Below are 57,671 nucleotides of genomic sequence, written 5' to 3' on the forward strand. Positions count from 1 at the left end.
GCAAGAAACTGTGGGAGCTGGCTTGCCAGCGATGAGGCCATAAGCAGCACCTTTGAAAAGGATCTGCCAATGTTCTCCAGGCTCATTCTGTTCAGCGCTTTTGCGCTGTTAAGCCCATTCAGTTGGGCCACCCCACAACCAGCCCTCACGGTCTACGGCGAAGCCCCGAAATACGCCCCGGACTTCCAGCACCTGGCCTACGCCAACCCCAACGCCCCCAAGGGCGGCACGCTGCGCCGCTCCTCGCTGGAAAGCGGCCCGTTCGACCACTTGATTCCCTACATCGATAAAGGCACCGGCGTGGCCGAGGTCGATGGCTGGCTCTACGCGCCGCTGGCCTATCGCAGCAAGGACGAACCCTACAGCGTCTACGGTCTGGTGGCGCAGCAGATGGAACTGGATTCGGATCGCCGCTGGCTGCGTTTCTACCTCAATCCCAAGGCCCGGTTCGACGACGGCACGCCGATCACCGCCGAAGACGTGCGCTATACCTTCGAGCTGTTCACCACTCAGGGCAGCCTCAAATACCGCCAGCAGTTTCGTGACGTCGCCGAGGTCGTGGTGGAGTCGCCGACGCAAGTGCGCTTCAACTTCAAGAACAGCGACAGCCGTACCTTGCCGCTGGATCTGGCGACGCTGCCGGTGCTGCCCGAACACTGGTGGCACACGCGCAACTTCGCCGAGGGCGCTGGTTTCGAGATCCCGCCGGGCAGCGGCCCGTACCGCATCAGCGCGGTGGATGCCGGGCGCAGCGTGAAATTTCAGCGCGTCGCCGACTGGTGGGCCAAGGACCTGCCGATCACGCGTGGCTTGTATAACTTCGACCACTTGAGCGTGGAGTTCTTTGCTGACACGGATGTTTCCCGGCAAGTGCTCAAGGCCGGCGGCTTCGACTACAACCGCGAGTTCTCCGCGACCAGCTACACCATCGGGTATGCCGGTGCCGCTCTGGAGCAGGGCAAGTTGCTCCGCGAACATCTGGCGCCCGGTGCCGCGCAGGGCTCGCAAGGTTTCGTGTTCAACCTGCAGAAGCCCATGTTTCAGGATCGCCGGGTGCGTCAGGCAATCGCCATGCTCTGGGATTTCGAATGGAGCAATCGGCAGATGATGCGCAGCATGTACCTGCGCCAACGCAGTTACTTCTCGCACAGTGCGTTGGCGGCCACCGAATTGCCGGACGCCGAGGAGCTGAAAATCCTCGAGCCGTGGCGCGGCAAGATTCCTGACGAGGTGTTCACCCAAGTATTTGAAGCGCCGAAAACCGACGGCAGCGGCAACGTCCGCGCCGAGCAATTGCAGGCGTTGAAACTGCTGGAATCCGCCGGCTGGAAACCCCGTGGCGATCAGTTGGTGAACGCCCGTGGCGAGCCGCTGCAGTTCACCTTTCTCAACGGCCAGAAGGGCTTCGAGCGCCTGTTGCTGCCGTTCAAGCGCAACCTGGCGCAGATCGGCATCGGTTTCGATATCCGCCAGGTCGACACCGCGCAATACACCAACCGCGTGCGCAATCGCGATTACGACATGATTGTGGTCGGCTACCCGGTGAGTCAGGCGCCGGGGCGCGAGATGTTCAACTATTTCGGCGCCGACGGGGCGGACGATCCCGGCTCCAACAACTACATGGTGCTGCGCGATCCCGTCGTCGATGCCCTGCTCGAAGGGCTGGTGCAGGCCGACAACCGCGACAGCCTGTTACGCCATGCGCATGCCCTGGATCGGGTGTTGCAGTGGGGCTATTACTGGATTCCCAATTACTACCCGCCGGGGATTTCCACGGTGTGGTGGAACCGTTTCGGCCGCCCGGCGACGGCCCCGCTGTACGACGCCGGACTCGACACCTGGTGGGAAGTCAGCCCCACCGCGCTGACTGCCGCGCAGATGCAGCAACAGCAAAAGGAGTACGCCCATGTGGGGTTATAGCCTGCGGCGTCTGCTGCTGATCGTGCCGACGCTGTTGGCGATTCTGTTGGTCAATTTCGTGATTGTGCAGGCCGCGCCGGGTGGCCCGGTGGAGCAGGCGATTGCGCGCTTGCAGGGCATCGGTGTCGGCGCTGCGGTGGGCGGTGGCCATGTGGAAACCGTCGGCGGCGAATCCCGCGCCACCCGTGGCCTCGACCCGAAACTGGTGGCAGACATCGAGCGTCAGTACGGCTTCGACAAACCCGCCGGTGAGCGCCTGTGGCTGATGCTCAAAAGCTACGCGCAACTGGATTTCGGCCAGAGCTTTTTCCGCGGTGCCAGTGTCACCGAGTTGATCTGGCAAAAGCTCCCGGTGACGTTGTCGCTGGGCCTGTGGGCGACGCTGATCACCTATCTGGTGTCGATCCCGCTGGGCATTCGCAAAGCGGTGCACAACGGGTCGGCGTTCGATGTCTGGAGCAGCGTGGCGATCATCGTCGGCTACGCGATGCCGGGGTTTCTGTTTGCGCTGCTGCTGATCATCGTGTTTGCCGGCGGCAGCGCGCTGGACTGGTTTCCGGTGCGCGGACTGGTCTCGGACAACTTCGCCGAGCTGTCGCCGTGGGCCAAGGTCGCGGACTACTTCTGGCATCTGGTATTGCCGGTCACCGCGCTGGTCATCGGTGGATTCGCCACGCTGACCATCCTCACCAAAAACAGCTTTCTCAACGAGATCTCGCGGCTGTATGTGGTGACGGCGCGGGCCAAGGGCCTGAGTGAACGTCAGGTGCTGTACGGCCATGTGTTTCGCAACGCGATGCTGCTGGTGGTGGCCGGTCTGCCTCAGGCACTGGTGACGGTGTTTTTCGGCGGTTCGCTGCTGATCGAAGTGATCTTCTCGCTGGATGGCCTCGGTCGCCTGAGTTACGAAGCGGCGGTGTCCCGCGATTACCCGGTGGTGTTCGGTGCGCTGTCCATCTTCACCCTGTTCGGCCTGCTGATAAAACTGCTCGGCGACCTGTGCTACACGCTGGTCGACCCGCGCATCGACTTCACCGCGAGGACTGCCTGATGCTGACCTTATCCCCCATCGGCCAGCGTCGCTGGGCGCGCTTCAAGGCTCATCGGCGTGGCTGGTGGTCGTTGTGGCTGTTTCTGCTGTTGTTCGGCCTGAGCCTGGGCGGCGAACTGATCGCCAATGACAAACCGCTGCTGGTCGAATATCAGGGCCAGTGGTATTTCCCGGCGTTCAAGCGCTACACCGAGCAGGATTTTGGTGGCGAGCTGCCGTTCCAGCCGGACTATCGCAGCGCGCAGGTGCGGCAATTGATCGAGGGGCAGGGCGGGCGCCTGTGGTTTGCGCCCATTGCGTTCGGCTTTGATACGGTCAACTACGACCTGACGGAACCGGCACCGAGTCCGCCGAGCGGCGAGAACTGGCTGGGCACCGACGATCAGGCGCGGGACGTGCTGGCGCGAGTGATCTTCGGCACCCGGGTGTCGTTGCTGTTCGCTTTGGCGTTGACCGCCGCGAGTGCGCTGATCGGCATCGCCGCCGGTGCCTTGCAGGGCTATTACGGTGGTTGGGTCGATCTGCTCGGGCAGCGATTGCTGGAGGTGTGGTCGGGACTGCCGGTGTTGTACCTGCTGATCATCCTGTCCGGCTTCGTCGAGCCGAATTTCTGGTGGTTGCTGGGGATCATGGCGCTGTTTTCCTGGCTGAGTCTGGTTGACGTAGTACGCGCCGAGTTCCTGCGCAGCCGTGGCCTGGAGTACGTAAAAGCCGCGCGGGCGCTGGGGGTAAGTGACGCGCAGGTGATCAGCCGCCACATCCTGCCCAACGCGATGAGCGCTACCTTGACGTATCTGCCGTTCATTCTCACCGGGGCGATTGCCACGTTGTCGGCGCTGGATTTTCTCGGTTTCGGCATGCCCGCCGGCAGCGCTTCGCTGGGCGAACTGATCGGCCAGGGCAAGAGCAATCTGCAAGCGCCATGGTTGGGGCTGACGGCATTTTTTGCCCTGGCGCTGATTCTTTCTCTGTTGGTGTTCATCGGCGAAGCCTGCCGAGATGCTTTTGATCCGCGCGCTTGAGCCGAGGAGTTGATATGAGCGATAACCTGATCGAAATACGCGACCTGCGCGTTGCCTTCAACGGCCAGCCAGTGGTGCACGGCATCGACCTCGATATCCGCCCGGGTGAATGTCTGGCGCTGGTCGGTGAGTCGGGCTCGGGCAAATCGGTGACCGCGCACAGCATCCTGCAATTGCTCGACCCGAATATCACGCGGATCGACGGCAGCATTCGCTATGCCGGTGAAGAACTGCTCGGCGTGCATGAGCGTTATCTGCGCCAGTTGCGCGGTAACCGCATTGCGATGATTTTTCAGGAGCCGATGAGCTCGCTCAATCCGCTGCACACGATCGAACGGCAACTCGGTGAAAGCCTGGCGCTGCACAAAGGCCTGGCGGGCGTGCAGGCCCGTGAGCGCATTCTCGAATTGCTCGAACTGGTCGGCATCCACAAACCCCGTGAGCGCTTGAAGGCCTATCCGCATCAGCTCTCGGGCGGCCAGCGCCAGCGGGTGATGATTGCCATGGCGCTGGCCTGCGAGCCGCAATTGCTGATCGCCGACGAACCCACCACGGCGCTGGACGTGACCGTGCAGCGCCGGATTCTGTTGCTGCTCAAAGAGCTGCAACAGCGGCTCGGCATGGCGCTGCTGATCATCAGCCATGACCTGAATCTGGTGCGCACCATCGCTCAGCGGGTGGCGGTGATGCGCGGTGGACGGATCGTCGAGCAGGCATCGTGCGAGCAACTGTTCCGCGCACCCCAGCATCCTTACAGCATCGAGTTGCTCAATGCCGAGCCCGGCGGGCATGCCTTATGCCTCGACGCGACCGAGGACTTGCTGCAGGTGCGCGACCTGAACGTGCGTTTTCGTCTGGGTGGGGGTGGGTGGCGGCCCAAAACCTACCTGCAGGCGGTCAAGGGCATCGATCTGAATCTGCAGCGTGGCAAGACGTTGGGGATTGTCGGCGAATCGGGGTCGGGCAAGTCGACATTGGGGCAGGCGATTTTGCGCCTGATCGACGCCGAGGGCAGCATTCGCTTTGCCGGTGAGGCGCTGGAGCCATTGAGTGGCAAGCAGCTGAGGCCGCTGCGCAAACGCCTGCAAGTGGTGTTTCAGGATCCGTTCGGCAGCCTCAGCCCGCGCCTGTCTGTGGCGCAGATCATCGCCGAGGGTTTGCAGGTACACAGCGAATTGAACGCGGCGCAGCGTGAGCAGGCGGTGATCGATGTGCTGCGTGAAGTCGGTCTCGATCCGGCAACACGGCATCGCTATCCCCACGAATTTTCCGGTGGGCAGCGGCAACGCATCGCGATTGCCCGGGCGCTGGTGCTCAAGCCCGACCTGATCCTGCTCGATGAGCCGACCTCGGCCCTGGATCGCACGGTGCAAAAACAGATCGTCGCGTTGTTGCGCCGCTTGCAGGAGGAGCACGGCCTGACCTACCTGTTCATCAGTCACGACCTGGCGGTGGTAAGGGCGCTGGCCCATGACCTGATTGTGATGAAGGAGGGCGAGGTGGTGGAACGCGGCGAGACCCGCGAGCTGTTCAGCGCTGCAAAGCACCCTTATACGCAGGAGTTGCTGGCAGCTTCTTTCGCCTGAACGCAAAAATCCCGCCACCAGGGCGGGATTTTCTTTAAACCGAACGACGTCTTACGACGGGAACAGTTCGGACAGTTTCATCGACAGCATCATGTCGCCTTCAACGCGCAGCTTGCCGCCCATGAAAGCCTGCATGCCGTCGGTCTCACCGCTGACGATACCTTTCAGCGTTTCGCTGTCCAGCACCAGGGTGCAGTTGGCGTCAGGGTTTTCACCTTCCTGGATGTTGCAAGTGCCATCTTTGACGATCAGCGCGTAGTGCTTGTCTTCGTCGGTGATGTTGAAACCGAAGACCAGATCCAGACCGGCAGCGGCGGCTGGGTTGAACTTGGCTTGCATCGCTTTTACGGCATCAGCTACGGAGGTCATGGTTCGATCCTTATTGGGTTGATTGCAGCAGGGTCACAGTTATCCGGACTCAACGGAAAGTGATGAGTTCCGGAGCCTTCAGCAGCTGCAGATGTGCATGACTGTTGAAGGAAGCCAAAGCCACCTCGCGACCGCGGAACTTCAGCTGGTTGAGCGAGGTGTTGACGATTTGCCAATTCAGTTCAAAGGCCTGTCTGGCAGGCATTCGGGTAATCAGGTGGAGCAGGGCGGTGATGGTGCCGCCAGAGGTGAACACGGCGATTTTCTGCTGGCCGTCGGCCTGTTCCAGGATGCGCTGCAGCCCGGCCTGAACCCGCTCGACGAAACCCAGCCAGCTTTCCAGGCCCGGGGTGTCGTAAGTGCCGACCAGCCAGCGCTCGATGACCAGGGCGAAAATGCGCTGGAATTCGGTGCGGTTCTGCGCCGCGTTGCGCAGGATATCGATGGCTTCCGGTTCGTCCGCGAGCATGGCGGGAATCAGCGCGCGGATCACCGCGTCGGCATCGAACTCGTTGAACGCAGCGTCGGTTTCCAGGGGCGGTACCGGCAGGCCTTTGGCGGTGAATTGCACCAGCGCGCTGGTGGCCGTGTGTTGCTGACGACGCAGGTCGCCCGCCAGGCAGCGATCGAAGCAGATTCCCAGCTCGGCCAGGTGCTGACCGAGGATTTCTGCCTGGCGCACACCGATCGGCGAGAGGACGTCATAGTCGTCTGCACCAAAGGAGGCCTGGCCATGTCGAATCAGATAGATGCTGCCCACGTCCGCGTCATCCCGGTACGTTGAAGGTTGTGGCGAGGTTATGAGGATGACGGAGTGCTGTCAATGAAAAAACATACGCTTGTTTGAAATGCTCGTTACAGGCCTGTTGCCAGAGGTTTCACGGCTGGTCGACAAGGCGGCGCATGAGTATGCTGGGACCATCCCGCGCGTGTTATGCATCCGCGCATTGTTTTAAGGAGTCGCTGTGGAGTTTTTCACCGAATACGCCAGTTTCCTGGCCAAGACCGTAACCCTGGTGGTCGCCATTCTGGTGGTGCTCGCCAGTTTTGCTGCATTGCGCAGCAAGGGCCGGCGCAAGTCGGCAGGGCAGTTGCAGGTCAGCAAGCTCAACGATTTCTACAAGGGCTTGCGTGAGCGCCTGGAGCAGACCCTGCTCGACAAGGATCAGCTCAAGGCCTTGCGCAAGGGCCAGGCCAAATCGGAAAAGACCGAGAAGAAGCAGAAGAACAAACCCGAGGCCAAATCCCGGGTGTTCGTGCTGGATTTCGACGGTGACATCAAGGCCTCGGCCACCGAAAGCCTGCGCCATGAAATCACTGCACTGCTGACCCTCGCCACGCCGAAAGACGAAGTGGTGCTGCGTCTGGAAAGTGGTGGCGGCATGGTCCACAGCTATGGCCTGGCGTCGTCGCAACTGGCGCGTATTCGTGAGGCCGGCGTGCCGTTGACCGTGTGCATCGACAAGGTCGCGGCCAGCGGCGGCTATATGATGGCGTGCATCGGCGAGAAGATCATCAGCGCACCGTTCGCGATTCTCGGTTCGATCGGCGTGGTCGCACAGCTGCCTAACGTCAACCGTCTGCTGAAGAAGCACGACATCGATTTCGAAGTGCTGACCGCCGGTGAGTACAAACGCACCCTGACCGTGTTTGGCGAAAACACCGAGAAGGGCCGGGAGAAGTTCCAGGAAGATCTGGACATCACCCACCAGTTGTTCAAGAACTTCGTGGCCCGCTATCGGCCACAACTGGCCATCGATGAAGTGGCGACCGGGGAAGTCTGGCTCGGTGTTGCGGCGCTGGACAAACAATTGGTCGATGAACTCAAGACCAGTGACGAATATCTGGCTGACAAGGCGAAGAAAGCCGAGGTCTACCATCTGCATTACGCCGAGCGCAAAAGCTTGCAGGAACGCATCGGCATGGCGGCCAGCGGTTCGGTGGATCGGGTGTTGTTGAGCTGGTGGAGTCGCTTGACCCAGCAACGCTTCTGGTAAACGAGTTAAAAAGGCCCTTCATTGTTTTGCAATGAAGGGCCTTTTTTATTGCGGGTGGTATATATGTATTTTATAAGTTTGAAATGTTGATTGTGTCGCCGTTAGTTTGATCTGTTATTCGCGCTTTTATAAAAGAAGATGCTCGTTAAGCTGATCGTTCCTTTCAGCACTCGAGATCATCATGTCTACTTTGCCTGCCGCAAAAACAATAACCGTTCCAACCTCTGAACAAAAAGGCGTGTTCTTTGATTTGATCAAAAAGAATGCACCTCCCTGGGTGTTGGCGGCCTCGGAAGAGTTGCGCCGCGAACTCTACAACAGCCTGATGGCCAGTCATCGCACGCGCAATGCCGCAGGCGTATTGATGACGAAACTGCAGTCGCCGGAGCAGTTCTGCGCGCCGTTGCTGGCCAAGGCCATGTCCGACAAGTTGTCCAGTCCGCTGGACGTGACCGGTGTCGTATTTCAGCACGTGCGCTCGACGTCGAGCCTGCTGGGGCTGCGCAAAAAACTGGTGCTGCCGATCAATCGGGATCTGCTGGCCGCCGCGTGCGAGAACTTCGAATCCAGCGAAACCGAGGCGGGCAACTACAGCGATACTTCACTGATCTATATCCCGGAGAAATTAACCGGTAGCACTGCGTCGGTATTGCCAATAAAACCCCATGAGTTTGCACAGTTGTGCCGGACACTGGACTTGGGCAAAAAGTATCAGGCTCATCTCGAATCGGTATTTGAGCCCAAGGCCGAATCAAGCAACGTGCGCAACCAGTGCGTTGCCCATGTGCGAAGTTGCTTTGAGGTGGATCGGCATATTGCGCTGATGAGAAAACACATCAGCGAGCCGGTTTACCAAATGTTGAAATCGGTAAAGGACGGTGCCAGCCCGATCAAACTGGGGAAAAACACCCTGGGGTATCAGAGTCTGGAAATGTTCGATATGACCCTGCATGGCCCGTTGTTCATCGGGCCCGTCAGCGAACACGCCGACGATGATTATCGCTGCGTGGTTTACCTGCCGGGTGATCCGTTGCACCCGCTGAAAGAATACGCCTCGTTCACCGACTTCGAGGTCGAGTTGAGCAAGCGCCTGAAAAGTCCGCCATTCAAGACGTTTTTCATGGAATTCCTGAAGATGAGCGACCGGGCGGCCTTTCAACAGGAACTTAACATTCGCTTTTACCCCAGTGGCAGTTCACCACTGCCCAGTGCCGTCATCTACGCGACATTGACTGGCGTCGATGTGGAGGGAGACCCTTTTGCGCTGATACACCGTCAACAGGTCGCGCGGACGCTGGCAGACGCTCGACTTCTGGTGGTTCCCACTGATGATGAAGACGAGAAAACACGCCTCGCGCGCCTGGAAACCTACAAGGAAATCGGCATCGATCTGCTGTTGGTCGCGGTGTCGTTTCTGCCGGTGATAGGTGAAGTGCTGTTGACGGTGGGGGCTCTGCACCTGCTGTCGCAAGTGTATGAAGGGGTCGCAAGCTGGACCCGTGGCGAGCAGGAAGAGGCGACGGATCACCTGTTCGATGTCATTGAAAACCTCATTCTGATGGCGGCTTTCGCAGCCGGTGGGAAAACCATCGGGGTCACCTATAAAACCGTCAGGTCGTCGGCATTCGTCGAGCGTCTGATAGCGGTCAACCCGGGTGGTGGACGCCTGCGTCTGTGGAAGCCCGATCTCAAAGCCTACCGCCAGCCCCGGCGGTTGCCGAAAGGTTTACCCGTTGATGAGCGCGGATTGCGTTGGCTCGAAGGGCAGGCTTACGTCACCCTCGACACCGATCGGTACGCGGTGCGTCAGAAATCCGAGACTGAGCTGTGGGAAGTGTTGCCACCCAGGGGCGCAGCGGACAGCTATCGTCCGCTGCTCGAAACCAATGGCCGCGGCGCCTGGCGTCATGACTCGGAACGTGTGCAGGAGTGGGGGCGGCTGACCTTGTTCCGCCGCTTCGGCTACAGCAGCGAAGCAATCCCGGACACCACCGCATCGCGCATTCTGGCGGTCAGTGGGCTTGAAGACAGCGTGTTGCGTCAGGTGCATATCGATCAAGGGCAGACCCCGGCATTGCTGGTCGATACGGCGCGACGTTTCATGGCGGACGCCGCGGTCAGGGAATTCATCGGGCAGTTGCAATCTACGGACTCAGCGGCGCTGGCCGACCCCGATCTGCAGATGCACTTGCTCACCGCCGCCGTGAAATGGCCGTCCGACAGCTCGATCAGCGTGGTCAACGCACTGGATCGGCAGGTCAGCCGTTATGGCCCGGAAACAGCCAAGAACGTGATCCGCCTGACTGAGCAGGCGTTGCACAAAGGACAGTTGCACGATTCGCTGCTGTCGGGTCTTGCGCAACACCAGCGAGAAAACCTGCTCGGTACGGCGTCCACGGATACGGCAGTGCAAGCGCGGGAACTGAAGCGGATCATCGCCGCACAGGCTGAAGCCGCACGCCCCGGTCTGTTTCGGCGGGTTTACCAGCGTAGCGAAGCTCCGGGCCATCCGCGGGTCGCGGTGTTGATGGAAAACTTTACCGATTTGCCCGCCAGTGTGGCCGAAGAACTGGTGAACAACGCCTTCAGTGGCGAATGGCGCGAACTGGACGCGAAACGGGTGCCTTTGCGCCTGGCGGAGGAAGCCCGGCGTTACCAGCAGATGATCCGTGTGTGTCGCGCGTACGAAGGTTTTTATCTCGACGGGGCGGGAGGACAGTACACCAATCGGCTGGTGCTCGATGCACTTGAACACCTGCCGGGCTGGTCGGACTCCGCGTTCGCGCAAATACTTGAATGGACCGATACCCGTGGTTCGGCGGCCGCGATTGGCTCGGCGAAAGCGAGCGAACGGACGGTGGTCAGCGTGTTCTCGGATCGAATCAACGTCATTCAGGGCGCCGACGCGCCGCTGGTGTCCTTCACCAGGCGCACCCGTGAACATTATTTCCGGGCGCTGTGGATGGGACTCTCGACGCAACGCAAGACCGCGCTGGGCGTACAAGCGGATAACGGTGCCGCGACCCTGCAGGCGAAGATTACCCAACTGGCGCTGGAGCGCCGGGCGATTTTCGCGCCGACTCTGGGGGCGCGGCCGGGGAATCTGTCGCCAATGGGGCTGAGCGAGCGTCCTGCAGTGGTGCCCGGCACGGAATCCGGCGAGGTCAGCAACGCCATGGTGCGACGGGCCCAGGCGCTTTATCCCCTGCACACCCCGGCGCAGATTCACCGTTTGCTCAATGCCCTGGGCACAGACGAAGTCACGGTGCTGAGGAAGCTTGAAGTGTTGCGACTGGAATTTTTTGGTCTCAGGGAAACCTTGAGTCGCTGGGTCAGCCGTCAGACCTGGCATTTGACGGCCGCTGGCGTGCGGCAGGCGACGCCTCGGGCCAGCAAGCTGCGCGCGATGCGCGCGATCATTCGCAGCTGGCGCCGAGAGCCGGGAAATGTCGCTGCAGACACAAGTTTATACGCCACATTGCAATTCGCGCCGGAGCCTTTGGGCGAACTCCCGCTGATAGACGCCGATTTCAGCCATGTCGGGCGGGTGATCATGGACGGCGTAATGCCCCATGCCGGGCTGAGCGCGTTTCTGCGTCAGTTCAGCCAGTTGCGCAGCCTGTCGCTGAGTGACAATCAGCTCAGCCAGCTTCCAGAGTCGCTGGAGCGGATACGCTGGCTGACGCACCTGGACCTGAGCAATAACCGTTTGCTGTCCTCCGAGGCATCGCTTGCTCAACTGGGGCGAATGAAGGACCTGCGCGTGCTGCACCTGGATTTCAACCCGAACCTGGCGCAGGTTCCCGATCTCGGTGCGCTTGAGCATCTCGAACAGTTGACCGTACGCGGCAGCAGGATTGCGTATTGGCCGCAGGGGCTTTCCGGTCTGCGCCGATTGCAATTGCTGGATCTGCGCGACAATCGGATAGAGACCCTTCCGGCGCAGGTGTTCGACACTGCCCACGCGCTGCAGATGATTCGGATGCACGGTAATCCGTTGTCCGCCGAAACGCTGAAAAAGATTGCCACGAATCAGCAGACTTTCGGCGCCCGGTTCGGCGTGACCCCGATGGGGGCGCGCAAATCTTCACTGGAGACGGCGGCACAGGAAAACCAAAGTGTGCAATGGCTGGCCGGCGAAAGCGCCAGCGTGGCGTCGTCCCGGCGCGAGGTGTGGGATGCATTGCGAGCGTTGCCCAATTCCACTGATTTTTTCCATGTGCTTCTGCAATTGGTGCACACCGCAGAATTCACCCGGGTTTACCCGCACTTGCGCCAGCGTGTCTGGAATGTCGTGGACGCGGCTGCCGGCAATCAGCGTCTGCGCCGTTCATTGTTTAATGCTGCGCGCAGCGCCAGGGTCAGCGTCGACGGCTACAGCGCACTGTTCAGCGAAATGGAGGTGCTGGTCTTGTGTGCCCAGGCGCGGGAGGCGACCACCACCGGCGCGCACGCGCTGGAAGAGCAATTGGTGAGCCTGCTCAAGGGCCTGTTCCGATTGCACGAAGTGGAAAGCCTGGCCCTGGTCGACATCAGCGCACGCTTTCACACCGCGCCTATGCAATACGATCAGGCACTGGAAGTCAGTCTGGCTTATCGGATGGGGCTGGCGCAGCGCCTGAGCCTGCCGGCGCAGCCCCGGACGCTGAGCAATCCCTTGAGTGTCGAGGTGTCAAAGAGCGCGCTGGATAAGGCCTATCAACAGGTGGTCAAGATCGAAAACAGCGGCGCCTTGCGTGACTGGAGCATGGCGCAGACATTCTGGATCGAGTATCTGGAGTCGGCCCACGGTGAGCGGTTTTCCGCCGTGAGCGAACAGACGGCGCAGGCGATGGCCCAACTGGAGGGGCAAATCGAACTGACGCGGGAGGCGGCCTCGACGCAGATGAATGCCATCCTCGACAACTTCAATAACCAGCGGCGGGAATTGATTGGCGAGTTGACCGATCAGGCGTTGGCACGCCATGTCGATCCGGCGCTGTCGACGACACCAGTGGCTGAAAAGGCTGGAGGCTCAAGCAAGCGCTGACGTTTTAAAGGGTCAGCCGGGAATGAACAACGCCTTGAGCCTGATGACAGGCTCAAGGCGTTTTTCAATCAGCGACGACGGAACAGCGGCAGCGGTTCGTCGGTGGCGGCCTGGTAAGTGACCGAGAAGTCCTTCAGGCTTTCGAGTGCATCGTACGGGTCTTTGTCGGCGCGCAAGGCGAACGCATCGAAACCGCAACGGCGCATGTAGAACAGCTGGTCGCGCAGCACATCGCCAATCGCCCGCAGTTCGCCTTTGAAACCGTAACGGTCGCGCAGCAGACGTGCGTTGGAGTAGTTGCGGCCATCGGTGAACGCCGGGAAGTTCAGGGCGATCACCTGGAACTGCGCGACGTCGTCACCGATTTCCTCGGCTTCTTCATCGGCGTCCAGCCACACACCCAGGCCGCCGTCGCGGGCTTTCAGGGCGTGAGCATGATCACGCCACAGGGCCAGCGGCACGATCAGGTCGTCGCAGTTGGAAATACCGTCGAGGGTCGCGTCCTTGGGCAGCAGGTGCCAGGTTTCGTCGACAACCTCGTTGTTCTTAATGATTCGCTGCATAGACGCGTTCCTTGAAGAGGTCGATGCCAATACGCTGGTAGGTGTCGATGAAGCGCTCGTCTTCGGTGCGTTGTTCAACGTACACGTCGATCAGCTTCGAGATCACGTCCGGCATGTCGTCCTGGGCGAAGGACGGGCCGAGGATCTTGCCCAGGCTTGCGTCACGGCTGGCGCTGCCACCAAGGGACACCTGGTAGAACTCCTCACCTTTCTTGTCCACCCCGAGGATGCCGATGTGGCCGACGTGGTGGTGACCACAGGCGTTCATGCAACCGGAGATGTTCAGGTCCAGCTCACCGATGTCGAACAGGTAGTCCAGGTCGTCGAAACGACGCTGGATCGATTCGGCGATCGGGATCGACTTGGCGTTGGCCAGCGAGCAGAAATCACCGCCAGGGCAGCAGATGATGTCGGTCAGCAGGCCGATGTTCGGCGTGGCGAAACCGCTCTCACGCAGTTCGCCCCACAGAGTGAACAACTGGCTTTGCTCGACGTCGGCAAGAATGATGTTCTGTTCGTGGGACGTGCGCAGTTGACCGAAGCTGTAACGCTCGGCCAGGTCGGCGACGGCGTCGAGCTGCTTGTCGGTAATGTCGCCCGGGGCAACGCCGGTCGGCTTCAACGACAGGGTCACGGCGACATAACCCGGTTTCTTGTGCGCCAGGGTGTTGCGGCTGCGCCAGCGGGCGAAACCCGGATGTTCTTTATCGAGTTCGGCCAGGGCGGCAGTCTGGTTGTCCAGCGCCTTGTAGTCGGGGTCGACGAAGTGCTTGGCGACGCGATGCAGTTCGGCTTCGGTCAAGGTGGTCTGGCCACCGCGCAGGTGTTCCATTTCCGCATCGACTTTCTGCGCGAAGACTTCCGGCGTGAGGGCTTTGACGAGGATCTTGATCCGCGCCTTGTATTTGTTGTCGCGACGGCCGTAGCGGTTGTAGACCCGCAGGATGGCGTCGAGGTAGCTCAGCAGGTCCTGCCACGGCAGGAACTCGTTGATGAACGCGCCGACCACCGGGGTACGGCCCAGGCCGCCGCCGACCAGCACGCGGAAACCCAGTTCGCCGGCTTCGTTGTGTACCGGCTCAAGGCCGATATCGTGGACTTCGATGGCTGCACGGTCAGCGGTCGAACCGTTGACGGCGATCTTGAATTTGCGTGGCAGGTACGCGAATTCCGGGTGGAATGTGGTCCACTGACGAACGATTTCGCACCACGGGCGCGGGTCGATCAACTCGTCGGCCGCGACACCGGCGAACTGGTCGGTGGTGACGTTGCGCAGGCAGTTGCCGCTGGTCTGAATCGCGTGCATCTGCACGGTGGCCAGTTCCGCGAGGATGTCCGGGATGTCTTCCACCGCCGGCCAGTTGAACTGCACGTTCTGCCGCGTACTGATGTGGGCGTAGCCCTTGTCGTAGTCGCGGGCAATCTTGGCCATCATGCGGGTCTGACGCGAAGTCAGCTGGCCGTAAGGCACCGCCACGCGCAACATCGGCGCGAAGCGCTGGATGTACAGGCCATTTTGCAGGCGCAGGGGGCGGAATTCTTCTTCGCTCAGCTCACCTGCCAGATAGCGTCGGGTCTGATCACGGAACTGCTTGACGCGGTCCTCGATGATCCGCTGATCGTACTCGTCGTATACGTACATATAAGTCCTGTTCTCAGGCTTTGGGCTACTCGGAAAACGCTGCGTTTTCGCTTGCTGGAGTCCGATGGTGCCTCTGCAATTACGCGCGCACGGCCGCGCACTCCCTAACGGAGCCGGGGCAATATACCCGTTTGCAGTTATGCGCAAAAGTGATGTTTGAGTATATGTAAAGAACCAAATCGCCTAACGAGAATAGTTGTTGATTAACCCACATTTGTCGCGGGGACAATCATCGTCTTAACTGTGATCGAGTCTTTCTGCAATCACCGATAAAACCGACAAGAGGCGATGCAATGAGCAACCCGACCAAGGCGAAAAAAAGCGATAGCAGTGTCGATGCGTGGGCCATTTTGTTCCTGATCATTCTCGTTGTAGGAACAGCGGTATTCTGGGTCAGTCATCAGTAAACGACCGATTCGGGCCCGCTTCCGACGATTGTCGGACAAAAAACGGGATCAGGCGTCAGTAGCCGCTGATTCGGGGGCTATAATGCGCGGCCATTTTTCCCCGGGCCCGAATCATTCATGTTGAAGTTTTTCCACCTCAGCCTCCTGCTGCTCGGCGCGGTTTTCGGACCCGCGGCCCGGGCCGAGTCGGTGCTGTTCCTCAATCCGGGTACCACCCAGGAAGCGTTCTGGGTCAGCTATTCGCAATTCATGCAGGCGGCGGCCCGGGACCTGGGCGTCGACTTGCAGATTCTTTATTCCCAGCGCCAGCCCGAACTCACCGTGGCTCAGGCGCGAGTCGCTCTGCAGGGGCCGAATCGGCCCGACTACCTGATGTTCGTCAACGAACAGTACATTGCCCCACAGATCCTGCGGCTGGCCGAGGGCAGTGGGGTCAAGCTGTTCATGGTCAACGCGGTGCTGACCGCCGATCAGCAGACGCTGGTCGGGGAACGACCCGATCACATCGCCAGCCTGGTGCCCAATGACGAGGAGGGCGGCTACCTGATGATGAAGGAGCTGATTCGCCTGCATCCGCCCGTGGCACGGGGTGAGTCGATCGAGGTGCTGGCATTCTCCGGCCTGAAGATCACCCCGTCGGCGCAATTGCGCGAACGGGGCATGCAGCGTGCCCTCGCCGAACATCCCCAGGTACGGCTGCGGCAACTGGTCTACGGCGAGTGGACACAGCAGCGCGCCTACGAACAGGCACGGCAACTGGTCGGCCGTTATCCGAACGTATCGCTGGTGTGGTCGGCCAATGACGAAATGGCGTTCGGCGCAATGCGCGCGTTCGCCGAGGTGGGCAAGGTGGCGGGCAAGGACGTGCTGTTCAGTGCGGTCAATACCTCGTCCGAGGCGTTGCGCGCCGTGGTCGATGGACGTTTGAGCGCACTGGTGGGCGGCCACTTTACCCTCGGTGGCTGGGCTCTGGTGGAATTGCACGACTATGATCAGGGCGTCGATCTGGCCCGGTATGGCGGGCGTGATCGCCAGTTGCCGCTGCTGCAACTGATCGACAAGAGTCAGGCCCAGCGGATGCTGGCCATGGGGTCAGCGCCGGGTTATGGCGTGAATTTTCGCAAACTGTCAGCCAAGGGCCGCCCGGCCTCGTATCGTTACCCGTTCGACCTGCAGACCCTTATGCACTGACAGCCCTCAGACACCAGCGAAATGCAGCACCAGTTTGACGATGGCAAACAGCATCAGGGCGAACACGGCGGTAAAGCCGATCCCCAGAATCACGAAGTGGCTGGGCTTGCCATGGGTGAAGTCCCTTGCCCGATTCTTCCCGCTCTGAACCCCGAATGCCGCTGCCATCACGCTGTGCAGCATCTGCCAGAAGCTTGGCGGTTTGTTGTCGACTGGATCGTCCATAAATCCCCCGTCTGAAGGTATGTCCGCAAAGCATAGCCAATCCGCCGCCATGTGCCGGTCAAACCCCGATTCGCCGACTTGATTGGAAACAAACTGCTGCCGATGCGATAACTATGTACCGCAGATGCGCTGTCCGGAGATGGTTTGCTGTTTTTCCATTTTTCCGGAGAGACAGGATGTCCACTCAGCTCCCCCCAAAAACGCTGCGCCTCGAAGACGTGATCAGCGCCAATGACAGTCTGCACAACCAGCATCTGGCCCAGACGACACCGGCCTGGCTGGTCGACGCCGCCCCGGCAAGGCGTGCCGCCATGAAGGCCGCGGGCACGCAGTTGCCGGACTGGTACCAGGCACTGCCCGCTAATCGGCAACGCACCCTCCGGGCGCAAGTGACCGCCGGTTTTACCGCCCAGTCGGTGCTGGATAAAACCATGAGCGACCTGGAAAGCGTCGAGACGTTCGCCGAGGCGCTGCTGGTCAAGGCACTCAAGGAGCAGTTCAACGTTGAGGTCGACGTCAACAAGACCCTGTTATGCCTGAAGCGTCCGCTGGCAATCAGCGTGCTGGAAGTCGAGCTGTCGTCCTTTGAAGTGTTGAAGCTGTCGCTGTTGCAGGCCGCGCTGCACAACTTCGAAGCATCGGAGTGCACCGACGGTGCCTACCATCGTCAGTCCGGATTCGTGCAGGAAACCTCGACGTCCGGCACGTTTGAGGCGGTCGAGCTGAGCATGACCGTCAGCGAGTTTCTCTCGCTGTGCCGCACGCTCGACGTCGGTGCCCGATATCAGGAACGGCTGCAGGCGTTTCTGCAGTCGACGACTGGATTGCCCGAGCAATTCATCTCCAGCCAGAAAGCCGCGTTGCGCGCCGCTGCAGAACTGGCCTTGCTGAAAAAGGACATCGAGCCTGACGACTACAGCATGATCCTGTCGGTGGTCGACGGTGAAGTGCATCCGCGCCTGGGCGGCAAACCGGTGTGGTTCCGTGATCTGAGCCTGATGAAACGCCGGATGACCGGGTGTGTCGTCTTCAGTGTCAGTGAGCGCTATCGCTACACCAGCGAGTTCATTGTCTACATCCCCAACGATCCCGAACAGCCGCTCAAGCGTTGTAACGGGGCGCAGATGAGCGAGATGTTCAAGCGCCGCTTTACCGCCACTGACGACTCGCCAGGCCCTGGCGGAACGACCGCGTACCAGCGGTTTTTCAGCCAGTTCGTGGCGTATGCCGAGCGCCCTTATTATTTCAGCCAGTTCAGCGAGCCTGCGCCGGACGCACCGTCCGACCCGTTGCATTCGATCTGGGTCAAAGCCATACAGATCATTCCGCCGATCTCCACCCTGGCCGGGCTCAAGGAGCTGCCCCCCGAAACTCAAGGCACGCGCCAACCGGTGAAAGACCCCTATCTGAACCCCTTTGGTATTACCCGCGAGGGCGTGGCCGGAATCTGGTCGGCCAACACTGACCTGTGGCATTACCTTTACGAACAGCACCGGACGAAACTGCTGGCCGACACTCGCGCCCACGCCGTACCCACGGCGGACGCGGATGCCAAGGCGCGGGCGCAAAAACTCGCGCATCTGCTGGAATTCGGCATGTTGGCCTTGAATCTGGTGTCGATGTTCGTCCCGGTGCTGGGCGAGATCATGATGACGGTCATGGCCGGACAGCTGCTTTACGAGTCGTTCGAAGGGGCGATCGAGTGGTCCGAGAATGATCGCCAGGCGGCCAAGGCGCACCTGATCGATGTGGCGGAGAACCTGGCGTTGATCGGCGTGATGGCCGGTGTCGGCAAAGGAATGGGGAAACTGACTGCGATCAAGGCCCCGCCGATGATCGATGCGCTGGAGCCCGTTACGCGGCCGGATGGCAGCTCCCGGTTGTGGAAGCCCGATCTGACCGCATATCAAAGCGATGTCGCGCTGGCCGCAACGTCTGCTCCTGACGCCCAGGGCATTCATCGGCTCAATGGCAGCACCTACATCCGCTTGCAGGACAAGGTCTACCAGACGCTTTTCGATCAGCAACTGAAGAAGTGGCGCATCTTGCATCCGAGTGACACGGCTGCCTACCGTCCGATTCTCGAACACAACGGTCTGGGCGCCTGGCGCCATTCTCTCGAGCGCCCGCTGACGTGGGACCGGTTGACCCTGTTGCGGCGCATGGGGCATTCGACCGAAGCCTTTTCCGATGAACAATTACTGCAGATCGCCGATGTCAGCGGCGTGGGGGATGACGCCTTGCGCCAGATGCATCTGGACAACGCCCCGGCGCCCCTGCCGTTGGCCGACACGCTGCGCCTGTTCGACACGGAACAGCGGGTCGCGCGCCTCATCGATCAGGTCGAGCGCTCGGCGCCCCTGGATGAGCAATACCTGCTGACCCTGCCATTGCTGACCGAGATGCCCCGCTGGCCCAGCGGACGTGTGCTGGAGGTTTTCGACGGTCCGGACCTCTCGGGTGCAAGCGTGCGCTATGGCGCCGAGGCGCAATTGCCCGGTGAAAGCGCCAAGGCACCGATCCGCTTGACCCGTGCCGAGGTGCTCGGCGGCCAGATGCCGGCACGGATTCTCGCGTGTCTGGAGGAGACGGAAACGCTCAGGCTGCTGGGCGCCGAGCCGGCCCGGGTCGTCAAATCCAGGCCGCAGGAGTTCAGCAAGCAGATGGCCGACTTCCTGAAAACACGCCAGCCGGCCCTGTTCGAGCGGCTTTACGCCGAACCTGCGACGAAAGATCCGCGAATTGCCCTGCTGCAAAGGATGACCCCGGGACTTGGCAACGACGCCGCGATCCGGGTGCTGCTGGAGGCCAATGCCGAGGAGCTCGCCCGTCTCGATTCAAGCCGGCATGTGCCGTTGAAGTTGCTCGAGCGATCACGCGAATACGCTCGCCAGCGGCGATTCGATCATGCGCTGGCGGGTCTGCACATGGAGAACTTCAATGCCCGCGACAGCCACTGGCTGGCGCTGCGCGCCCTGGAAAAACTGCCCGGGTGGTCGGGTGATGTGCGTCTGGAGCTGCGTGAGGGCGGGGTCGATGGGCCTTTGCTCGACAGTGTCGGCAGTGAGCAGGCCGGGCAGCTGAAGTATCTGGTCAAGCAGGGGCCAGCCATCCAGGCATTCGATGAGGCGGGCGAGGCGCTCAACAGTGCGACGCATCAGGGCGACAATTTTTTCGCCTCGATCATGCATGCTTTGCCCGACGAATCCCGCCAGGCCCTTGGCTTTCCCGGTGTCGGGCAGAGCGCCGGACTGCGCCGCGCGGTGCTTGATCAGGTCAGCCGGAGCCGCACCGAGCTGAGCCGCCTGGCCGGCAAACGCTATGGCACATTCAAGAGCTTCAAAGCGCCGGTGCGTCTGTCCGGTGGTACGTTGGGTTATTACGCCAGCGGCCGAGGTCAGGGCGTCAATCCGTTGTTGGTCACCCGGGTCCAGGATGTCTATCCGGCGCTGACCGATCAACAGGCCGGTGGCTTCATTCTCACGCAGATGGCGTCGGGCAAGAGCGATGCGCAGATCTACGAGCTTTTGCAGCGCCGCCAGCGTGAATGGCAGGCGCTTGAGTCCACGCTCGCCGAGTGGGAAGGGGACGCAGCACCCGAGCCGGCGCTGGCATCGCTGATCGGTGGCAAATCGAGTGTCGTGCGCAACCTCAAGCAGTCCTGGCGCGCGGCACCGCTGAGCGAATATCAGGCCGCAGCCCGGCGTCTGGACATTGTCTGTGACGACCCGTTGCCCGCATTGCCGGCGGACTTTTCCCATGTGCGGGACCTCAGCGTGAGAGGGCTCTGTATTACCGATGCCAATGCAGATGCGTTGCTCGGTGCTTTTCCCAAGCTGCAGTCGTTGCGCATCAATGCCACCAGCGAATCGTTCAGCAACCTCCCGGTAGTCTTGCAGCAGATGTCGCAACTGATGGACCTGACGCTGTACAGCGTGACACCTTTTGCCGACGCCATGCCGCAGCGCCTGAGTCAGTTGACCCGGCTTGAAGGCTTGACCCTGTGCACCGCCAGCTATCAGCCGATCGCGTTTGACGTCAGTCGGATGCGCCATCTGCGCAGGCTGGACATCGTTGCCTATTCATTGCTGGACTGGCCGACCGGTGCGCTCGACCTGCCTGATCTTGAACGCCTGAACCTTAGAGACACAGGGATCAGTTCAGTCCCTTCGGGAATGCTCGAAGGGCATGAAAAAATCTGGTCGGGCCTGTCGCTGGACTGGTCGCGTTTCTCGCGCGAGTCCTTCAAACCTGCGTACGAGTACGTCAAGACCCAACCTGGGCACCTGGTCGATCGGGAGATGATGGTCCGGGATTATTGCCGGGGTGAACTGACGCGCCTGTGCAGTGGCGTGAATGAATCGTTGGAGAACCTGCAGAACCGGTTTTTCCAGCAATGGGTCGATGCCGATCAGCGATTCACTGCCATCGAAGCCTTGAGCGAACAATACGCAACGCTGGACGGGCAGTTGCACGAATGGTCGCAACGCGTGAAGCCTGTCCAGGAAAACATGCTGGAGGTGATTCATCGATCCGATGCCGCGCGTGCCCTCAGAACCAATTGGCGCAAGGGATTGTTTCAACGTTATGGCTCGACGATCAGCGCCTCGACCCTGGACTTGTCGGGACTGATGCTCAGTGAGCTGCCGGCGTTGCCGCCCGAGGCGTTCTCTCATGTGCGCAACTTGCTCTTGCAGGGGCAACGGGCAGGCGCCACGCAGGTCCGGCGTTTTGTCAGTGCTTTCAGCGGTGTACAAAACCTCGATTTGAGCGACAACGCCTTGGGCGAATGTCCGATTGAACCCGGAACACTGCCGCGGCTTTCCCGGCTCAATCTTGCGGGCAACCTGCTGACCGGCTCGCGGGGATTGCAACAGTCTCTGGAGACGTTGCCAGCGCTTGAACATCTGGATCTGCACAGCAATCCGCTGAGAGAACTGAAGGTCAGTGGCATGTCGCGCCTGAGGGGCCTGAATCTGCAGGGCACGGCGCTGCACACCTGGCCGGCGGGCGCCGAAGCGTTGCAGCAACTGACGTGGCTGGATCTGCGCGATAGCAGGATTTCCACCCTGCCAGCGAGCGTGCTGGAGAGCAAGGCGCTGCTCCACACCAACCTGACGGGGGCGCCGCTGACACCTGACGCGGTTGCCGCGCTGCAGACGGCGCAGCAGCGGATCGAATTTGAAATCGGCCTGCCGGACGGTGTCTTGCAAGCATTTGCCGCTGAGCCGGTCCCGGCCGATTTTCCGCCCGCCGAAGATGGAGTCTCCGTTGCCCGGCATCTGCTGCCACTGCCGCCGGCACCGGTCGGCGAAGGGCCGGCGTTGCTGATCAGACAACTGCAGCGCGTGCAGCCGGGGCTCAGCGACGAACACGCCGTGCAGGCCATCGAACAGTTGCGCAATAGCGGGCTGTCGGAGGTTGAAACAGCCGAGCGGATCAACGCCTGGAGCCAGACCTTCGACACCTTGGTACGACGCCTCAATGGCTGGCTGTATACCCGCGAAACCCACGGTAGCGGCTGGGTGATCTCCTCGCAAAACCGCAGTCTGGCAGCCTGGCGCATTCTCAGTTGCTGGCGGGCGAAACTGCCCGGCGCCGTTGAGGTGGCGAATGTCGTGCTGGACCTCAATGGCCTGCAACTGGGGGATCTGCCGCCGCTGCCAGACGATTTTGCGCATGTCACCACGCTGAACCTGACCGGCACCCGAATCACCGCCGAGGGTTCCGACGGCTTTCTCACCGTGTTCCGTCAGGCACGAGCGCTGGCGCTCAATGGCAACGACCTGGAGACATTGCCGCAAGCGATCATGCACATGGCGGCCATGGAGCGCCTGGAGCTGTCCAGCAATCGCTTCTACGATCCGGAAGTCTTGTACCAGAACCTGTCCGGCCTTGAACAATTGAGCTGGCTGGACCTGAGCTACAACAGCCTCGAGTCGTTCGACCTCAGCCATTTCGAACGACTGGAGACGCTTGATCTGAGCAGCAACAATCTGTTCGAGTGGCCGGCTGGCGCGTTCAATGCCGAGCATTTGCAGACGCTGAACCTCAGCCGCAATGACATCACTACGATCCCCGAAGGGGTGTTTGACGGTGACCACGAGTTGCTGCTGGACGGCACCGACCTGACTGACAATTACTATCTGACGGAGGATACCCTCGAGCGGCTTCGCGCCTATCAGACAGCAACCGGTCGGGAGCGTGTGCTGGGGCTCACCCATTCCGAACTTGAGGAAATGGTCGACGAGCTGGCCACCGGACTCACCGAAACCACCGACAGCATCGAGTCGGATGAGCTGCTCCCCGACGTGCAGACGCATGCCCGGCAAAAAGCCCCCTGGCTGGCCAACCTGGCCCCCGAAGAATTGACCGCCCACGACAAACTCTGGGATCAACTGGTCGCAGAACCGGACAGCGGCGCCTTCTTCCACCTGCTTGAGCGGTTGCAGGACACCCGCGAATTCCGGGTAGCCAATGCTGACCTGACCCGCCGGGTTTGGGTAGTCATGGAGGCCGCTGCCGCCAACACCGAACTCAGGGAAATCCTCTTTGCCGGCTCTGCGACCCACGGCACCTGTGTCGACGGGCGCATCCTGACGTTCAGTGGTCTGGAGAGCAAAGTGTTCACCCACAATGCCCTGCTCGATCTGAGTGAAAGTCGCGCTGCGGTCCGGGGCCAAGCGTTGCTGGCGTTGTCGCGGCAACTGTTCCGGCTGGACAAGGTCGACGAACTGGCGAAAGCCGCGTCTGCACGCAGCGGATTCGACGAAGCGGAGGTGCGCCTGGGTTACCGCATTGGTTTGACCGGCGGCTGGGAGGACGGACTGGAACTGCCCGGGCAGCCGAAGAACATGTCGTTCGCCTCGGGTGTCACGCCGCAACAACTGCTCGACGCACGCGGCGAAGTGCTCAAGGCGGAACGCTCCGATCGGTTTCTGGAGGACCTGATCCAGCGTGATTACTGGTTGGACTTTCTCAAAGAGCAACAGCCCGACGCGATCCGGGAGCTGGATGAGGCGCCGTTGCTGGAGGAGGGGGAGGATGAAGCCGTGCCTGCCGACGATCCGGAGTATCTGAGCCGGTTGTTCGACCAGACGGCAGCGCGTAATGCCCGGTTGATCGAACTGACGCGCGAGGAGATTGAACGTATCGGCGAGGCTACTGACAACGCAGCCGTTGCCGGCTCGTCAAAACAGCCGACAGGAGGCTGATCCATAACGATCACTCAACCTGCGACGCCGGTTTGCTCGGCGCCGCAGATTGTCGATCAGTGTCGGGTCAGTTGTCGTAACCCAGGTTCGGTGCCAGCCAGCGTTCGGTCACGCTCAGGTCCTGACCCTTGCGCGAGGTGTAGCTCTGCACCTGATCCTTGTCGACCTTGCCCACGGCAAAGTATTGCGCCTGCGGATGGGCGAAGTACCAGCCGCTGACCGCTGCCGCCGGGAACATCGCGTAATGTTCGGTGAGGAACACGCCGCTGCGGCCCGCGCGCATTTCGCTGGCTTCAGGATCGAGCAGGGTGAACAGCGTGGCTTTTTCGGTGTGATCCGGGCAGGCCGGGTAGCCCGGAGCCGGACGAATACCGGAATACTGCTCTTTGATCAGTGCGTCGTTGTCCAGCTCTTCGTCCTTGGCATAGCCCCAGTGTTCTTTACGCACCTGCTGGTGCAGCCACTCGGCGCAAGCCTCGGCCAGACGGTCGGCGAGGGCCTTGACCATGATCGAGTTGTAATCGTCCCCAGCGTCCTGATACGCCTTGGCCACTTCTTCGGCGCCGATGCCGGCGGTGGTGATGAACCCCCCGACGTAGTCGGTAACTTCGCTGTCTTTCGGCGCGACGAAGTCGGCCAGCGAGAAGTTCGGTTTGCCGTCGGTCTTGATGATCTGCTGACGCAGGTGATGCAGGCGCGCCATGGGCTTGCCGTCATCGCCGTACAGCTCGATGTCGTCGTCATGCACCTGATTGGCCGGCCAGAAACCGAACACCGCACGGGCGCTGATCAGTTTCTCGTCGATCAGCTTGGTGAGCATCTCGCGGGCGTCCTTGTACAGCGCGGTGGCGGCTTCTCCGACCACTTCGTCTTCAAGGATGCGCGGGAATTTGCCGGCCAGGTCCCAGGAAATGAAGAACGGCGTCCAGTCGATGTACTCCGCCAGGACGTTGAGATCGATGTTGTCCAGCACCCGGGTGCCGGTGAAGGTCGGTTTGACCGGGGTGTAACCGGCCCAGTCGAACTGCGGCTTCTTGGCGATCGCCGCCGCGTAGCTCAGGCGCTCGGTACGGGCGCTGCGGTTGGCGGTGCGCTCACGCACATCGACGTATTCCAGACGGGTCTTCTCGACGAACCCGGCCTTGAGCTCCTTGGACAGCAACTGCGTCGCTACACCCACGGCACGCGAGGCGTCCGTGACGTAGACCACCGCATCGTTGCTGTACTTGGGCTCGATCTTCACCGCGGTGTGCGCCTTGGACGTGGTCGCACCACCGATCATCAGCGGCAGGTGGAAATCCTGACGCTGCATTTCGCGGGCAACGTGAACCATTTCGTCCAGCGACGGGGTGATCAGACCGGACAGGCCGATGATGTCGCACTTCTGCTCTTTGGCCACCTGAAGGATTTTTTCCGCCGGGACCATCACGCCGAGGTCGACGATGTCGTAGCCGTTACAGCCCAGCACCACGCCGACAATGTTCTTGCCGATGTCGTGCACGTCACCTTTCACGGTGGCCATGAGGATCTTGCCCTTGGCTTCCGGCTTGTCGCCTTTTTCCAGCTCGATGAACGGGATCAGGTGCGCCACGGCCTGCTTCATCACGCGGGCGGATTTCACCACCTGCGGCAGGAACATTTTGCCGGCGCCGAACAGGTCGCCGACGATGTTCATGCCGGCCATCAGCGGGCCTTCGATGACTTCGATCGGACGGCTGAACGACTGGCGCGATTCTTCGGTGTCTTCGACGATGTGGGTGGTGATGCCCTTGACCAGCGCATGCTCCAGACGCTTGTTGACGTCCCAGCTGCGCCACTCTTCGGTCTCGGCTTCCTTGACGCTGCCGTCGCCCTTGTATTTGTCGGCGATGGCGAGGAGGGCGTCGGTGCCTTCCGGTGTGCGGTTGAGGATCACGTCTTCGACCGCGTCGCGCAGTTCCTGCGGGATCTGATCGTAGATCTCCAGTTGACCGGCGTTGACGATGCCCATGGTCAGGCCGGCGCGGATCGCGTAAAGCAGGAACACCGAGTGGATCGCCTCGCGCACCGGGTTGTTGCCACGGAACGAGAACGACACGTTGGACACGCCGCCGGAGCTCAGGGCATACGGCAGTTCGTCGCGGATGTAGGCACAGGCGTTGATGAAGTCCACAGCGTAGTTGTTGTGTTCTTCGATGCCGGTGGCCACGGCGAAGATGTTCGGGTCGAAGATGATGTCTTCTGGCGGGAAGCCGACTTCGTTGACCAGAATGTCGTAGGAGCGTTTGCAGATTTCTTTCTTGCGCGCTTCGGTGTCGGCCTGGCCGGCTTCGTCGAACGCCATCACCACCACGGCGGCGCCATAGCGCTTGCACAGTTTGGCGTGATGGATGAACTGCTCGACGCCTTCTTTCATGCTGATCGAGTTGACGATGCCCTTGCCTTGAATGCACTTCAGACCGGCTTCGATCACTTCCCACTTCGAGGAGTCGATCATGATCGGTACGCGGGAGATGTCCGGCTCACCGGCGATCAGATTGAGGAAGGTGACCATGGCCTTCTTCGAATCGAGCATCCCTTCGTCCATGTTGATGTCGATCACCTGCGCGCCGGCTTCAACCTGCTGCAGGGCGACTTCCAGGGCTTCGGTGTAGTTGTCTTCACGGATCAGACGGGCGAATTTGGCCGAACCGGTGATGTTGGTCCGCTCGCCGACGTTGACGAACAGCGAGCTGCGATCGATGGTGAACGGCTCCAGACCCGACAGGCGGCACGCTTTTGGAATGTCTGGAATCTGCCGCGGTGCATAACCGGCCACGGCCTTGGCGATGGCTTCGATGTGCCCCGGCGTGGTGCCGCAGCAGCCGCCGACGATGTTCAGGAAGCCACTCTGGGCGAATTCTTCGATGACCTTGGCGGTGTCTACCGGCAGCTCGTCGTACTCGCCGAACTCGTTCGGCAGGCCGGCGTTCGGGTGCGCCGACACGTGGGTGCTGGCCTTGTCCGACAGCTCTTCCAGGTACGGCCGCAGTTCCCGGGCGCCGAGGGCGCAGTTCAGACCGACGGAAATCGGTTTGGCGTGGGCCACGGAGTTCCAGAACGCTTCGGTGGTCTGGCCCGACAGGGTGCGGCCGGAAGCGTCGGTGATGGTCCCGGAGATCATGATCGGCAGCTCGAAGCCCAGCTCTTCGAACACGCCTTGCACGGCGAAGATCGCCGCTTTGGCGTTGAGCGTGTCGAAAATGGTTTCGATCAGGATCAGGTCGGCGCCGCCTTCGATCAGGCCTTTTGTGGCCTCGGTGTAGTTCTCCACCAGTTCATCGAAGGTGACGTTGCGGTAGCCGGGGTTGTTGACGTCAGGCGACAGCGAGCAGGTGCGGCTGGTAGGGCCGAGCACGCCAGCGACGAAACGCGGCTTGGCCGGGTTCTCGGCGGTCTTGGCGTCGGCCACCTTGCGCGCCAGGCGCGCGCCTTCTACGTTTAATTCGTACGCCAGCGCTTCCATGCCGTAGTCAGCCATGGAAATGCGCGTGGCGTTAAAGGTATTGGTTTCGAGGATGTCGGCGCCGGCATCCAGATAGGCTTTCTCGATGCCGCCAATCACGTCCGGTCGGGTGATCACCAACAGGTCGTTGTTGCCCTTGACGTCACTTGGCCAGTCCGCGAAGCGCTTGCCGCGATAATCCTGTTCCTCGAGCTTGTAGCTCTGGATCATCGTGCCCATGCCGCCGTCGAGAATCAGGATGCGCTCTTTGAGGGCTTGCTTGAGAGCTTGAAGGCGGACGCTGCGATCGGACATTTGGACTACTCGAAAAGACCATTACGAAGGGCCGGGATCATAACAAACCTGTGCGCTTTTGGAGCATGTCAGGCTTTTGCATGAATATCGTTCATGTTGGTACGAGCGTCATACTGTAGAATCGCTGCGTTTTTTTCAGGATCGGGATCAAAGGCATGTCGTACCGCGTCATCAGCATTTTCTTGCTGTTTTTAAGCTTTGGCGCGGGTGCCCAAGAAGCCTCGATTTCTTATACCCGAGACATCCAGCCAATCTTCACCGAGAAGTGTGTGGCCTGCCATGCCTGTTACGACTCGGCCTGCCAGCTCAATCTGGGCAGCGGTGAAGGTGCTGGGCGGGGCGCCAGCAAGATGCCGGTCTACGACGGTGAACGCACTCAGGCTGCGCCGACCACTCGCCTGTTCTATGACGCCTTCGGCAAGCGCGCCTGGCAGCAGAAGGGCTTCTATTCGGTGCTCGACGCCCAGGGCAGTCAGGCGGCGCTGATGGCGCGCATGCTGGAGCTTGGGCACAAGACACCGCTGACCCCGAATGCCAAGTTGCCGCAAGAGATCGTCCTCGGCCTGCAGCGGGAAAACATGTGCGCGATGCCCGCCGAGTTTGAAGGCTACGCCGGCGCCCATCCGAAAGAAGGCATGCCGCTGGCGGTGACCGGCCTGACCGATCAGCAGTATCAGACGCTGCAACGCTGGCTGGCGTCCGGCGCGCCAATCGACGAGCAGGGCCTGGCCCCGAGCGCCAAAGAGGCCATGCAGATTGTCCAGTGGGAAAACCTGCTCAACACCCCGGGCGCGCGGCAGAGTCTGGTCGGGCGCTGGTTGTTCGAGCACTGGTACCTCGCGCACATCTATTTCAAGGACGGCGAGCCGGGGCACTACTTCCAGTGGGTGCGTTCGCGCACGCCGACCGGCCAGCCGATCGACCTGATCGCCACCCGGCGCCCGAATGACGACCCAGGCACGCAGGTGTATTACCGCTTGTGGCCGGTGCAAGGGGTGATCGTGCACAAGACCCACATCACCTATCCGCTGAGTGCGGCGAAGATGGCGCGGGTCAAGAGCCTGTTCTATAGCGGCAACTGGCAGGTCAATGCGCTGCCGGGCTACGGTCCGCAGAGCCGGGCCAACCCGTTTGCCACCTTCGAGGCGATCCCGGCCCAGGCGCGTTACCAGTTCATGCTCGATAACGCCGAATACTTCGTGCGCACGTTCATTCGCGGACCGGTGTGCCGTGGGCAGATCGCGACCGATGTGATCCGCGACAACTTCTGGGCGCTGTTCCAGGCCCCGGAACATGACCTGTACATCACCGATCCGATCTATCGCGGTCAGGCCACGCCGCTGCTGGCGATGCCGGGGCAGAACGACGACGTCGGCAGTGTCCTCAGTCTGTGGCACAACTACCGCAACAAGCGTAATGAATACGAAGCCCTGCGCCGCGACAGCTACGCCGACCTGCCGGCACCGAGCTGGTCGACGCTGTGGGCCGGCAACGACAACGCACTGCTGAGCATCTTCCGCCACTTCGACAGCGCCTCGGTCACCAAAGGCCTGATCGGCGAAGTGCCGCAAACCCTGTGGCTGTTCGACTACCCGCTGCTGGAGCGCACCTATTATCAGCTGGCCGTCAACTTCGATGTGTTCGGCAACGTCTCCCATCAGGCGCAAACCCGCCTGTACTTCGACCTGATCCGCAACGGCGCCGAGCAGAACTTCCTGCGCCTGATGCCCGCCGATTCCCGCGAGGGCTACCTCGACGATTGGTACCAGAGCAGCGGCCAGTTCAAGATGTGGCTCGATTACGAGGCCATCGATGACGACAAACCGACGGCGTTGAAGCTCGACCCGAAAGACCCGAAATACGACTTCGCCATGCAGCTGCTGGCACGCTATGGCGACCTCAATGCGCGGCCGGATCCGATCAACCGATGTGACGGTGCCTACTGCTCGCGGCCGAATATCGACCCGGCGCTGCAAGGCGCCGAACAAGCGCTAAGCCGCCTGACCTCGCGCCCGGCCGCGGGTCTGAAGGTCATCGACCAATTGCCGGAAGCCACCCTGCTGCGCATCGAGACCCGCAGCGGCAAGCGTGAGGTCTACAGCCTGCTGCGCAACCGTGCGCACAGCAACGTGGCGTTCCTGTTGGGCGAGTCGCTGCGCTATCAGCCGGGGCTGGACACCTTGACCATCTACCCGGGCGTACTCAGCAGTTACCCGAACTTCATCTTCAACATTCCCGCCGAGCAAGTGCCGGAGTTTGTCGATGCCATGGAAAACGCCAAGGACGCCGAACGCTTCGAGAAAATCGTCGAACGCTGGGGCATCCGTCGCAGTCATCCGCAATTCTGGTTCTATTTCCACGATCTGAGCCAATACATCCACGAAACCGATCCGGTGGAAGAGGGCGTGCTGGACATGAACCGCTACGAGAATCTTTGATCGACTTTTGATCGAGGGCTGCTGTCCCAACTCTTAGTAACACCGCAAAAACCTTGTAGGAGCGAGCCTGCTCGCGAAAGCGTCAGTACATTCAGAATGGATGTCGCCTGACATGCCGCAATCGCGAGCAGGCTCACTCCTACAAGGGATCGGCGGTGGTTCTGAGAGATTTGGACGGGAGCCATCAATGTTGATTTCAGTGCAGGCCCTGCGGGCGCTCGCCGCGTGGACGGTGGTCTGTCACCACTTCATGCAGATTTTCTTCGACTTCAAGGCGCGCGGCCCGATCGGCCAGTTGTTCATCGACAAAGGCGCGGTCGGGGTCGACATCTTTTTTGTCATCAGCGGCCTGGTGATTTTTCTCTCCACCGAAGACAAGGTGCTGCGGCCAGGGCAATTTCTGCTGTATCGCCTGTGCCGCATCGTGCCGGCGTATTGGCTGTACACGCTGCTGATGGCGCTGTTGGTGTGGTTCGCCCGGCCAGTGTTGCCGGACCAGACGCTGGACGTCGGGCACCTGCTGCTGTCGCTGTTGTTCATCCCGGCGCAGAATCCCGGCGGTTATGGCCTCTACCCGACCCTGAACGTCGGCTGGACCCTCAACTACGAAATGCTGTTCTACGTGCTGTTCGCCTGTGCGCTGGTGTTCCGCTGGCAGGTGCGCCTGCTGGTGGTCGCGGCGTTGCTGTTTGCCACCTGCCAGGCGTTTGGCTGGGTCAGTGAATTCTATCGTTCGGACATCGTCTATGAATTCTTGCTGGGGATCGGTATCGGCCTTTTGTATCGTCGGGGCTGGATCGGGGCTGGTCTGTGGTTGCCGTTGTTGGGCATCGCCGCTGCGTTGCTGGCGATCTATCAACTGACGCCAGCGCCAAGGCTGTTGAATTGGGGCGTACCGAGTGCGGTGCTGGTGATGGCCTGCATGGCGCTGGAGCGCTATGTCGAGCGCAGCCGGTTGCTCAAGCTGCTGGGCGACTGTTCGTATTCGGTGTACCTGATGCATGTGCTGGTGCTATCGGCCGGCGGATTTATCGCGCGTCAGTACGGGATCAACCCGTATCTGATGTTCATCCTCTGCGCGCTGGCCATCGGCGTTGGGTCGTGGATGAGCTACGAATGGGTGGAAAAACGCAGCTATCAGTGGCTTAAAGCGCGGATCGATCGCGAACCTGATGGTCAATCGGTTGCCGAGCTTTTCCGACAAAAATACTAGGACTTTGTGCGGCGCGATGATTGGCGTAAACTGCGCCCAAGCCTGCGAGGAGTTTCCATGACCGCTATTACCATTACCGACGCCGCCCACGATTACCTGGCCGATCTGCTCTCCAAGCAGAACACCCCGGGCATCGGCATCCGCGTCTTCATCACCCAGCCTGGCACCCAGTACGCCGAAACCTGCATTGCCTACTGCAAGCCGGGCGAAGAAAAACCTGAAGATACCGCGCTGGGGCTGAAAAGCTTCACCGCTTACATCGACTCGTTCAGCGAAGCGTTCCTCGACGATGCTGTCGTCGACTACGCCACCGACCGCATGGGCGGCCAACTGACCATCAAGGCGCCAAACGCCAAAGTCCCGATGGTCAACGCCGACAGCCCGGTCAACGAGCGCATCAACTACTACCTGCAAACCGAGATCAACCCGGGGCTGGCCAGCCACGGCGGTCAGGTCAGCCTGATCGATGTGGTCGAAGACGGTATTGCCGTGCTGAAGTTCGGCGGCGGCTGCCAAGGCTGCGGCCAAGCCGACGTGACCCTGAAGGAAGGCATCGAGCGCACCTTGCTTGAGCGCATCCCTGAGCTCAAAGGTGTTCGCGACGTGACCGACCACACGCAGAAAGAAAACGCCTACTACTGAGTAAGGTGTTCACTGCGGACATGAAAAACGGCGCCCGTGAGCGCCGTTTTTTTATGCACTTGATTAATGAGTGCCGGTTTATTGTGTAGCGAGGGGATTTATCCCCGATGGGTTGCGAAGCAGCCCCAGAAAAGGAACTGCTGCGCAGTTCATCGGGGATAAATCCCCTCGCCACAGGTTTGCACCCAATCCCATATGTTTCAGGGCCTGTACAAGTGCGCATGCCCCGCACGATAAAGCGACGATTCACTGAACACCTCACTGCCCAGCACCCGCCCAACCAGAATCAACGCCGTACGCCGAAACCCCTTGGCCGCGACCTTCGCGGCAATGTCCGCCAGCGTCCCCACCACCCAGTCCTGATCCGGCCACGTCGCTCGGTGAATCACCGCAATCGGGCAGTCCGCGCCGTAATGCGGCAGCAATTGCTCGATGATCTTCTCCAGATGATTAACCCCCAGATGAATCGCCATGGTCGCGCCATGCTGCGCCAGATTGCCGAGTTCTTCGCCGGCCGGCATCGCAGTCTTGTCGGCATAGCGGGTCAGGATCACGCTTTGCGATACATCCGGCAGCGTCAGCTCAGCGCCAAGCAACGCGGCGCAGGCCGCAGTGGCGGTGACGCCGGGGATGATTTCGAACGGAATATCCAACTCGCGCAGACAGCGAATCTGCTCGCCAATCGCGCCGTACAGGCTCGGATCCCCCGAATGCACCCGCGCCACATCCTGGCCCTTGGCATGGGCGGTCTTGATCAGATCGATGATCTGCTCCAGGTGCAACTCGGCACTGTTGACCACGGTTTCGGCCTGATGCCCCTCTAGCACCGCGGCCGGGACCAGCGAGCCTGCGTAGATGATCAGCGGGCAGCAGCGAATCAGCCGCTGGCCTTTGACAGTGATCAATTCCGGGTCGCCGGGGCCGGCGCCGATGAAGTAGACGGTCATGCAGATATCCTGTGACAAACGGGGCAGGGCAAGGCTTCAGATGAAGATTGCTCATGATCAAAGAGGGGGATTATCGGGATTTTACGCAGCACCGGCCAATGCCAACGTGGCCTGAGCGTATTTCTGCCGGGAAATCAGCAGTTTTGCCGGTGCCTGGATCAGTTGTTCAGCGAGGGCCAGCGCAGCACTTTCCGCCACACCGTAGCAGCCGGTGCGCTCGTAGGCGATCTGTGAATGATGGCTTAGCCGCTGCTGATAATTGGCCAATTCGTCGCTGCTGAAATACAACAGCGGCAAGGCCAGTTGGGCGGCCAGTTCCTGCAACCCCGGCTCATCGCGTTTCAAATCGATGCTGGCCAACGCCTTGACTGCTTCCAGCTCGATACGATGCGCCTGCAAGGCCTGATCGAGTAACGCGCGCAGCGTACTGGCCGGGCAGCCGCGCTGGCAGCCCAGGCCGACCACGAAGGTCGGCGCTGCGCTGTCAGCGGTCATGCGTGGTATTGACCATCGCTTTTGCGGCGGAACAACCAGGCGCTGATCAGGCCCAGGGCCAGCCAGAACGCCACGTTGGTCAACTGCGAAGCGATTTTGAATTGAGCTTCCAAGGCTTGCGGAGCGAGCATCGAATGCACTTCCGGTTGTGGCGCACCGATCACGTGCGGAACGGCGAGGATCGCCACGCCCAGCAGCTTCATCAGCCAGTGACGGCTGAACACGATCAAGGCCAGGCCGACCGCGGTCGAGGCGGCAGTGCCGATCCACCACGTTTGCCGCGAAGCCAGATCGGCCGCAGCAGTGCCCGGCAGTTCCGGCGGCAGGCCCAGAGTTGGCGCGAGGACGAACGTCGCGTAACCGGCCAGGCCCCAGAGCAGCCCCTGCGAAGTTTTGGTCGGAGCACGCAGGGTGTACAGGCCGGCGAGCATCAGGGCGAACCCGACCGCCACCACCAGATTGCCACCGGTCGTCGAAAGCACACGCTGCCAGCCATCTTCCGGCTCCCAGGCTTCGGCGTCGTGGGTGTGCGCAGCCACGCCAGCGGCGTGTTCATGAACCGCAACCGGCTCGGATTTCTCAAAGGTTTCGGCCTGCAGAATCAGCGGCGAGACCCAGAAGCTTTGCAGCAACGTCAGCAGCAGGGCGGCCAGCAGGCCGGTGAAACCTGCGGTTTGCGCGATACGCTTGATCATGTCGGCAGGTCTCAGTGGCACGGGAACGCGGCGCTGTGGCGAGTATCGTGGGCGGCGTTGTGCACCGCTTCGATGTGCGAGAAACCGGCGAAGTAAACGAGGCTGGCACCGAGGATCGAGGCGAAGATCGCCGCCGTCAGGCGTTGGCTCAACGTGGCGGTGCTGGAGATTTTGTCGGTGGTGTTGCCGGTGCTGCTGATGATCGACATGGCGCTTCCCTCTGGAGTGTCAGCGGGTGAATAGAGCGCATGAAAACCCCTGCGAGTCAGGCACGCAGAGGTTCGAACAGCGCCCGCCCACCGCGGGTTTGTTATGTTCAGCGACGCAAATGCGCACTGTGTGTTGCGGGCCGGTCTCCGGGCTCACGAGGGGTTGGCGCCAGGCCGACCTGCAAGCATCACCTTCCCATGCCGTACTGGCACAGTGGATCTGACGCTTCGCTCGCTTACCGTTGCGGGGGCAGCACCGGACTGACATGGCTTTGAGTAAAGCACATGATTCACCGGTTTCCCGTTTCACCCTGTGAAGGGCACCCGTAACAAGGTGTGTAGGAGAGCATGGGTTGGGGAATGTAGTCAATTTTGTGGGTGGATCCGTTGCTGCGGTAACGGCCACTTAGGGTTCCGCCCTTACGGCGGGTCACTTTTGGCAAACGCCCCAAAAGTAACCAAAAGGTCTATGCCCTGACGTTCGGCCCTCGCCTAGGCTCGGGTTCCTTCGCTCCGGGATTCATCCGGGGGGCAGCGCCTACGGTTTGCTTCGCTGCACCTCCTCTCGCTGTGTTTGGCTGCGCCAAACGGTCGCTGCGCTCCCACCCCCGGATAAACCCCTCCACTCAGCCTGCCGACGGGCCCTGAGATCAAAAGCTTTACTCGAGCTAACGCTCATTGTGTTGAGTGGGGCGGCTGCGCCGCATGGGGCTGTACGCAATCCAAACTGTAGGAGCCGGCCTGACAGCCGACCAATCTCTAACTGAATACACCCACTCCCGTGTAGGAGCTGCCGAAGGCTGCGATCTTTTGATCTGCTTTGGCTTTGGCTTTGGCTTTGGCTTTTGATGTGGCTTTTGATCTTCAGCCCCTTCGGCAGGCCGAGCGTAGGTGTTCATCCGGGGGTTAGGCGCGCAGCGCCATGCGGCGAAGCCGCATACATCGAGAGGAGGTGCAGCGAAGCAAACCGGAGGCGATGCCCCCGGATGGACACCGTAGCGAGGGAACACTGAGCCTAAGCGAAGTGCCGTACGCCGGGGCAAAGCCTTTTGGGTTACCTTTTCGCTGGGCCGGCATTCCGGCGTTTGGAAAAGGTGACTCGCTGTAAGAGCGAAACCGCCAGCGGCAACACCCGCAGCAACGGATATGCCCCCAATCCCAAAAAAACCAAAGCATTGACCCATCCTCAAGCCATGCGTAGCCTTGCGCTTTCGAGGTTCTTCGGCGCATGCCGAAGCTAAGAAGGGAACGCGGTCAAAGCCGCGGCTGCCCCCGCAACTGTGAACGGTGATGTTTGCTGCCACGCCACTGCCAGCCCTGCCAAGGTGCCAGCGGGAAGGCGCAGCGAATGCCGGGCCCAAGGCCTGAACACCGTCAGCCAGGAGACCTGCCTCGTGACAGATTTCTCACTACAACCGGGCGGGGTGATCCGGTGGCGAATTCTTCCGCGCGCACGCTCGCAGCGGATCTCGTCCCGTATGCCCGCCACCTTGCCAAAGGGCATCCGATGAAAACACTGGCCAAACTCCCCGTCACCATCGTCACCGGTTTCCTCGGCTCGGGCAAAACCACCTTGCTACGGCACATGCTCGACAACGCTCAGGGTCGTCGCATCGCGGTGATCGTCAACGAGTTTGGCGAGCTGGGCATCGACGGTGAAATCCTCAAGCAATGCACCATCGGCTGCACCGAAGAAGAAGCCAGCGGCCGCGTCTATGAATTGGCCAACGGCTGCCTGTGCTGCACGGTTCAGGAAGAATTCTTCCCGGTGATGCGCGAACTGGTCGCCCGTCGCGGCGATCTCGACCACATCCTCATCGAAACCTCTGGCCTGGCCCTGCCAAAACCGCTGGTTCAAGCGTTCCAGTGGCCGGAAATCCGCAGCGCCTGCACCGTTGACGCGGTGATCACTGTGGTCGACAGCCCGGCCGTGGCCGCTGGCACCTTCGCCGCGTTCCCCGATCAGGTCGATGCCCAGCGCAAACTCGACCCGAACCTCGATCACGAATCGCCGTTGCACGAGCTGTTCGCCGATCAACTGGCCAGCGCCGACCTGGTGATCCTCAACAAGGCCGACCAGACCAGCGCCGAAGATCTGGCTCGCGTACGCGCGGAAGTCGCCGAAGAACTGCCGCCCGCCGTAAAAATCATCGAAGCCAGCAACGGCCGTCTGCCACTGGACGTGCTGATCGGCCTTGGCGCCGGTTCCGAAGAACACATCGACAGCCGCCACAGCCATCACGATCACCACCACGACGGTGATGACGATCACGATGACCACGATCACGACGCTTTCGATTCGATCTCCATCGAACTGCCGCAAGCCGACGAAAGCCTGCTGCTCGACGCCCTGACACAACTGGTGGTGCAGCACGGCATCCTGCGGGTGAAGGGCTTTGCGGCCATTCCGAACAAGCCGATGCGCCTGCTGATTCAGGGTGTGGGCACGCGTTTCGACAAGCACTTCGACCGCCAGTGGGGCGCCGATGAAGCGCGCGTCACCCGTCTGGTGCTGATCGGTCAGGAACTCGACGCCGTGCAACTCGAAGCGCAACTGCGCGCTGCGCTCAGCGTTTAAGCCATGCACCTGCTCAGGACCCAGCCCGGCGGTTTCGTGTCGGATGACAACATTGCCGACCTTGGACAAACCCCCGCCGAGCTGGTGATCCTGTGCAGCGGCGACTCCAGCCTGGCGCTGCTCGCCGAAGCTGCGCAGCAACTGCCCGAGGATTACCCGAGCCTGCGCCTGGCCAATCCCATGCAGGTGCAGAATCACGCCTCGGTCGATCTGTATGTCGACGAGGTGCTGCGTCACGCCAAAGTCATTCTGATTTCCCTGCACGGCGGCATTGCCTATTGGCGTTATGGCGTCGAGCGGCTGATGGAACTGACCGAGCGCGGCGTGCAAGTGATTCTGGTGCCGGGCGATGACCGCCCCGACCCGGAACTCAGCGACCTGAGCACCGTGCCCGCTGAAGATCGCGACCGTCTCTGGCAGTTCCTGCGTCAGGGCGGCATGGGCAATGCGCTGGACTTCTTCCATTGCCTGGCCAGTCGTTGGCTGGCGCGGGATTACGCCTGGGGCGAGCCGAAAGCGCTGCCGCGCACGGCGATATACCATCCACAGAAAAACACCGCCGCACTCGGCGACTGGCAGGCCGATTGGCTGCCGGATCGCCCGGTGACGGCGGTGTTGTTTTACCGCTCGCATTTGCAAGCGGCGAACACCGCGTTCATCGATGTGTTCTGCCAGCGCTTGCAGGCCGCGGGTCTCAATCCGTTGCCGATCGCCGTCGCCAGCCTGAAAGAACCGGGCTGCCTGAGCGTGGTCGAGGACTGGCTGGATGAAGTCGAAGCGGCGGTGATTCTCAACACCACCGGGTTCGCCCAATCCAGCCCCGAAGCCCCGCATCTGCGCCCGTTCCGGCGCAATATTCCGGTGATTCAGGCGATCTGCGCCCAGGACAACGAGCCGGGCTGGCGCGACAGCGAGCAAGGCCTGGGGCCGCGAGATCTGGCGATGCACATCGCCTTGCCGGAACTCGACGGACGTATCATCAGCCGCCCGATCAGCTTCAAGGATCTGGCTTGGCGCAGCGAGCGCAGTCAGTCCGATGTGGTCTGCTACCGGGCGCAACCCGAGCGCATGGATTTCGTCGCCGAACTGGCCCGGCGCTGGAGCGATCTGGCGCGGCTGCCGAACGCGGAAAAACGCATCGCGCTGATCCTCGCCAATTACCCGACCCGCGATGGCCGCATCGGCAATGGCGTCGGCCTCGACACGCCGGCGGCGGCGTTGAATATCCTGCGGGCGTTACAGGTTGAAGGCTTTCCGCTGGCGGCTGAGTTGCCGGACAGCGGCACTGAGCTGATCCAGCAGTTGCTCGGCGGCGTCAGCAATGACCTCGACAGCATCGACCTGCGCCCGTGCCAGCAAAGCCTGGCGATGGACGCGTATCTGGCGATGTTCAACGCGCTGCCCGCCGCCAATCAAGCGGCGGTGGTCGAGCGCTGGGGCGCGCCGCAAAACGATCCGATGTGCCGTGACGGACGGATGATGATCGCCGGTCTGCGCTTTGGCCTGACGTTCGTCGGCATTCAGCCGGCGCGCGGTTATCAAGTTGATCCGAGTGCGGTGTATCACGACCCGGATCTGGTGCCGCCGCACGGTTATCTGGCGTTTTATTTCTGGCTGCGTAACACCTACGGCGCGCACGCGGTGATTCACGTCGGCAAGCACGGCAATCTCGAATGGCTGCCGGGCAAGGGCGTCGGCCTGTCGGAGAACTGCTGGCCGGATGCGCTGCTCGGGCCGTTGCCGAACATCTACCCGTTTATCGTCAATGACCCGGGCGAGGGGGCCCAGGCCAAACGGCGCACGCAAGCGGTGATCATCGATCACCTGATGCCGCCACTGACCCGCGCCGAAACCTACGGGCCGCTGCGCAATCTGGAGTTGCTGGCCGACGAATATTACGAAGCCCAGTTGCTCGATCCGCGCCGTGCCCGCGAGCTGCAGCGCGATATCCTGCAACTGGTGCGCGAGACGCAGATCGACCGCGAACTGCAACTCGACGCCGGCCTGGACAGCGACGCCGATGCAGCGATCTGGCTGCCGCGTCTCGATACGTATTTGTGCGACCTGAAGGAATCGCAGATCCGCGATGGCCTGCACATTTTCGGCGAGTCACCCACCGGGCGTTTGCGCATCGACACGTTGCTGGCGCTGCTGCGCATTCCGCGCGGCGATGGCAAGGGTGCGCAGTCGAGTTTGTTGCGGGCGCTGGCCAAAGCGTTTGAACTGGGGTTTGATCCACTCGATTGCGCGTTGGCCGATCCATGGCTCGGCCCGCGTCCGCAGGAGCTGCTAAGCGTCAGCGATGAAGTCTGGCGCACTGCCGGCGATACCCGAGAACGCCTCGAACTGTTCGCCACCGACCTTATCTCCCAAACACTGCATATCCCCTGTGGGAGCGAGCCTGCTCGCGAAGGCGTCGTATCAGTCGGTACACATTTGCCTGACCCACTGCTTTCGCGAGCAGGCTCACTCCTACAGGGGCCGCGCGGGGCTGAAGTCAATGCCATCCTCGAAAACCTGCGCGAAGTCGTCGCCCCACGCCTCGATGCCTGCGGCCCCGCCGAAATGCGTGGCTTGCTCGACGCCCTGAACGGCCGCTTCGTCCCCGCCGGCCCGAGCGGCGCCCCCAGCCGTGGCCGTCTCGACGTGCTGCCTACCGGACGCAACTTCTTCTCGGTGGACGTGCGCAACCTGCCGACCACCACCGCGTGGCGCATCGGTTTCCAGTCCGCCACGCTGATCCTCGAACGGCATTTGCAGGACCACGGCGATCATCTGCGCCAGCTCGGCCTGTCAGTATGGGGCACCGCAACCATGCGCACCGGCGGCGACGACATCGCCCAGGCCATGGCCTTGATGGGCGTGCGTCCGGTGTGGGCCACCGGCAGTCAGCGGGTCGATGACTTCGAGATTCTGCCACTGAGCTTGCTGGATCGGCCCCGGGTCGATGTCACGCTGCGGGTATCCGGGTTCTTCCGCGATGCGTTTGCCAACCTGATCCGCCTGTTCGACGCCGCGGTGCAAGCGGTGGCCGCGCTGGACGAGCCGGACGACCTCAATCCGCTGGCGGCGAAAGTGCGCGCCGAGCGTGAAGCGCTGTTGCAATCGGGGCTGGATGAAGACGCGGCGCGGCGTCAGGCCGGTTGGCGGATTTTCGGGGCCAAACCCGGAGCGTACGGGGCGGGCGTGCAGGGCGCCATCGACGGGCGTCTGTGGCAGAGCCGCGAGGATCTGGCCGAGGTCTACCTGAACTGGGGCGCCTACGCTTACGGCGGTGCGGACGAGGGTACCGCCGCCCGCGAGCAGTTCGTCCAGCGCCTGAGCCAGGTGCAGGCCGTGTTGCAGAACCAGGACAACCGCGAGCACGACCTGCTCGATTCCAACGACTATTACCAGTTTCAGGGCGGCATGCTCGCGGCGGTGGAAACCCTGCGCGGGGAAGCGGCGGCCAGTTATCACGGTGATCACAGCCAGCCGGATCTGCCGAGAATCCGCACCCTGAAAGAAGAACTGAACCGGGTGATCCGTTCGCGGGCGACTAATCCGAAATGGATCGACGGGGTCAAGCGTCACGGCTATAAAGGCGCGTTCGAAATGGCGGCGACGGTCGATAACCTGTTCGCCTTTGATGCCACTACGCAGTTGATCGACGATCATCAGTACGCGTTGCTGGCCGACGCCTACTTGCTTGACCCGGCAACCAGGGATTTTGTCCGCGAGCACAATCCGCATGCCCTGCGTGATATGACCGAGCGCATGCTGGAGGCGCAGCAGCGCGGAATGTGGCAGGAACCGGGCGCATATAAAGACGCGCTGGAAAACCTGCTGCTGGATATAGAAGAAGACACCTGACACACCACAATACCTTGTAGGAGTGAGCCTGCTCGCGATAGCGGAGTGTCATTCAAAAGTGAGTTGCCTGACCTGACGCCATCGCGAGCAGGCTCACTCCTACAGTTAAAGCAATTCACCGACCATGACCGAGTATTGAAGATGACCGACACCCCGCATTTCCCGCTCTCCGCCGTGGTCGGCGCCGATGACCTGAAACTCGCCCTCTACCTCACCGCCATCGACCCGAAAATCGGTGGTGTGCTGATCGAAGGCCCGCGCGGCATGGCCAAATCGACCCTGGCCCGTGGCCTCGCCGATCTGCTGGCGAGCGGTCAGTTCGTCACGCTGCCGCTGGGCGCCACCGAAGAGCGTCTGGTCGGCACCCTCGATCTCGACGCCGCGCTGAGTGAAGGGCGTGCGCAGTTTTCCCCCGGCGTGCTGGCCAAGGCCGACGGCGGCGTGCTGTATGTCGATGAAGTGAACCTGCTGCCCGATCATCTGGTCGATCTGCTGCTCGATGTGGCAGCCAGCGGAACCAACCTGATCGAGCGCGACGGCATCTCCCATCGGCATTCGGCGCGTTTCGTATTGATCGGCACGATGAACCCGGAAGAGGGTGAACTGCGTCCGCAACTGCTCGACCGTTTCGGCCTGAACGTGGCCCTTAGCGGTCACACCGCGCCGGCCGAACGCGGGCAGATCATCCGCCGCCGACTTGACTTCGATAGCGAGCCGCAGGCGTTCTGCGCGCAGTGGGAAGCACAGCAGCAAGCGCTGCGTGAGCGTTGCGAGCAGGCGCGCACTGCCTTGCCGAGCATTCCACTGGATGACGATGCATTGGCGCTGATTACCGAGCGGTGCTTTGCGGCTGGCGTCGATGGCTTGCGTGCCGATCTGGTCTGGCTGCGCGCCGCCCGTGCTCACGCAGCCTGGCGCGGCGCCGCAGCGATTGCCGAGCAGGACATCGACGCGGTGGCTGAGTTTGCCCTGCGTCACCGCCGTCGTGAATTGCCGTCGTCCAGTCCTCAGTCCCCCGCGCCGAACTCGGCCAATACCCAGGCTGAAACGAGCGAAGGGCAGGGGCAGTGGGGCGACATGCCTGCCCCGGCGCTGGCTACTGGCGCACGCCGCGAAGTGCCGAGCTGGCCAAAAAAGTAACCGGCATTCGTCCCCGATCCGACGCGGGGGCGAATGCCAGACCCCGCGCCGGACGACTCGACCACGGACGCCAGGGCAAGCGCCACGCCGCGCGCAGCGGTTCGGTGAACTGGCCGGGGACGCTGCTTAACGGACGGCCGCAGACACGCGAGGACTTGCAGTTCCAACTGCGCACGCGTTCCCCCCATGAACTGTGGTTGGTGATCGTCGATGCATCGGCCTCCACCCGCCGGCATCAGGCGCTGAGTGATGCCAAGGGCTTACTCGCGCAATTGTTCGATGACGCCTATCGACAGCGCGCCCGTCTGGCCTTGCTGACCGCCAGCGGCAACGCGCCGAAATGGCAGGTGCAGGGCTTGAAGGCGTCGAGTGGCTTGCGCACCTGGCTGGAGGCATTGGGCGCGGGGGGCGGCACGCCGTTGGTGGCGGCGTTGGCCCAGGCGCAGCAATGGCTGGCGCAGCGGCAAAAGCGCTTTCCGGCCGAGCAGCAGCGCGTGCTGCTGGTGACCGATGGGCGCTTGAAAGCCTTGCCGCCGATGGCGCCGCTGGAATGCCCGGGGTTGTTGATCGACATCGAGCGTGGGCCGATCCGCCTGGCGCGGGCGCGGGAATTGGCGGCGGCGCTGAATGCGGACTATCGGCATATTGATGATGTGTGATGCCTGCACTGGCAATGGCATCCCCAAGGTTTCAGATCAACCTGTCAATCCTGCATCAACCCTCTATGCTCCACGCCAGCCCCATCACAAGGAGTGAATCATGCGGGTACTGGTCGCCAACCCTCAGGACGATTTTCGCGTCAAAGCCTACGCCGGCACCAACGGCGTGCTGCTGGCCATGGACCTTGCCGAACCCCGGCGCAAAGGCCTGCTTGGCTTTGCCATCGAGAAGCAGCAGGGCGACAAACCCTGGTTGTTCCTGTTCAACAGCCTGACGTTTCCCGGCAAGGCTCACACCTTTCCCCAATATCACGCGACGCCCAGCGATAAGGCGCCGTTGCAGAAATTCCGCTGGGCCGATTACGCGGTCAATCCGGGGACCACGATGCACTATCGCGTGCACCTGGCCTACGGCACGGCGGATGCGCCGCAACTGGGCGAGTCCCTGGCGCTGAGCATCACCTCCGATGATGGTCATCCGGCCAACCAGAGCGTGACTTTCAACCGCGCCGTGGCCGCCAGTCAGGCCTTCCAGCGCAAGTTTCCCGACCTCGACGCACAGATCAGCGCGAACAAGAACCTGCCGATCGAAGCCTGGCCCGACGCGGCTCGGCTGTGGCTGGAGAACGGCCTGCTGGAGCGCTTGCTCGGCTACATCGAGCGCGCAGTGGACGCCCAATGGGCGCTGGATATCGCGATTTACGAGTATCAGTTGCAAGCGATTGTCGATGCAGTGAATGCGGCATACGCCCGAGGGGTTCAGGTGCGCGTGCTGTATCACGCCCAGCCTGATGATTCCGATACGACTTTGAACGAAACGAACCTTGCCAACTTGCCGGCGGCAAACAAACGCGGGCGGGTCACCCACAACATCTTCCACGACAAATTCATTGTTCTCAGCCGTGTCGATGGCGTTGGTCAGCGGCAACCGGAGGCGGTGCTGTGCGGCAGTACCAATTTCACTGCCAATGGCGTGTATCGCCAGGCCAACGTGGTGCATACGCTCGACGACGTGACGATTGCCACGCGTTATTTGCAAACCTTCGAAGAAGTCTGGGCCAACCCTGCCGACGTCGCTGCGACGCGCTGCTGGATCACCGAGCACAATCCGATGGACCCGACGCAGCAGCTGTTTGCCGGGTTCTCGCCACGCAGCGGCGGTGCCGATTTGCGCGAGTTTACCGAGATCATCGAGGCGGCCAAAAAGGATGTGTTATTCGTCACGGCGTTCAGCCTGCCGGATGCGATTCTCAACTCTCTGCTCGGTAAACCGCATGACGACATCTTGCGCTACGGCCTGCAAAACACCGCCAGCCGCATCACTGGATTTCACGCGGATCGTACGGCTGAATTCGCCGCCACGGCCTTGCTCAACACCGGGCTGGAAGGCTGGCTGAAGGAAAACATGAAAGGCCAGAAGGGCAATCTGCTGGTGCACACCAAAGCGGTGATCACCGATTTCACCACCGATGCGCCGACCATCATCAGCGGCAGCCACAACCTCAGCAGCTCGGCCAGTAGCGGCAATGACGAAAACTTTCTGATCATTCGGGGCGACACCGACCTGGCCGACCGCTATGGCCTGGAATTGCTGCGCTTCTATGAGCATTACCGGTTTCGTTATTTCGCGAAAAAACTGGCGCTGAAGCAGGTGAGTCCGCTGGCCGTGGATGACAGTTGGACCAACGATTATTACGTGGAGGGGGATTTGCGCCAGTTGTCGCGGTTGCGTTTTGCCGGGCGATGACAGCAACTGTAGGATCTGCCGAAGGCTGCGATCTTTTGATCTTGATCGTAAAAAAACAAAGTCAAAAGATCGCAGCCTGCGGCAGCTCCTACAGGGGCGGTGGCCAGTCGATACAGATTTTGAAATGATTTGCCGCTGTAGAAAATGTGCCTTGAGCCTGTACGCTCCAAGGCCATTTTTCATTCAGGATTTGCATGAACACCCTCTCGGAGCCTCCCAGTCGTACTTTCTCCTCGCGCCATGGCGCGGTCTTGACGCACTCGCAGCATCCGGTCTTCCGACTTCCGACTATCGTTGACAACGCGGCCTCAGCGCCTTCGCGTTGCGCTTTGCCGTGTCCGGCAGCCTGAATTCACTGACGAGAGATCGAGATATTTTATGGAATGGTTAGCGGATCCCACGGCCTGGTTAGGCTTGTTGACTCTGATCGTGCTGGAACTGGTGCTGGGTATCGACAACCTGGTGTTCATCGCGATCCTGGCGGACAAACTGCCGCCGCATCAGCGCGATCGCGCGCGGATTATCGGCCTGTCGCTGGCGCTGATCATGCGCCTGGGCCTGTTGGCGAGTATTTCCTGGCTGGTCACCCTCACGCAGCCGTTGTTCGAGGTGTTCGACAAGAGCTTCTCCGGCCGTGACCTGATCATGCTGTTCGGTGGTGTGTTCCTGTTGTTCAAGGCCACCATGGAATTGCATGAGCGGCTTGAGGGGCATGTCGGCCAGCGCTCGAGCAACACCGCTTACGCGCTGTTCTGGCCGATCGTGGCGCAGATTGTCGTGCTCGACGCGGTGTTCTCGCTGGACGCGGTCATTACCGCAGTCGGCATGGTGGATGAACTGGCGGTGATGATGATCGCGGTGATCATTTCCATCGGTCTGATGATCGTGGCCAGCAAGCCGCTGACCCGTTTCGTCAATGCCCACCCGACGGTGATCATGCTCTGTCTGGGCTTCCTGATGATGATCGGTTTTGCCCTGACCGCCGAAGGCCTGGGCTTCCACATCCCGAAAGGCTATCTGTACGCGGCGATTGGTTTCTCGATTCTGATCGAGGTGTTCAACCAGATCGCCCGGGCCCGGCGCAAACGTTCGATGCAAGGCCTGCGACCCATACGGGAGCGCACGGCCCACGCGGTGATGCGTCTGCTGGGCGGGCGCAAGCTGGAGGTGGAGGAGGTCGGCGAGGAAATCTCCGACCTGCTGGATGACGGCGAAGCACCGAGTGCGGAGCTGTTCGACCGCCGCGAGCGAGTGATGATCAGTGGCGTGCTGCAATTGGCGGAACGTCCGATTCGGAACTTGATGACCGTACGTGCCGATGTCGACACCATCGATCTGGCCGACGACGCCGAGACGATTCGCACAAAATTGATGCACTCGTCGTATTCGCGTCTGCCGCTGATTCGCGACGGCGCGGTGGATGAACCGCTGGGCTTCGTGCACAAGAAGGAATTGCTCAAGGAGTATCTGGCCGGTACCGAGCCGAACCTGGAGCACTTGGCGCGCAAGACCATCAACCTGCTCGACAGTTATTCGATCCTCAATGCGCTGGAACAGATGCGCGCGGCCTCGACCCATATCGCCTTCGTGGTCAACGAGTTCGGTGACTTTGTCGGCGTGCTGACCATGACCGACATCCTTGAATCGATTGCCGGCGAATTGCCCGATGCCAGCGAAATCGAAGGTCCGGATGTGATCGAAGAGCAGGGCGGCTTTGTGGTCAGCGGCGCGTTGAACCTGACGCGTGTTCGCCAGCGCACTGGATTTGGCGCCGAACCGACCGAGGACTATCAAACCTTGGCCGGACTGGTGATGAGCCTGCTGGATCGCTTGCCGATGATTGGCGACCGGCTGCAGTACGCAGGTTGGCAAGTGACCGTCAAAGACGTTGAGGAACGACGGGTGACGCGGGTGTTGCTGGTGCGCGATCCCGCTTGAATACGGATCTCCCCCTGTAGGAGCTGCGGCACGCTGCGATCTTTTGATTCTGTTTTTTAAGACCCAAAGATCGCAACGTGCCGCAGCGCCTACATCGATATCGCGTGGTGTCGAAGTAACCGAGCGCGCGGGACGGTGCAAAGGTTACGAAAAGTGCGACGAAGCCATCCCAGGTCATGTCGTGGTTTCTGCACCACTACCGGTGCCCTGGTACCGCCAATATGCCGGGCAAAGTCCGCCGCCAGTGTTTCCTCCGTGCCAATTCCCTTGAGCTTTTTCACCAGCCTGCCGTCTTTGTAGAACAGCACTGTCGGCGTGCCAGTCACCAGCGGATGACGCGGCGACTGGCTGGTGTTGAGCATGTAGATATTCGCCCGCAGCCGATACGGCTCGGCGATCTCACGAAACACAGGCCCGGCCCATTCGCAGGCGGGGCAGTGTTCGTTGGCGAAGTACAGGATCACCGGGCGCCAGGTTTTCAGGGCTTTGCGGTAGGTGTCAGGCAGGTCTGAAGCGCGAGTTGTCGAACTCATGGGAGCCTCCTTGAAAAAGCACTGTTAGCGCTGCCGACGCTAATCCCAAGAGTGGCTTTTCTCTACTGTCAGAGTTGACAGTAGCGCATGCGCTTTTTCGGTGGGCGCGCACTCAAATGTGGCCCGTGTACCCGAGCGGTGTGGCCCACGGTAGCGCTTGATAAAACTCACTGCGAGTTACACCTGCGCAACATTTTTCGCATCCTGTTGATTCCAAAAACATTTCAACCCCCTACAGATTCCCTGCGTTTCCTGTGGCACACTTTCTGCTGTCTATTCCGTAGTAACAAACCGTGTTCCGGTATAGCGGAATAAACATCATCGTGGAGTGCTTGCCATGCATCGCCGTCCTTCGTTGTTCAAAGCGTGTGTTTTTGTTCTTGCGGCTTCGTCCGCTGTCATGGGTATGGCCCAGGCAGCCGACAGCAAGCTCGACAGTGTTCTGGCCCGGGGCAAGCTGATTGTCGGTACCGGCAGCACTAATGCGCCATGGCACTTCCAGGGCGCCGACGGCAAGTTGCAGGGTTTTGATATCGACATCGCCAGGATGGTGGCCAAGGGGCTGTTCAATGACCCGAACAAAGTCGAGTTCGTGGTGCAGTCGTCCGATGCGCGGATTCCCAATCTGCTGACCGACAAAGTCGACATGAGCTGCCAGTTCATCACCGTCACCGCCAGCCGTGCGCAGCAAGTGGCGTTCACCTTGCCGTACTACCGCGAAGGCGTCGGCCTGCTGCTGCCGGCCAACAGCAAGTACAAGGAAATCGAAGACCTGAAGGCCGCTGGCGACAGCGTCACCGTGGCGGTGCTGCAAAACGTGTATGCCGAAGAATTGGTGCACCAGGCCTTGCCCAAAGCCAAGGTCGATCAGTACGACAGCGTCGACCTGATGTATCAGGCGGTGAACTCCGGCCGCGCCGATGCCGCCGCCACCGATCAGTCATCGGTCAAATACCTGATGGTGCAGAACCCTGGCCGCTACCGCAGCCCGACTTACGCCTGGAGCCCGCAGACCTACGCCTGCGCAGTCAAACGCGGCGATCAGGACTGGCTGAACTTCGTCAACACCACCCTGCATGAAGCCATGACCGGCGTCGAGTTTCCGACCTATGCCGCTTCGTTCAAGCAATGGTTCGGTGTCGATCTGCCGTCGCCGGCCATCGGTTTCCCAGTCGAATTCAAATGATCCCGTGAGAGCGGGGCGCCTGAATCGCCCCGCTCAAGGTACTGCTGACCATGAACTATCAGTTGAACTTTGCCGCCGTGTGGCGCGATTTCGACACCTTGCTGGCGGGGCTCGGTCTGGGCCTTGAACTGGCGCTGGTATCGATCGCCATCGGCTGCGTGATCGGCCTGCTGATGGCGTTTGCCTTGCTGTCGAAGCATCGCGCCTTGCGGGTGCTGGCTTCGGTGTACGTCACGGTGGTGCGCAACACGCCGATTCTGGTGTTGATTCTGTTGATCTACTTTGCCTTGCCAAGCCTGGGGATCCGCCTGGACAAGATCCCCTCGTTCATCATTACGTTGTCGCTGTATGCCGGGGCCTATCTGACCGAAGTGTTCCGTGGTGGTTTGCTGAGCATCCCCAAAGGCCAGCGTGAAGCGGGGTTGGCGATCGGTCTCGGTGAATGGCAAGTCAAGGCCTACGTCACCGTGCCGGTGATGTTGCGCAATGTGTTGCCGGCGCTGTCGAACAACTTCATTTCGCTGTTCAAGGACACCTCGCTGGCCGCCGCGATCGCGGTGCCGGAGCTGACGTATTACGCGCGCAAGATCAACGTCGAGAGCTACCGGGTGATTGAAACCTGGCTGGTGACCACGGCGTTGTATGTCGCGGCCTGTTACCTCATTGCCATGCTGCTGCGTTACCTCGAGCAGCGTCTGGCGATTCGCCGATAGGAGGCTGCGATGTACGAATCTCCCAGTTGGTTGCATGAATTATGGGTGGCCCGCGAGACGTTGCTGCAGGGTTTCCTGACCAGCGTGCAGGTGTCGGCACTAGCGATTCTGTTCGGCACGTTGCTAGGCGTTGTCACCGGTCTGGTGCTGACTTACGGCAAATTCTGGATGCGCGCGCCGTTCCGCTTTTACGTCGACCTGATTCGCGGCACGCCGGTGTTTGTGCTGGTGCTGGCCTGCTTTTATATGGCGCCGGCGCTGGGTTGGCAGATCAGCGCATTTCAGGCCGGTGCATTGGGCCTGACGCTGTTCTGCGGCTCGCACGTTGCCGAGATTGTGCGCGGGGCCTTGCAGGCACTGCCACGCGGGCAGATGGAAGCGAGCAAGGCAATCGGTCTGACGTTTTATCAGTCCCTCGGTTACGTGCTGCTGCCACAGGCACTGCGGCAGATCCTGCCGACGTGGGTCAACTCGTCCACCGAAATCGTCAAGGCATCGACCTTGCTCTCGGTGATCGGCGTCGCCGAATTGCTGCTCAGCACCCAACAGATCATCGCCCGGACCTTCATGACTCTGGAGTTCTACCTGTTCGCCGGTTTTCTGTTTTTCGTCATCAACTACGGCATCGAATTACTCGGCCGGCACATTGAAAAGCGGGTGGCCCTGCCATGACTCAAGCTCAAGTTTCCAACGTTCAGAACGACCAGCCGCTGCTGGACATCCGTGGCCTGCACAAGCAGTACGGTGCAGTCGAAGTGCTCAAGGGCGTCGACCTGAGCATGCAGCGCGGCAACGTCGTGACGTTGATCGGCTCCAGCGGCTCGGGCAAGACCACGCTGCTGCGCTGCGTGAACATGCTCGAAGAATTCCAGGGCGGGCAGATCCTGCTCGACGGCGAGTCCATCGGCTACGACGAAGTCGGTGGCAAGCGCGTGCGTCACGCCGAAAAAGTCATCGCCCGCCATCGCGCAATGACCGGCATGGCCTTCCAGCAATTCAATCTGTTCCCGCACCTGAGCGCGTTGCAGAACGTCACCCTGGGGCTGCTCAAGGTGAAGAAGATGCACAAGGACGAAGCCGTGGTGCTGGCCGAGAAATGGCTGGAACGCGTCGGCCTGCTGGAACGGCGCAATCACTTTCCCGGGCAGTTGTCCGGCGGTCAGCAACAGCGCGTGGCGATTGCCCGGGCGATCGCGATGAACCCGAGCCTGATGCTGTTCGACGAAGTCACCTCGGCCCTCGATCCGGAGCTGGTCGGCGAAGTGCTCAACGTGATCAAGGGCCTGGCCGAAGACGGCATGACCATGTTGCTGGTGACCCACGAGATGCGCTTTGCCTTTGAGGTTTCGGACAAGATCGTTTTCATGAATCAGGGGCGGATCGAAGAGCAGGGGCCTCCCAAGGAACTGTTCGAACGCCCGCAATCGCCGCGCCTGGCTGAGTTTCTCAAAAGCACGCGGTTTTAATTTTTTGCTTTGTAATCAGGAGAAGTACCCATGAGCATTACCCGTTACGGCACCGGCAGCACCGCCGCCGGCGGCCAGCCCCGTCCATTCGCTCGCGCCGTTGAAGCGGATGGCTGGCTGCACGTGTCCGGCCAGGTGCCGGCGGTGGATGGCGAGATCATCGTTGGCGGCATCGTCGAGCAAACTCACCAAACCATGAAAAACCTGATCGCGATTCTCGAAGAGGCCGGTTATGGCCTGGAAGACGTGGTGCGGGCCGGGGTGTGGCTGGACGATCCGCGGGATTTCAGCAGCTTCAACAAGGTCTTCGGCGAATACTTCAAACCTGAACACGCCCCGGCACGGGCCTGTGTGCAGGCGAGCATGATGGTCGATTGCAAAGTCGAGATCGATTGCATCGCCTACAAGAAAAAGGCCTGATTCTCGCTGGCTCTTGTAGGAGCTGCCGAAGGCTGCGATCTTTTGGCAATTTTGGATGCACCACAAAGGCAAGATCAAAAGATCGCAGCCTGCGGCAGCTCCTGCAGAGGAATTTTGAGTGAGTACTGACATGACCGAAGACACCATCAAACGCCGGGCCCGCGGTCTTGATCGGGCGTTCGATATTCTCGATTTCCTCAAGGAAATCGGCCAGCCGCTGCGCCCCAACGACATCGCCAACGGCATCGGCAGCCCGAAATCCACGGTCTACGAACTGGTTGCGTCGCTGCTCGAACGACGGATTCTGGAACCGGTGGGCAAGGATGGGCACGTCTATCTCGGTCGCCAGTTGTACTTCCTCGGGCAGGCGCATCTGCGTCATTTCGACCTCAGTCGCGAGGCCGATCACGCCTTGCAAGAGATCGTCAGCCAGACCCGGGAAACCGCGCAGATGTGCCTGCTCAACGGGCGCAAATACACGGTGGCGCTGATGAAGGAGGGCGAGCGGCATTTCCGCATTTCTTCCGACATCGGCGAAAACGCGCCGATCCCGTGGACCGCTTCCGGGCGCCTGCTGCTGGCGCACCTTAGCGATCAACAGATCATCGACCTGATCGACGAAGACGACTACATCCTGCCCGACGGCGAACGCCTGCCGCTGGAGCGCTTTCTGGCGGAGATCCGTCAGGCCGGCATCGACGGCTTCTTCTCGTTCGACAGCGTCGCCGACACCTTCACCCATTGCTTCGCCGCGCCGGTCAAAGATCCCGGCGGCGTTGCCATTTGCACCCTGTGCATCGTCGCCCCACGGGCCGATGCGAAGAACAATTACGACGACTATCGCCGAGTGCTGATCGACAGCGCCAACAGCCTCGCCCGGCGAATCAACGAATAACCGCGGCTGCCTGCCGGCCGCGACAGTGAGGAGTTCGACCATGACGACTGCCATCAATTCTGCTGTGGAAAAGGGCGACGCCGCCATCGGCGCGCATCTGGTGCGTGACGTCAGCCTGCCGGCGCTGGTGCTGCACCGCGAGGCGCTGGAGCACAACATTCGCTGGATGCAGAAGTTCGTCAGCGACAGCGGCGCGGAGCTGGCGCCCCACGGCAAGACCAGCATGACCCCGGCCCTGTTCAAGCGTCAGCTCGACGCCGGGGCCTGGGGCGTCACCCTCGCCAGCGCCACGCAGACCCGCGCCGCGTATGCCCACGGCGTGCGCCGGGTGTTGATGGCCAACCAACTGGTCGGCACGCCGAACATGGCGCTGATTGCCGATCTGCTGGCGGACCCGGCGTTCGAGTTCTATTGCATGGTCGATCACCCGGACAACGTTGCCGACCTTGGCGCCTACTTCGCCTCGTGCGGGGTCAAGTTGAACGTGATGATCGAGTACGGCGTGGTCGGCGGCCGTTGCGGTTGCCGCAGCGAGCAGGAAGTCATCGAACTGGCCAAGGCGATCAACGCGCAACCGGCGCTGGCCCTGACGGGTATCGAAGGCTACGAAGGGGTGATCCACGGCGATCACGCCGTCAGCGGCATTCGCGAATTTGCCGCGTCGCTGGTGCGCCTGGCGGTGCAACTGCAAGACAGCGGCGCATTCGCCATTCCCAAGCCGATCATTACCGCCTCTGGTTCGGCGTGGTACGACCTGATCGCCGAGTCGTTCGAAACACAGAACGCGAGCGGACGCTTCCTCAGCGTGCTGCGCCCGGGCAGTTATGTGGCCCACGACCATGGCATCTACAAGGAAGCGCAGTGCTGCGTGCTTGATCGTCGCAGCGACCTGCATGAAGGCCTGCGCCCGGCGCTGGAAGTCTGGGCGCATGTGCAATCGCTGCCGCAGCCGGGGTTTGCGGTGATCGCCCTCGGCAAGCGCGACGTGGCGTTCGACGCCGGACTGCCGGTGCCGTTGCTGCGCTACAAGGCCGGTGTGCTGCCGGCGCTGGGCGACGATGTCGGTGCTTGCAAGGTCACGGCGGTGATGGACCAGCACGCGTTCATGACCGTGGCGCCGGGGGTTGAGCTGCGGGTGGGCGATATCATTTCCTTCGGCACTTCGCACCCGTGCCTGACGTTCGACAAGTGGCGGGTGGGGTTGCTGGTGGATGAGCAGTTGACGGTGGTCGAGAGCATGGAGACCTGTTTCTAAGGTCCGATACCGAGGCGCGGCCAATCGCGAGCAGGCTCACTCCTACAGTTGAAACGCGTTCCCCTGTAGGAGTGAGCCTGCTCGCGATGAGGGCCGCTCAAACACCAGCGAATCAGCAGAGACACACCCGATGACCACCCTCAGCCCCCTGGGCCCGAACACCCCGCGCATCGCCCTGATCGGCGAGTGCATGATCGAACTTCAGCACCGTGCCGACGGCAGCCTGCAGCAAAGCTTCGGTGGCGACACGTTGAACACCGCGGTCTATCTGTCCCGCGCCCTAGGCGATAAAGCGCAGGTCGATTACGTCACCGCACTCGGCGATGACAGTTTCAGCGACGCCATGTGCCAGAGCTGGGCCGAAGAAGGCATTGGCCTCGAATTAGTGCAGCGTCTGCCCGGTCGTTTGCCGGGCCTGTACTGCATTCAGACCGATGCCAACGGCGAGCGGCGTTTCCTCTACTGGCGCAATGAAGCGGCCGTGCGCGATTGCTTCACCACCCCGGCGGCCGAGCCGATTCTGGCGGCGCTGGCCGATTACGACGTGGTGTATTTCAGCGGCATCACCCTCGCGGTGCTGGGCGTCAAGGGCCGCGAGCGCTTGATCCAGACGTTGATCGAAGCCCGACAGCGTGATGCGCGGATCGTCTTCGACAACAACTATCGACCGCGTTTGTGGGCGTCACAGGAAGAGGCCCGGGCGGCGTATCGCAGCGTGTTGCCGTATGTTGATCTGGCGTTGCTGACGGTGGACGACGAGCAGGCGTTGTTCCATTTTGCTGGCTGCGAGGCGGTATTCGAGGCGTATGCGCAGATCGGCACGCCGGAAGTGGTGCTCAAGCGCGGCGCCGAGGCGTGCCTGATTCGCTGTGATGGCGAGGCGTTCGAAGTGCCGGCGCAGCAGGTCGACAAGGTCGTGGACACCACGGCGGCGGGGGATTCGTTCAGTGCGGCGTATCTGGCGAGGCGATTGCTGGGGGGCAGTCCCGCAGAGGCGGCGGAGGCGGGGCATTTGCTGGCGAGCCGGGTCATTCAGTTCCCGGGAGCCCTGATCCCCAAAGCCTGAAACACTAACCCCTGTAGGAGCTGCCGCAGGCTGCGATCTTTTGATCTTATAAAAGCAAAATCAAAAGATCGCAGCCTGCGGCAGCTCCTACAGGGAGGTGGCTCAATCAAGTCAATCGCGGAAAAACACCTGCACCAGGTGATAACCGAACTTGCTCTTGATCGGCCCGTGCACCGTACGCAACGGCTTCTTGAAGATCACCGCATCAATCGCGCCGACCATCTGCCCCGGCCGCACTTCACCCAAGTCGCCGCCACGTTTGCCGGACGGGCAGGTCGAGTATTTCTTCGCCAGCACATCAAACGCTTCGCCCTTGGCAATGCGTTGTTTGAGCTGTTCGGCCTCTTCGGCGGTTTTCACCAGAATGTGGCGGGCTTGGGCTTTCATCGTGCGATACCTGTAACGGGGTGACGGCGGGGCGCGGGATTATGCCTCAAGTGACGGCGTTTGGTTGATCATCGTGCGGATCTTGTTCGCCAGCTCATCAACCGAAAACGGCTTGGCGACCATGTCCATGCCATCCTCGAGAAACCCCTGGCGCTCGGCGGCTTTCTGCGCATAACCGGTCATGAACAGCACTTTCAGCCCCGGTCGATGCTGGCGGGCGATCTCCGCCAGTTGCCGGCCATTCATGCCCGGCAGGCCGACGTCGGTCACCAGCAGGTCCACGCGCAGCTCCGACTCCAGCAGCGGCAGGGCGGCGCTGGCGTCGGCGGCTTCGTGGGCGAGATAACCCAGTTCCTTGAGCAGATCGAGGACCAGCATGCGCACGGCCGGGTCATCTTCGACCACCACCACGGTTTCGCCCCAGGTGGCCGTCGGCGCGGCGCTGACGGTTTCGACGACTGGCCGCTCCGGCTCCAGCAGGTTCAGGCGCGGCAGGTACAGGCGCACGCAGGTGCCCTGATCCGGCAGGCTGTCGAGGCTGACATGGCCGCCGGACTGCTGTGCGAAACCATAAATCATCGACAGCCCCAGCCCGGTACCCTGGCCGATCGGTTTGGTGGTGAAGAACGGATCGAACGCCTTGGCGCGCACCGACGGGGTCATGCCGCTGCCATTGTCGCTGACCGCCAGCATCAGGTAGTCGCCGGCCTTGACCGGTTCGAGGGTGGTGATGTCGTTGCCGTCGAGGTAGACGTTGCTGGTTTCGATCAGCAGCTCGCCGCCGTTGGGCATCGCATCCCGGGCATTGATCACCAGGTTGAGCAGGGCGTTTTCCAGCTGGCTGACGTCGGTGCTGATCGGCCACACATCCTCGGCCAGACGCAGGGTGAGGCGGATCGGATCGCCCTTGGTGCGGCGGATCAAGTCCTCCAGCGAATGAATCAGTTCGTTGACGTCGAGGGTCTTGCGGTCCAGCGACTGCCGACGAGAGAACGCCAGCAGGCGATGGGTCAGCGCGGCGGCCCGATTGGCCGATGACACCGCCGCCTCGGTAAAACGCCCGATTTCATGCGAGCGGCCATCAGCGATGTAGCGCTGCATCAGGTCGAGGCTGCCGATGATCCCGGTGAGCATGTTGTTGAAGTCGTGGGCAATGCCGCCGGTGAGCTGGCCGACGGCTTCCATCTTCTGTGCATGGCGCAGCGCATCTTCGGCGCGCTCGCGTTCAAACATTTCGTTCTGCAGGCGCTGATTGGCCTGGGCCAGTTGCTCGGTGCGGGCGCTGACCCGTTCCTCAAGCGTTTCGTTGAGATTGCGCAGGGCTTCTTCGGTCTTTTTCCGTTCGCTCTCGTCGATCACGAAAATGTAGAAACCGTTGACCGCGCCATCGGCACCGTGGCGCGGCAGGTAATTCATCAGCGCGTGGCGGTTGCTGCCATCGCGGTGCGGGGTGTACAGGCTGAAGGAGCAGGGCCGCCCGGCCAGCGCTTCGGCGATGTACGGCAAGCGCAGGAAGTAGGCTTCTTCGCCGATCACTTCGCGAATGGTCCGGCCATACAGTTCCTGCGGCGTAAGGCCGTACCAGTCCAGGTAGGCCGCGTTGTTCAGGCGGAAGCGTTCCTCATGGTCGACGTAACTGATGAGGATCGGCATGGCGTTGATGATCAGTTGCAACTCGGTCTGGCTTTGACGCAGCGCCTGCTCGGTGTGTTTGCGCTCGGTCAGGTCCAGCGCCGCGCCCAGAAAGCGCACCGGCCGACCGTGGTGATCCTTGTAGCAGCGCCCCCGGGCAAACACCCAGCGCAGTTCGCCATCGGCGCGCAGCAGGCGATATTCCTCGGCGTATTCGGTGCCATGGGTGATGCAGTGCTTGATGCTGCGGGCGATCAGCGCGCGATCTTCGGGATGCACGCCTTGCAGGTAATCGCTGATCGGCAACTGGCTGGCCAATGCCGGGTCGACGCCGTGCAGTTGCGCGAAATGGGCGTCGGCGATGAAGCGGTCTTCGCCGATGTCCCAGTCCCAGGTGCCGACCGCGTCGGTCGCGGCCAGTGCCAGTTGCAGGCGTTCTTCGGTGTTGCGCTGGGACTCGAGGCTTTCTTCGGAGCGGCGTTGCAGCTCGAGGGCAATGCGCCGGCGTTCGTTGGTTTCGATGGCCGTTACCAGAATGCCCGCCACGTGCGCGTTCTCGTCACGGATAGGGCTGTAGGTCAGGTCCAGCCAGAAGTCGGATTCCTTGCCGTCGCGTTGCAGGGTAAATCGGCGTTCGCTGTAGGTGCGCACCTGGCCTTGTAGGACGGCTCGATAAATCGGGTCGGTAAACTCTTCAAGTTCCGGCCATATAAGGTGCGCCGGCTGTCCGAAAGCGTGCGGATGCTTGCTCCCGGCGAGCATCGCAAAGCCATTGTTATAGATCTGCGTGAGTTGCGGCCCCCACAACAGCAGCATCGGCATCGGCGAGTGAATCACGATGTCCACCGCGGTGCGCAGGCTTTGCGGCCAGGTGCCAGCGGCGCCCAGCGGAGTCCGACTCCAATCGGTGCGGGCGATCAAGGCTTGGGCATCATCGGGGGTGGGAGCTGCGTTCATCACATCTATCCTGAGCGTCGGTCAGTGCGGCGGCGTCGACTATTCTTGCACTTGCGGTAGACGCTGTATGGCCCGTTACGTCACGACACTGGGTCATTTCTGTTCATTGAAGGCTTCGCGGGTGCTTTTTGCCATGGAAATCGATGCACTGTTGATCCGCCTGTCGAGCCAGCACGGCTCCGACCTTTTTCTGTCCACGGGCGCGCCACCGAGTGCGCGCATCGACGGGGTGCTGACGCCGTTCAGCGAGCGACCGTTCAAGCCCGGTGAAGTCCAGGCCATCGCCCACTCCCTGATGGACGCCGAGCAGCGGCGCGAGTTCGATCGGGATCTGGAAATGAACCTGGCGATTTCACGCACCGGCATCGGGCGCTTTCGGGTGAACATCTTCAAGCAACGCAACGACGTGTCGATTGTGATCCGCAACGTCAAACTCGATATCCCGCGCTTCGAAGACCTCAAGCTGCCGCCGGTGCTGCTGGAAACGGTGATGCTCAAACAGGGGCTGATCCTGTTCGTCGGCGCCACCGATTCCGGCAAATCCACCTCGCTGGCCGCGCTGATCGATCACCGCAACCGGCACAGCAGCGGGCACATCATCACCATCGAAGACC

39 protein-coding genes and 2 riboswitches (1 of these 41 only partly in view) are annotated in these 57,671 nt (G+C 61.3%); of the genes, 26 read left to right on the forward strand and 13 right to left on the reverse strand.

The features are described from left to right. Positions 1–69: 69 nt before the first annotated feature. From HBN98_RS22885 to HBN98_RS22900, 4 genes are read left to right on the forward strand one after another with little or no spacing between them, the layout of a single operon-like run. A complete protein-coding gene (locus HBN98_RS22885; protein WP_083368937.1) occupies positions 70–1,920 on the forward strand; it encodes an extracellular solute-binding protein in 1,851 nt (616 codons plus the stop codon). Further along, entirely contained in the window at positions 1,907–2,971 is a 1,065-nt protein-coding gene (locus HBN98_RS22890) for a microcin C ABC transporter permease YejB (RefSeq protein WP_083368938.1), read from the forward strand. Before HBN98_RS22885 ends, HBN98_RS22890 begins: the two co-directional genes overlap by 14 nt. Beyond that, a complete protein-coding gene (locus HBN98_RS22895; protein WP_083368939.1) occupies positions 2,971–3,993 on the forward strand; it encodes an ABC transporter permease in 1,023 nt (340 codons plus the stop codon). The genes HBN98_RS22890 and HBN98_RS22895 overlap by 1 nt, the downstream gene beginning before the upstream one ends. Positions 3,994–4,007: 14 nt before the next feature. Next, complete coding sequence (locus HBN98_RS22900) at positions 4,008–5,579, forward strand: ABC transporter ATP-binding protein (protein ID WP_083368940.1); 1,572 nt, start codon at positions 4,008–4,010, stop codon at positions 5,577–5,579. A gap of 51 nt (positions 5,580–5,630) precedes the next feature. On the opposite strand, the gene HBN98_RS22905 is transcribed toward HBN98_RS22900, so the two are convergent. Beyond that, a complete protein-coding gene (locus HBN98_RS22905; RefSeq protein WP_064587748.1) occupies positions 5,631–5,948 on the reverse strand; it encodes an SCP2 sterol-binding domain-containing protein in 318 nt (105 codons plus the stop codon). 49 nt (positions 5,949–5,997) lie between these two features. Next, positions 5,998–6,708, reverse strand: coding sequence for a histidine phosphatase family protein (locus tag HBN98_RS22910; protein WP_083368941.1), 711 nt, complete (start codon positions 6,706–6,708; stop codon positions 5,998–6,000). A 205-nt stretch (positions 6,709–6,913) separates the two neighbouring features. Between HBN98_RS22910 and sohB the strand changes: the two genes are divergently transcribed. Both sohB and HBN98_RS22920 read left to right on the forward strand, forming a co-directional pair. After that, positions 6,914–7,945, forward strand: coding sequence for a protease SohB (sohB, locus tag HBN98_RS22915; protein ID WP_083368942.1), 1,032 nt, complete (start codon positions 6,914–6,916; stop codon positions 7,943–7,945). Between the two features lie 250 nt (positions 7,946–8,195). Beyond that, complete coding sequence (locus HBN98_RS22920) at positions 8,196–12,974, forward strand: NEL-type E3 ubiquitin ligase domain-containing protein (protein ID WP_229755042.1); 4,779 nt, start codon at positions 8,196–8,198, stop codon at positions 12,972–12,974. A 68-nt stretch (positions 12,975–13,042) separates the two neighbouring features. Here the strand turns inward: HBN98_RS22920 and HBN98_RS22925 are convergent, their stop codons facing one another. Both HBN98_RS22925 and HBN98_RS22930 read right to left on the reverse strand, forming a co-directional pair. Beyond that, positions 13,043–13,537, reverse strand: a complete 495-nt coding sequence (locus HBN98_RS22925; RefSeq protein WP_047598609.1) for a DUF934 domain-containing protein — start codon at positions 13,535–13,537, stop codon at positions 13,043–13,045. Further along, entirely contained in the window at positions 13,521–15,179 is a 1,659-nt protein-coding gene (locus tag HBN98_RS22930) for a nitrite/sulfite reductase (protein WP_083368944.1), read from the reverse strand. The genes HBN98_RS22925 and HBN98_RS22930 overlap by 17 nt, the downstream gene beginning before the upstream one ends. Before the next feature lie 524 nt (positions 15,180–15,703). Between HBN98_RS22930 and HBN98_RS22935 the strand changes: the two genes are divergently transcribed. Next, positions 15,704–16,777 (forward strand): ABC transporter substrate-binding protein, encoded by a 1,074-nt coding sequence (locus tag HBN98_RS22935; protein ID WP_083368945.1) that lies wholly within the window; start codon positions 15,704–15,706, stop codon positions 16,775–16,777. A gap of 6 nt (positions 16,778–16,783) precedes the next feature. Here the strand turns inward: HBN98_RS22935 and HBN98_RS22940 are convergent, their stop codons facing one another. Further along, a complete protein-coding gene (locus tag HBN98_RS22940) occupies positions 16,784–17,002 on the reverse strand; it encodes a DUF2970 domain-containing protein (protein ID WP_064587742.1) in 219 nt (72 codons plus the stop codon). A 176-nt stretch (positions 17,003–17,178) separates the two neighbouring features. Between HBN98_RS22940 and HBN98_RS22945 the strand changes: the two genes are divergently transcribed. After that, positions 17,179–24,216: an NEL-type E3 ubiquitin ligase domain-containing protein gene (locus HBN98_RS22945; protein ID WP_083368946.1), complete on the forward strand. Its 7,038-nt coding sequence runs from the start codon at positions 17,179–17,181 to the stop codon at positions 24,214–24,216. Between the two features lie 67 nt (positions 24,217–24,283). On the opposite strand, the gene metH is transcribed toward HBN98_RS22945, so the two are convergent. Continuing rightward, positions 24,284–27,994: a methionine synthase gene (gene metH, locus HBN98_RS22950; protein ID WP_083368947.1), complete on the reverse strand. Its 3,711-nt coding sequence runs from the start codon at positions 27,992–27,994 to the stop codon at positions 24,284–24,286. 155 nt (positions 27,995–28,149) lie between these two features. Between metH and HBN98_RS22955 the strand changes: the two genes are divergently transcribed. The 3 genes from HBN98_RS22955 (at position 28,150) to nfuA (ending at position 32,287) form a co-directional block, all read left to right on the forward strand. After that, positions 28,150–30,432 (forward strand): fatty acid cis/trans isomerase, encoded by a 2,283-nt coding sequence (locus tag HBN98_RS22955; RefSeq protein WP_083368948.1) that lies wholly within the window; start codon positions 28,150–28,152, stop codon positions 30,430–30,432. Between the two features lie 187 nt (positions 30,433–30,619). Next, entirely contained in the window at positions 30,620–31,645 is a 1,026-nt protein-coding gene (locus tag HBN98_RS22960; protein ID WP_083368949.1) for an acyltransferase family protein, read from the forward strand. A gap of 57 nt (positions 31,646–31,702) precedes the next feature. After that, on the forward strand, positions 31,703–32,287 hold the full coding sequence (gene nfuA, locus HBN98_RS22965) for a Fe-S biogenesis protein NfuA (protein WP_007946504.1): 585 nt from the start codon (positions 31,703–31,705) through the stop codon (positions 32,285–32,287). 200 nt (positions 32,288–32,487) lie between these two features. Here the strand turns inward: nfuA and cobM are convergent, their stop codons facing one another. From cobM to HBN98_RS22985, 4 genes are all read right to left on the reverse strand, one after another. After that, positions 32,488–33,234, reverse strand: coding sequence for a precorrin-4 C(11)-methyltransferase (cobM, locus tag HBN98_RS22970; protein WP_083368950.1), 747 nt, complete (start codon positions 33,232–33,234; stop codon positions 32,488–32,490). An 81-nt stretch (positions 33,235–33,315) separates the two neighbouring features. Then, positions 33,316–33,729: a cobalamin biosynthesis protein gene (locus HBN98_RS22975; RefSeq protein WP_064587735.1), complete on the reverse strand. Its 414-nt coding sequence runs from the start codon at positions 33,727–33,729 to the stop codon at positions 33,316–33,318. Beyond that, on the reverse strand, positions 33,726–34,424 hold the full coding sequence (locus tag HBN98_RS22980; protein ID WP_064587734.1) for a CbtA family protein: 699 nt from the start codon (positions 34,422–34,424) through the stop codon (positions 33,726–33,728). Before HBN98_RS22980 ends, HBN98_RS22975 begins: the two co-directional genes overlap by 4 nt. An 11-nt stretch (positions 34,425–34,435) precedes the next feature. Further along, a complete protein-coding gene (locus tag HBN98_RS22985; RefSeq protein ID WP_064587733.1) occupies positions 34,436–34,633 on the reverse strand; it encodes a CbtB domain-containing protein in 198 nt (65 codons plus the stop codon). A gap of 121 nt (positions 34,634–34,754) precedes the next feature. After that, positions 34,755–34,976: riboswitch (cobalamin riboswitch) on the reverse strand. An 854-nt stretch (positions 34,977–35,830) separates the two neighbouring features. Continuing rightward, a riboswitch (cobalamin riboswitch) is annotated at positions 35,831–36,042 on the forward strand. Between the two features lie 98 nt (positions 36,043–36,140). On the opposite strand from HBN98_RS22985, the gene cobW reads away from it, so the two are divergent. The 6 genes from cobW (at position 36,141) to HBN98_RS23015 (ending at position 46,547) form a co-directional block, all read left to right on the forward strand. Further along, positions 36,141–37,211 (forward strand): cobalamin biosynthesis protein CobW, encoded by a 1,071-nt coding sequence (cobW, locus tag HBN98_RS22990; protein ID WP_083368951.1) that lies wholly within the window; start codon positions 36,141–36,143, stop codon positions 37,209–37,211. 3 nt (positions 37,212–37,214) lie between these two features. Continuing rightward, the gene (gene cobN, locus HBN98_RS22995; protein ID WP_083368952.1) at positions 37,215–41,063 is read left to right on the forward strand and encodes a cobaltochelatase subunit CobN; all 3,849 of its coding nucleotides are present in this window, start codon (positions 37,215–37,217) and stop codon (positions 41,061–41,063) included. Positions 41,064–41,204: 141 nt separating this feature from the next. After that, positions 41,205–42,203 carry a magnesium chelatase ATPase subunit I gene (locus tag HBN98_RS23000; RefSeq protein WP_083368953.1) on the forward strand — a complete coding sequence of 333 codons (999 nt, stop codon included), beginning with the start codon at positions 41,205–41,207 and terminating at the stop codon, positions 42,201–42,203. Beyond that, positions 42,131–42,862 (forward strand): vWA domain-containing protein, encoded by a 732-nt coding sequence (locus HBN98_RS23005; RefSeq protein ID WP_229755041.1) that lies wholly within the window; start codon positions 42,131–42,133, stop codon positions 42,860–42,862. Before HBN98_RS23000 ends, HBN98_RS23005 begins: the two co-directional genes overlap by 73 nt. Positions 42,863–42,962: 100 nt before the next feature. Continuing rightward, a complete protein-coding gene (locus HBN98_RS23010) occupies positions 42,963–44,609 on the forward strand; it encodes a phospholipase D-like domain-containing protein (RefSeq protein WP_083368955.1) in 1,647 nt (548 codons plus the stop codon). Positions 44,610–44,987: 378 nt separating this feature from the next. Then, entirely contained in the window at positions 44,988–46,547 is a 1,560-nt protein-coding gene (locus HBN98_RS23015; RefSeq protein WP_083368956.1) for a TerC family protein, read from the forward strand. An 89-nt stretch (positions 46,548–46,636) separates the two neighbouring features. On the opposite strand, the gene HBN98_RS23020 is transcribed toward HBN98_RS23015, so the two are convergent. Next, the gene (locus HBN98_RS23020) at positions 46,637–47,080 is read right to left on the reverse strand and encodes a thioredoxin family protein (RefSeq protein WP_083368957.1); all 444 of its coding nucleotides are present in this window, start codon (positions 47,078–47,080) and stop codon (positions 46,637–46,639) included. A gap of 337 nt (positions 47,081–47,417) precedes the next feature. Between HBN98_RS23020 and HBN98_RS23025 the strand changes: the two genes are divergently transcribed. The 8 genes from HBN98_RS23025 (at position 47,418) to kdgK (ending at position 54,081) form a co-directional block, all read left to right on the forward strand. Beyond that, positions 47,418–48,266 (forward strand): transporter substrate-binding domain-containing protein, encoded by an 849-nt coding sequence (locus HBN98_RS23025; protein WP_083368958.1) that lies wholly within the window; start codon positions 47,418–47,420, stop codon positions 48,264–48,266. A gap of 50 nt (positions 48,267–48,316) precedes the next feature. Next, a complete protein-coding gene (locus HBN98_RS23030) occupies positions 48,317–48,979 on the forward strand; it encodes an amino acid ABC transporter permease (protein ID WP_003225455.1) in 663 nt (220 codons plus the stop codon). Between the two features lie 9 nt (positions 48,980–48,988). Then, on the forward strand, positions 48,989–49,651 hold the full coding sequence (locus HBN98_RS23035) for an amino acid ABC transporter permease (RefSeq protein ID WP_083368959.1): 663 nt from the start codon (positions 48,989–48,991) through the stop codon (positions 49,649–49,651). Further along, positions 49,648–50,445 carry an amino acid ABC transporter ATP-binding protein gene (locus HBN98_RS23040; RefSeq protein WP_064587724.1) on the forward strand — a complete coding sequence of 266 codons (798 nt, stop codon included), beginning with the start codon at positions 49,648–49,650 and terminating at the stop codon, positions 50,443–50,445. The genes HBN98_RS23035 and HBN98_RS23040 overlap by 4 nt, the downstream gene beginning before the upstream one ends. Before the next feature lie 30 nt (positions 50,446–50,475). After that, positions 50,476–50,865: a RidA family protein gene (locus HBN98_RS23045; RefSeq protein ID WP_007912330.1), complete on the forward strand. Its 390-nt coding sequence runs from the start codon at positions 50,476–50,478 to the stop codon at positions 50,863–50,865. A 130-nt stretch (positions 50,866–50,995) separates the two neighbouring features. Then, a complete protein-coding gene (locus tag HBN98_RS23050; RefSeq protein ID WP_083368960.1) occupies positions 50,996–51,760 on the forward strand; it encodes an IclR family transcriptional regulator in 765 nt (254 codons plus the stop codon). A 40-nt stretch (positions 51,761–51,800) separates the two neighbouring features. Beyond that, positions 51,801–53,015 carry an amino acid deaminase gene (locus HBN98_RS23055; protein ID WP_083368961.1) on the forward strand — a complete coding sequence of 405 codons (1,215 nt, stop codon included), beginning with the start codon at positions 51,801–51,803 and terminating at the stop codon, positions 53,013–53,015. 130 nt (positions 53,016–53,145) lie between these two features. After that, positions 53,146–54,081 (forward strand): 2-dehydro-3-deoxygluconokinase, encoded by a 936-nt coding sequence (kdgK, locus tag HBN98_RS23060; RefSeq protein WP_083368962.1) that lies wholly within the window; start codon positions 53,146–53,148, stop codon positions 54,079–54,081. Between the two features lie 111 nt (positions 54,082–54,192). Here the strand turns inward: kdgK and HBN98_RS23065 are convergent, their stop codons facing one another. Together HBN98_RS23065 and HBN98_RS23070 are read right to left on the reverse strand one after the other, a co-directional pair. After that, a complete protein-coding gene (locus tag HBN98_RS23065; RefSeq protein ID WP_003225447.1) occupies positions 54,193–54,468 on the reverse strand; it encodes a peptidylprolyl isomerase in 276 nt (91 codons plus the stop codon). Positions 54,469–54,507: 39 nt separating this feature from the next. Then, a complete protein-coding gene (locus HBN98_RS23070) occupies positions 54,508–57,057 on the reverse strand; it encodes a PAS domain-containing hybrid sensor histidine kinase/response regulator (RefSeq protein WP_083368963.1) in 2,550 nt (849 codons plus the stop codon). A gap of 133 nt (positions 57,058–57,190) precedes the next feature. Between HBN98_RS23070 and HBN98_RS23075 the strand changes: the two genes are divergently transcribed. Beyond that, a protein-coding gene (locus HBN98_RS23075; RefSeq protein WP_083368964.1) for a PilT/PilU family type 4a pilus ATPase crosses the window boundary here: on the forward strand, positions 57,191–57,671 show its start. Its footprint extends 632 nt past the window's final position; only the first 481 of its 1,113 coding nucleotides appear in the window; its start codon is at positions 57,191–57,193; its stop codon lies beyond the right edge, outside the window.

This window comes from Pseudomonas koreensis, assembly GCF_012986595.1.
GTDB lineage: Bacteria > Pseudomonadota > Gammaproteobacteria > Pseudomonadales > Pseudomonadaceae > Aquipseudomonas > Aquipseudomonas koreensis.

Coding starts and splice junctions, on each gene's coding strand:
- HBN98_RS22885 (WP_083368937.1), top strand. CDS start 70: ATGTTCTCCAGGCTCATTCTGTTCAGCGCTTTTGCGCTGTTAAGCCCA.
- HBN98_RS22890 (WP_083368938.1), top strand. CDS start 1,907: ATGTGGGGTTATAGCCTGCGGCGTCTGCTGCTGATCGTGCCGACGCTG.
- HBN98_RS22895 (WP_083368939.1), top strand. CDS start 2,971: ATGCTGACCTTATCCCCCATCGGCCAGCGTCGCTGGGCGCGCTTCAAG.
- HBN98_RS22900 (WP_083368940.1), top strand. CDS start 4,008: ATGAGCGATAACCTGATCGAAATACGCGACCTGCGCGTTGCCTTCAAC.
- HBN98_RS22905 (WP_064587748.1), bottom strand. CDS start 5,948: ATGACCTCCGTAGCTGATGCCGTAAAAGCGATGCAAGCCAAGTTCAAC.
- HBN98_RS22925 (WP_047598609.1), bottom strand. CDS start 13,537: ATGCAGCGAATCATTAAGAACAACGAGGTTGTCGACGAAACCTGGCAC.
- HBN98_RS22930 (WP_083368944.1), bottom strand. CDS start 15,179: ATGTACGTATACGACGAGTACGATCAGCGGATCATCGAGGACCGCGTC.
- HBN98_RS22935 (WP_083368945.1), top strand. CDS start 15,704: ATGTTGAAGTTTTTCCACCTCAGCCTCCTGCTGCTCGGCGCGGTTTTC.
- HBN98_RS22940 (WP_064587742.1), bottom strand. CDS start 17,002: ATGGACGATCCAGTCGACAACAAACCGCCAAGCTTCTGGCAGATGCTG.
- HBN98_RS22945 (WP_083368946.1), top strand. CDS start 17,179: ATGTCCACTCAGCTCCCCCCAAAAACGCTGCGCCTCGAAGACGTGATC.
- metH (WP_083368947.1), bottom strand. CDS start 27,994: ATGTCCGATCGCAGCGTCCGCCTTCAAGCTCTCAAGCAAGCCCTCAAA.
- HBN98_RS22955 (WP_083368948.1), top strand. CDS start 28,150: ATGTCGTACCGCGTCATCAGCATTTTCTTGCTGTTTTTAAGCTTTGGC.
- HBN98_RS22960 (WP_083368949.1), top strand. CDS start 30,620: ATGTTGATTTCAGTGCAGGCCCTGCGGGCGCTCGCCGCGTGGACGGTG.
- nfuA (WP_007946504.1), top strand. CDS start 31,703: ATGACCGCTATTACCATTACCGACGCCGCCCACGATTACCTGGCCGAT.
- cobM (WP_083368950.1), bottom strand. CDS start 33,234: ATGACCGTCTACTTCATCGGCGCCGGCCCCGGCGACCCGGAATTGATC.
- HBN98_RS22975 (WP_064587735.1), bottom strand. CDS start 33,729: ATGACCGCTGACAGCGCAGCGCCGACCTTCGTGGTCGGCCTGGGCTGC.
- HBN98_RS22980 (WP_064587734.1), bottom strand. CDS start 34,424: ATGATCAAGCGTATCGCGCAAACCGCAGGTTTCACCGGCCTGCTGGCC.
- HBN98_RS22985 (WP_064587733.1), bottom strand. CDS start 34,633: ATGTCGATCATCAGCAGCACCGGCAACACCACCGACAAAATCTCCAGC.
- cobW (WP_083368951.1), top strand. CDS start 36,141: ATGAAAACACTGGCCAAACTCCCCGTCACCATCGTCACCGGTTTCCTC.
- cobN (WP_083368952.1), top strand. CDS start 37,215: ATGCACCTGCTCAGGACCCAGCCCGGCGGTTTCGTGTCGGATGACAAC.
- HBN98_RS23000 (WP_083368953.1), top strand. CDS start 41,205: ATGACCGACACCCCGCATTTCCCGCTCTCCGCCGTGGTCGGCGCCGAT.
- HBN98_RS23010 (WP_083368955.1), top strand. CDS start 42,963: ATGCGGGTACTGGTCGCCAACCCTCAGGACGATTTTCGCGTCAAAGCC.
- HBN98_RS23015 (WP_083368956.1), top strand. CDS start 44,988: ATGGAATGGTTAGCGGATCCCACGGCCTGGTTAGGCTTGTTGACTCTG.
- HBN98_RS23020 (WP_083368957.1), bottom strand. CDS start 47,080: ATGAGTTCGACAACTCGCGCTTCAGACCTGCCTGACACCTACCGCAAA.
- HBN98_RS23025 (WP_083368958.1), top strand. CDS start 47,418: ATGCATCGCCGTCCTTCGTTGTTCAAAGCGTGTGTTTTTGTTCTTGCG.
- HBN98_RS23030 (WP_003225455.1), top strand. CDS start 48,317: ATGAACTATCAGTTGAACTTTGCCGCCGTGTGGCGCGATTTCGACACC.
- HBN98_RS23035 (WP_083368959.1), top strand. CDS start 48,989: ATGTACGAATCTCCCAGTTGGTTGCATGAATTATGGGTGGCCCGCGAG.
- HBN98_RS23040 (WP_064587724.1), top strand. CDS start 49,648: ATGACTCAAGCTCAAGTTTCCAACGTTCAGAACGACCAGCCGCTGCTG.
- HBN98_RS23045 (WP_007912330.1), top strand. CDS start 50,476: ATGAGCATTACCCGTTACGGCACCGGCAGCACCGCCGCCGGCGGCCAG.
- HBN98_RS23050 (WP_083368960.1), top strand. CDS start 50,996: ATGACCGAAGACACCATCAAACGCCGGGCCCGCGGTCTTGATCGGGCG.
- HBN98_RS23055 (WP_083368961.1), top strand. CDS start 51,801: ATGACGACTGCCATCAATTCTGCTGTGGAAAAGGGCGACGCCGCCATC.
- kdgK (WP_083368962.1), top strand. CDS start 53,146: ATGACCACCCTCAGCCCCCTGGGCCCGAACACCCCGCGCATCGCCCTG.
- HBN98_RS23065 (WP_003225447.1), bottom strand. CDS start 54,468: ATGAAAGCCCAAGCCCGCCACATTCTGGTGAAAACCGCCGAAGAGGCC.
- HBN98_RS23070 (WP_083368963.1), bottom strand. CDS start 57,057: ATGAACGCAGCTCCCACCCCCGATGATGCCCAAGCCTTGATCGCCCGC.